Source organism: Vitiosangium sp. GDMCC 1.1324, assembly GCF_003044305.1.
Lineage (GTDB): Bacteria > Myxococcota > Myxococcia > Myxococcales > Myxococcaceae > Archangium.
The window spans coordinates 288172-343709 of sequence record NZ_PZOX01000014.1; the positions used below are offsets into that span (position 1 = coordinate 288172).

Consider the following 55538-nt stretch of genomic DNA (forward strand, 5'->3'; position numbering starts at 1 on the left):
CGCGAGGCGCTGGACGACGTGGAAGACCAGGCGCAGAGCCTGGGGGGGCTCATCGAGCTCTTCCTCCCCTTCCTCTACGACAACCGCTACGTCTTCCGCTGCGACAACACCCGCTCGGTGTACGCGCGCATGGCCCACCACGACCGGGTCCGGATTCCGTGGGCCCCTGAGGCCATCGACTGGCGCACCTACTTCCTCGACACCCACCTGCCCGGCCTGGAGAAGTGGGTGTTCCCGGGCATGGAGGAGGAGACGAAGAAGCGCACCGCCATCCCCGCGCACCGCGACCTGCTGGAGATGCTCGAGGCCAGCGTCAACGCGTGGCGCCACCGGGTGGCCTTCCGCTTCGCGGCCGACGAGAAGGAGGAGCGCCTCACCTACGGCGAGGTCAACCGCTACGCCAACCGCGTGGGCAGCTTCCTGCTGAAGGAAGGCGTCAAGCGCGGCGAGCGGGTGATGATCCTCTCGGAGAACCGGCCCGAGTGGCCCGTCTCCTACTTCGGCATCCTGCGCGCGGGCGCCACCGCCGTCCCCGTGGACTCGAGCCTCACCGAGGCAGAGGTCGTCAACATCGCCCGCCGCGCCGAGGCAAAGGTGCTGCTGCTCTCGGAGCAGAGCGCCGAGGAGCTGCCGGGCGTGGCGAAGGCCCTGGCCGAGGCGGGCCTGTCCACGCGCGTGGTCAGCCTCGCCGAGGCGATGAGTGGAGACCCCGCGTACCCGGACAACATCGGGCCGGTGCGCCGCACGGCCGCCCCGGATGACGTGGCCAGCCTCATCTTCACCTCGGGCACCACGGGCACGCCCAAGGGCGTGATGCTCACCCACCGCAACTTCGCCTCCCTCATCGCGAAGCTGGCGGGCGCCTTCAACGTGGGCATGGGGGACTCCGTCCTCTCCGTGCTGCCGCTGCACCACACCTTCGAGTTCTCCGCCGGCTTCCTCACGCCCTTCTCGCGCGGCACGGAGATTACGTACATCGACGAGCTCACCTCGGACCGTCTGGGTGAGGTGTTCGAGACGGGCCGCGTGACGGCGATGATCGGCGTGCCCGCGCTGTGGCAACTGCTGCACCGCAAGGTGACGCAGGAGATGGCCAGCCGGCCGCCGCTGGTGGAGCAGGCGCTCAAGACGCTCATGTCGGCGCACGGCGAGCTGCGCAACCGCAGCAACCTCAACCTGGGCAAGCTGCTCTTCTGGCCGGTGCACCGCAAGTTCGGCGGGAAGATCAAGTTCCTGGTGTCGGGTGGCTCGGCGCTGCCGGACGACGTGCACAAGGCCTTCCACCAGCTGGGCTTCAACATCATCGAGGGCTATGGCCTCACCGAGGCCGCCCCGGTGCTCGCGGTGTCCGAGACGAACGTCAACAAGCGTCAGGTGGGCACGGTGGGCAAGGCGCTGCCCGGCATCGAGCTGCGCATCCTCGACCCGGACACCGAGGGCATCGGCGAGGTGCTCGCGCGCGGCCCCAACGTGATGGCCGGCTACTTCGGGGACAAGGAGGCCACCGACGCCGTCCTCAAGGAGGGCTGGCTGTACACGGGCGACCTGGGCCGCATGGATGACGAGGGCCGGCTGTACCTGGTGGGCCGCAAGAAGGACGTCATCATCGACGCCAACGGGAAGAACGTGTACCCGGACGAGCTCGAGGACACGTACAGCGTCCACACGCACATCAAGGAGCTGTCCATCGTCGGCCTGCCGGACGAGGCGGGCGGAGAGAAGGTGGCCTGCCTGTGCGTGCCGGACTACAAGGACCGGCCGCGCGAGGAGGTGCGGCGCGAGCTGGAGGAGCACTTCCGCAAGACGGGCCAGGAGATGCCCTTCTACCGCCGCGTGAAGGTGCTGCGCTTCTGGGATGGCGAGCTGCCGCGCACCTCGTCGCGCAAGGTGAAGCGCAAGGTGGTGGTGGAGGAGCTCAAGCGACTGGAGCGGCTGGCCTCCTCGGGCGAGAAGGCCCGCGAGAAGGTGCTGAGCACCGGCGGCGTCTCCGACTGGCTCTACCCGCTCATCGCCGAGGTGGTGAACAAGCCGCTGGCCGACATCCGCCCCGAGGCCCGCCTCTCGGTGGACCTGGGCCTGGACTCGCTGATGCTCACCGAGCTGTCGGTGGCGCTGGAGCAGGCCGGTGTGCCGCTGCCCGCGGTGAATGACCTGACGCACGTGCAGACGGTGGAGGACCTGCGCAAGCTGGTGGTGTCCAGCGGACGCCGGCCCGCCGCGGAGACGCGCGCCCGGGAGATCACCCGCGAGGTCGAGAAGTCCGAGGAGGTGGAGATTCCGGTGCCCGAGCCGCTCGTCACCGTGGGCCGGCAGCTGGTGCGGCTCGGCCAGCAGGCGCTCTTCGGCTCCCTGTTCGACGTGAAGGTGACGGGCAAGCCCTTCATCCCGATGAACCGCAACTTCCTCGTCATCGCCAACCACACGAGCCACCTGGACATGGGGCTCATCAAGGTGGTGCTCGGCGAGCAGGGGCAGCGGCTCACCACGCTCGCGGCGCGCGACTACTTCTTCGATACGCCGCTCAAGCGCGCGTACTTCGAGAACTTCACGGACCTCATCCCCATGGACCGGCACGGCTCGCTGCGCGAGTCGCTCCGCATGGCCGGCAACGCCCTGCAGCAGGGCTTCAACCTGCTCATCTTCCCCGAGGGCACGCGCTCGGTGACGGGCGAGCTGCTCGAGTTCAAGCCGACCCTGGGCTACCTGGCGCTCACCTACGGGGTGGACGTGCTGCCCGTCTACGTGAAGGGCGCCTACGAGGCGCTGCCCAAGGGCCGCATGCTGCCCAAGTCGCGCGAGCTGGAGGCCCACGTCGGGCCCGCGCTGAAGTACGAGATGCTGCGTGCCAAGACGCAGGGCATGGCGCGCTCGGAGAGCTACCGCTACGCCACGAAGCTGGCGGAGGACTCCATCCGCGCGCTGGCCGCGGGCCGCGTGCTGAGCTTCGAGGAATCGGCCACGGTCGAGGATCAGCGCCGCGCGCTGTCCACGGGAGGGAGTGAGTCGTGAAGCTGCTCGTCACCGGAGGCACCGGTTTCCTGGGCACGCACCTGGTGCCGCGGCTGGTGGCCGCGGGCCATGAGGTGCGCGTCATCGGCCGCTCCAGGCCGGTGGGCCCCGGCTTCGAGAAGGTGGAGTACGTCCAGGGAGACCTGAAGGACCGGGACGCGGTCCGCCGCTCGCTCGAGGGCGTGCAGGCGCTCTACCACCTGGCGGGGCTCGTCTCCTTCCAGGACAAGGACGCGCGGCGCATGTACTCGCTGCACGTGGACTGCACGCGCGAGCTGCTGCAGGACGTGCGCGAGTCCGGCGTCCAGCGCGTCATCCTCGCCTCCACCTCGGGCACCATCGCCGTGTCCAAGGAGGAGCGCGTCGGGACGGAAGAGGACGACTACCCCATCACCGTGGTGGGGCGCTGGCCGTACTACCTGTCCAAAATCTACGAGGAGAAGCTCGCGCTGGAGTACTGCCGCAAGCACGCCATTCCCCTCGTAGTGCTCAACCCGAGTCTGCTGATGGGCCCGGGGGATGACCGGCTGTCCTCCACGTGGACGGTGCTGAAGTTCCTCCAGGGAGAGATTCCCGCAATGCCCGGTGGCGGCATGTCCTTCGTGGACGTGCGCGACCTGGCGGACGCCTTCGTGAACGCGCTGACGCGCGGCGAGGTGTACGGGCGCCACCTGATGGGCGTGAACCTGTCCATGTCGGACTTCTTCGAGCGCCTGTCACGCCTGTCCGGCGTGGCCGCGCCCCGGCTGCGGCTGCCCTCGCAGGTGAACGTGCTCGGGGCCAAGGTGCTGGAGCGGGTGGCGAAGTGGCGCGGGATGAAGCCCACGTTGGACCCGCAGGAAGTGGACATCGGCGAGCACTGGTTCTGGCTGGACGCCTCGAAGGCCGAGCGCGAGCTGGGTTTCCGGGCGCGCGACATCCACGCGACGCTGCACGACACGGTGCAGTACCTGTACACGCGGATGGCGCCGGGTCACCTCCCGGGCACCAAGGGCCGGCTCGACGAGCTGCGCGAAGGGACCTGAGTCCCACTGCCCTCTCCCCCTCGGGAGAGGGCGAGGTGCTCACTTCAGCAACGCCCGGAGCTTCAGCCGCGCGTTGCTCGTGAGCCCGGAGTGCCCGTCGGCGATCCGCGTGAACGGCACGTCCTCGAGCTGCTCCAGCGACTTCAGGTTCTGCTTCGGGCTCTCCGAGAACACCCCCGGAGCCAGCACCACCCCGCCCGAGCCGCCCAGCAGCGAGTCGCCCGTGAAGAGGATGTCCCGCCACAGGTACATCACGCTGCCTGGCGTGTGGCCCGGCACGTGGAAGACGCGCAGCGACTCCCCGTCCACGTCCAGCGTCTGCCCGTCCTCCACCTCCTCGAGGTGCTCGGGCAACGGCGGCTGCTTCGTGAAGCGCGCGAGGAACTGGCCCGCCAGGCTATGCAGCGGCCGCTCGCCCCGCACCACCTCGGCCTCGCCTGGCCCCACCAGCACGCGCGCCTTGGGGAACAGGTGCGCGGCGCTCCAGTGGTCCCGGTGGCCGTGCGTCACCAGCACCGTGTGCACGTCCTCGGGTTTCAGCCCTTCCTGGCGCAGCTCGCCCAGCAACACCTCGCCGCTCGCGTCCGCACCGGTGTCGATGAGCGCCGCCCCGTTCCGGGTCCTCAGCACCCACGCGTAGGACTGACCATCGTTGATGCCCACCACCTCGGGCGCGGCCTCGATGCGTGGCTCACCGGCCCGAGGCACCTGCGACCACGCGACGCCCGCCGCCAGCATCCCGAGGCCGCCCAGCACCAGCAGCCCCCGCAGCACGAGGGAGGGGCGGCCGTCCGCCACTAGCCAACCACCCGGTTACGCCCGGACTTCTTCGCCTTGTACAGGTTGGCGTCCGCCACCTTGATGAACTGCAGCGGCTCCACCATGTCCGGCAGCATGTCCGCCACTCCCAGCGACAGGGTGACCGGAATGTCCTGGTTCTCGAAGGTGAACTGCTTCTCCTCGATGGTCCGGCGGATCTTCTCCGCGAAGATGCGCGCCTTCTCTCCCCCGTCCTCGGGGATGACGACCGCGAACTCCTCGCCGCCGTAGCGCGCGAAGCACTGCTCCTTGCGCACCATCCGCTTGATGGTCTGCGCCAGCTCGCGCAGCACGTAGTCACCCGCCAGGTGCCCGTGCACGTCGTTGATCTTCTTGAAGAAGTCGATGTCGAAGATCATCAGCGTCAGGGGGCGCCCGTAGCGGTGGCACCGCCCCATCTCCCTCTCCAGGTACTCGAGGAAGTAGCGCTTGTTGTTCACCCCGGTGAGACCGTCCTGGATGGTCAGCGTGTAGATGGTCTCGTGGTACTGCAGCTCCACGTTGTCGCCCGTGAGGAACTTGAAGATGGAGCCACCCACCTTGATGATGTCCCCGCTGCGCAGCGGCGTCTCCTGCGTCACCTCCTGATCATTGAGGTAGGTGCCGTTGGTGGAGCCCAGGTCCTTCACGAACATCCGCCCCTGCTTGCGGACAATCGTCGCGTGCCTGCGCGAGACGTTGTCGAGGTCCACCACGATGTGGTTGCCCTCTTCACGCCCGATGGTGAAATCACTCTCCTGGAGCGTGTACTTCTTGCCCAGCTCCGGCCCGTGAATCTGCACGATGCAGCATTCCGAGTCGACCGGGGTCGCCAGCTCCTTGATCGAGGAGATCTTGGTTACTCTGGTTTCGTCGCCAGCCATCGACTGGGAGACATAGCACGGCTGCCCTGGTGGAAGCCACGAGGCCCCGCCACCCCCCGGTTTGGCTACTCAACGAAGCCCCCCGAGCGGCCTTGCGGGACTCGTCCCCCCAGGTAACTTGCGTCCCCTATGGCCAAACTGCTGGCAATGATCCTCGCAGGGGGCGCCGGAACCCGGTTGGAACCCCTCACCCGTGAACGCGCCAAGCCGGCTGTCCCCTTCGGCGGCCGCTACCGCATCATCGACTTCGTCCTCTCCAACTTCGCCAACTCCGGCATCTACCGGATGAAGGTGCTGACGCAGTACAAGAGCGACTCGCTCAACAAGCACCTGTCGAGGGCCTGGAGGATGTCGGCCTTCCTCGGACACTACGTGGAAACCGTACCGGCCCAGATGAGGACCGGCATGGACTGGTACAAGGGCAGCGCCGACGCCATCTACCAGAACCTCAACATCATCACCGACGAGGAGCCGGACTACATCTTCGCCTTCGGTGCGGACCACGTCTACCGGATGGACTGCCGGCACATGTTGGACTTCCACGTGGAGCGCAAGGCGTCCTGCACGGTGGCGGCCATCCCCGTGCCCATCGAGGAGGGCCGGGAGTTCGGCATCATCGACGTGGGCCCGGACGGCCGCATGAAGGGCTTCGTGGAGAAGCCCCGCAACCCGCCTCCCATGCCTGGCAACCCCCGGTACTGCCTGGCGTCCATGGGCAACTACCTCTTCTCCACCGACTCGCTGGTGAAGGAGGTGGTGCGCGACGCCGCCGACGAGGCCAGCGCCCACGACTTCGGCAAGTCCATCATCAGCGAGCTCTACAAGCGCGAGGCGGTGTTCGTGTACGACTTCGCGCAGAATGTCGTCGCCGGCCAGGAGTCCAAGGAGCGCGGCTACTGGCGGGATGTGGGGAATATTGACACCTACTACCAGTCCAACATGGACCTGGTGGAGGTGGACCCCGTCTTCAACCTCTACAACGACCGCTGGCCCATCTACACCCAGCCCAACAACTTCCCGCCGGCCAAGTTCGTCTTCGCCGACCGGGAGAACAACCGGGTGGGACACGCCACGGACTCGCTGGTGAGCGAGGGGTGCATCATCTCCGGCGGCCACGTCAACCGCTCGGTGCTCTCGCCCAAGGTGCGCGTCAACTCGTTCTCCGAGGTGCAGGACTCCATCCTCTTCGAGAACGTCACCATCGGGCGGCGCTGCCGCATCCGCCGCGCCATCATCGACAAGAACGTGGAGATTCCCCCGGGGATGACCATCGGGTACGACCTCGAGGAGGATCGGCGCCGCTTCCACGTCACCCCGGGCGGCGTGGTGGTCATCCCCAAGGGCATGAAGGTGGCCTGAGCACCCCGCCGCTCACGGCTGTGCGAGGCCCGGGTGTATCCGCCCCGGGCCTCTTCGTCAGGGGGAGACCCCGCCCTGGCGGAAGGCCGACTTCACCTCCGGCTTGTTGAGCACCACCACCGACCAGATGCCCACCGGCAGCCCCATGACGCAGCAGCAGCCGATGAAGCACGGGACGAGGGCCGCGATGGCCCCGGCCATGGCCAGGCGGTAGTTCGTCAGGGTCTTCATCTTCAGACCCCCGAGGACCATCAACACGCCCTGCGCCAGCCCGAACACGTTGAACGAGATGCCCAAAGGCCCCGAGAGCAACCGGATCAGCTTCTCCATGAGGTCCCGGTAGGGCCCGAGCTGGGGGTTGTTGTAGAGCTCGGGAGGAAGAGGCGGCATCTCGCCTCGGGTGGCCAGCAACTTGATGAGCGAGTACAGCACGTTCGCGCTCACCAGGGCGCCAATCACCATCAGCAGGATGGCCGGCGCGGACACCTCTCGCCGCGCGGCCTCCGTGTTCGTCGCCCCCGGGCTTCCCGGCAGATTCTCCATGTCGTGCCTTCCCCTCTCGTGGTGAGCCACGGATTCCACCCGGAGGCGGGAGGGAGCGCCAGTGAATTGACGCCCCTCCCCCACCCGCTCAGGCCTTGAAGGTCATCAGCGGCGCCATCCGTGCCACCTCCCGGACGATGCCGGCCTCCACCTGCGAGGCCACCACCGGGCCAATCGGCTTGTAGGCCGCCGGCGCCTCCTCGATTCGGCGCTCGGCCCGCAGGGTGATGCAGTCCACCCCCGTGAGGCCCAGCGCCTCCTCCCGATGATCCGCCCCGCCCCTCGCCATGGAGAAGCGCGAGCGCGCCCGCCCCGCCCCATGCGACGCCGAGGCCAGTGCCTCCGCGTTGCCCAGCCCCACCATCAGGTAGGACGCCGCCCCCATGGAGCCGGGGATGATGACCGGCTGCCCCGCCTCCGCCGGGCAGGCCCCCTTGCGCGCCAGCCACCCGCCCTCCCACGGCAGGGTGATGTTGTGCGGCACGTCGTAGACGAGCGGTGCCTCCACGTCCCCGAACAGCTCCCGCAGCGTGAGCCGCAGCAGCTCCGCCAGCAGCAACCGGTTGAGGAAAGCGTAGTTGGCCGCCGTGGCCTCGGCCCGGAGGTACTCGCGCACCAGCTCCGGCTCCGCCAGCGGCAGAATCCCGCTCCCGGGGAAGGGCGCTCCCACCGGCCATGCCGCCCTCGCCCGCTCCTGCCACGTGAGCCCCACGTGCTTCCCCATGTCCCGCGAGCCCGAGTGCACCATGAACGCGAGCTGGCCCTCGCGCACACCCCACTCCCACGCCCGCGCCCGGTCCACCACCGCCTCCACCCGCTGCACCTCGACGAAGTGGTTGCCCCCGCCGATGGTGGCCAGGCCGGGGTCTCTCACCACGCCCTCCCGGCGCAGCCCCGTGGGTGCCCACGCCGGGTCTCCCTCGAGCGCTCCGCCCAGGTACACCCGCGTGGACTCCCGGTCGAGCTGACCCAGGTCCGCCCTCGCCACCACCCCCAGCGGCGCCTCCAGCGTCTCCAGGAGCCAGCCCGGCAGGCCATCGCGCAGCAGCGCCTCCACCGCGCGCGAGCCCAGCGCCACGTCCCGGGTGCCGAAGAAGTAGTGGCCCTTCATCCGCTCGACGAAGGCGTCGCGGCGGGCGAGGAATGCCTCCACCGGAATGTCCGCGACGTGCAGACGCATGCCGCAGTTGATGTCGGTGCCCACCGCGCCGGGCACCACCAGGCCCTCGGTGTGCACCACCGAGCCGATGGCCACTCCGGAGTCTCCCGGGTGGAAGTCCGGCGTGGCGCGCACCCGCTTCACGGTGCCACCGCCCGGGTGCTTCAGCGCGGCGAGCGCGGCGAGCTGCTGGAAGGCCTTGCCCTCCACGGGCAGGTCCGGTGGGAGGAGCACCTCGGCGGGAGGCGCGTTCGTGTCGCCCTGGAGGCGCACGGTGTAGACACGACCGTCGTACGTCACATCGAGCCCCTCACGGGCGAGTGCCCGCAGGAGCCGGTTCAGTTTCGGCTGCATGACCTTCTCGGAATCTGGCCCGCGCCCGAAGGGGCCCGGGGGACCTGTACGAATGGATTCGAGACCTCGGGTCAGCAGCCGCGGTCGTGGACGCCGGAGCGTCCGCCGCCGCAGGGACGACAGGACGCGACCCCTCCTGACGGCGCACCGGTGAGGTCCGCCGTCCTCGGGGTCGCTGGGCCAGTAGGGGAGGGTTGCGCTCTGACTTTATGAAACCAGGGGGGTGTTGCAGATTCGTTGGAGTGACGCGGCAGGCCGGAGTCACCGGGGGTGAGGCACGCATGGGGACCGCCAGCATGCATGGACACGGGGCAGCACAGGATGCCTCCCTTCCGGCGGAGACCGCTCACACGGCCGTGCCCCCCTTCCCCGGGATGCTCCTGCACGTGGGCTCCTGCCTCCACGCCACGCTGGTCGTCGACAGCCAGAAGCGCATCGCCTGGGTGGATGATGCGCTGACACTCGCCAGCGGTTGGAATGGCAATCCCCCCGAAGGACGCTGCGCCCGGGAGGTCCTCGGTACGCTTCCGTGGCTCATGGAGGCCCTCGACACCGCGCTCACCGGCAAGGCGGCGGTCGGCTCGACGGACCGGGTGAAGGCCTTCGTTCTTCCCGTCTTCGGAGAGGAAGGCCAATTCCTGGGTGCCTGTGCCTGCATGAGCACGTCCGAGGGCTCGAAGGGAGAGCCCGCTCTGCGCGAGGCCCTGGCCCGCGAGCTCACCCGGACCCAGCGGCAATACGAGGAGCTCATCGACGCCATCGACGGCATCGTCTGGGAAGCCGATGCCAGCACCTTCCGCTTCACCTTCGTCAGCCGGCAGGCCGAGCGCCTCCTCGGCTATCCCCCCGAGCAGTGGAGGCGGGAGCCGGACTTCTGGGTGAAGCACCTGCATCCGGAGGACCGCGAGTGGGCCTGCTCCTTCTGTCTGAAGGCGACCCACGAGGGCAGGCCCCATCAGCTCGAGTACCGCATGGTGGCCGCCGACGGCAGCACCGTGTGGCTGCGCGACATCGTCACGGTGCTCGTCGAGGACGGACGCCCCGCCAGGCTCCGAGGCATCATGGTGGACATCACCGAGCAGCGCCGGGCCCAGCAGCAACTGGAGCGCACCGTCTCCCTGCTGCGCACCACGCTCGAAGCCACCGCGGATGGTGTGCTGGTGACGAACCTGGACCGGCGCATCACGGCCTACAACCGGAAGTTCCAGGAGCTCTGGCACATCCCCGATGAGCTGATGGCCCATAGGGATGACGGCCGGACGCTCGCGTTCGTGCTCGACCAACTCCCGCACCCGGAGCCGTTCTACGCCCGTGTCCAGGAGATCTGCGAAGCCCTGGAGGAGGAGAGCCTCGACATCCTGGAGCTCCGCGATGGGCGCATCCTCGAGCGCTACTCGTGTCCCCAGAGGCAGGGGGACACCATCATCGGCCGCATCTGGAGCTTCCGGGACGTGACGGCCGAGCACCGCGCCCGGGAGCACCTGGAGCACACCCTCTCGCTGCTGCGCGCCACGTTCGACTCCATCGCGGATGGGGTCATCGTCGTGAGCCAGGATCAGCGGATCACCACCTCCAACAAGCGCTTCCAGAAGCTCTGGGGGCTCCCCGACGACGTCCTGCTGGAGAACCTGGACGTCATGAAGGCGGTCACCGCCGCGGCCCCCCTGCTCAAGGACCCGGAGCAGTTCGTCACCCGGCTGCGCGAGATGTTCGTGGTCTCCGACCAGGAGTACGTCGACACGGTCGAGTTCCGCGACGGGCGCATCCTCGAGCACACCTCGCTGCCCCAACGGCTGGGAAACACCATCATCGGCCGTATCTGGAGCTATCGGGACGTGACGCAGGAGCGCCTCGCCAAGGCGGAGCAGGAGCGGTTGCTGGTGGCCGAGCAGAGCGCACGCGAGCGGCTGGAGGAATCACTCGCCCTGCTCGACACCTTCCTGAACAACGCGCCCATCGGCATGGGGTTCCTCAACCGCGACCTGCGCTACCTCCGGGTCAATGACGCACTGGCCGCGCTCCACGGCAAGAACCGGGAGGAGGAGGTGGGCCAGACGCTCCGCGAGTCGACACCGCAGGTGGCGTCCGTCGTCGAGCCCCTCATGCGCCGGGTCCTGGAGACCGGCGAGCCCATCATCGGACTGGACCTGAGGGGAGAAGTCCCCGCCACTCCGGGCGCGTTGCGCTCGTGGCGCGTCAGCTACTACCCCGTCCGGACGCCGCGCGGCGGAATCGTGGGCGTTGGCGCCGTGGTGGTCGAGCTGACGGCGGAGCGCCAGGCGCAGGAGGAGCGCGAGCGGTTGTTGCGCGAGGCCCATGAGGCCATCCAGGTCCGGGACGACTTCCTCTCCGTCGCCTCCCATGAGCTGAAGACCCCCCTCACCCCCCTCAAGCTCCTCCTCCAGACCCTGAAACTGCGGTGCGCCTCCGGGCAACCCCTTCCGCCCCGCCTCGCGGAGAAGGCGCTCACCCAGGTGGACCGGCTCTCGGGACTCATCTCGGATCTGCTGGACGCCTCCCTGGTCGAGGCGGGACAGCTCCCGGTGGAGTGCGAGCCCATGCCCTTCCGGGAGCTCGTCCGCGAGGTGGTCGCGAACTTCCGTCCGGCCTGCATCCACCACACCCTGGAGTACGAGGAGCACACGGAGGAGCTCGTCATCCAGGGAGACCGTGAACGGCTCGCCCAGGTGCTGATGAACCTGCTGGAGAACGCCCTCAAGTACAGCCCCCAGGGAGGGCCCATCCACGTGGCGCTCACCCAGACCAGGAACGAGGCGCTCGTCTCCATCTCGGACTCCGGAATCGGCATCCCGGAGGACGAACAGGCGCACCTCTTCGAGCGCTTCTTCCGGGCACGCAACGCCCCCATCTCCGGCTTCGGAGGGCTGGGGCTGGGGCTCTACATCTGCCGGGACATCATCGAGCGCCACGGTGGCCGCATCTGGGTGGAGAGTGAACTGGGCCGCGGCTCCACCTTCCGCTTCACCCTCCCGGTGCGGGCCTGAGCCGATTCCTCCATGGCCGCCTGGCTGGCCAGCGAGGGGCGGTCGCGACTCGTCGCGACTCAACTGATGTTAAATATCGGGGAGATCGCGACAGCCGGGCCCGCTGGTGCCGCCGAGCTCCTGTGCTGGCGGTCTCCCCCGGGCCAACGGGGGAGAGCCATGGCCGATACGCAGCGGAGTGAGGAGTGGCGGGGCATACCTGGCCCGGCAAACGCCTCACCGATGCTCTGGATTGGAGGAGGCCTGCCCCCGCGCTTCCGCTGGGTGAGCCGTCCCCTCGTGCATCTGCTCGGCTACCCGCCCGAGGAGTGGAAGGAACGGGGCTTCGTCCACCGGCTCGTCCACAAGGAGGATCTCGACCGGGTGCTGGAGGCATGGTGGCGGGTGGCCCGGACAGGAGAGTCCCTCACCCTCGAGTTCCGCGCGCTGGCGGCGAAGGAGCGGCTCGTCTTCCTGTCCGTCGAGCTGAGCGCCATCGAGCCCTCGGAAGAGGGCGGCGGAGAGCTCCTCGGCACCGTCCGGGTCGTCTCCCCTTCCCTGCGGCCCGCTCCGCTGGAAGCGCGGACTCCGGCCTCCTATGTCTGCCTGAACCGCAACGGGCCCTCGGGCTCCGAGGAGGAGCTCCGCGAGGCACTGGACGGACTGCCCGGACCCGCCTGGATGGTGGACGAGAACCTGTCCATCCGGTGGTGCAGCCCACGACAGCAGGCTCCCGGCGCCGAGGATCTCTTGTGCGCCACGGCCCGCGCCGCGGACCCCAAGGCCTGGGCCTCGGCCCACCGCCAGGCGCTCGCGGGAGAAACGGTGGGCTTCGACTTCACCGCCCGCGGCCGCGTCTACCGGAGCCGGGTGGGACCCTTTCGGGACGCGGGCGGTGCCATCATCGGGGCGCTCGGGGTCGCCACGGACGTCTCCGACCTGGACGAGGCGGCCCAGGAGCTCACCCGCGCCCAGCGCGAGCATGAGGAGCTCATCGACACCGTCGACGGCATCGTCTGGTCCACCGATGCGGCCTTCCGCTTCACCTTCGTCAGCAAGCAGGCCGAGCGCCTGCTCGGCTATCCCATCCAACAATGGATACAGGAGCCCAACTTCTGGGTGAACCACCTCTACCCCGAGGACCGGGACTGGGCCCCCGCCTTCTGCATGAAGGCGACCCAGGAGTGCAGGCCCCATGAGTTCGAGTACCGGATGATCGCCGCCGACGGGCGGATCGTCTGGCTGCGCGACATCGTCACGGTGGTCTCCGAGAACGGCAAGCCCCGCGAGCTGCGGGGCATCATGGTGGACGTCACCGAGCAGCGCCAGGCCCGGGAGCAGCTGGAGCACACCATCTCCCTGCTGCGCACCACGCTCGAGGCCACCGCGGATGGCGTGCTCGTCGTGGACCTGAACTGGCGGGTCCGCACCTACAACGGCAGGTTCCAGGAGCTCTGGAGGATCCCCGACAGCCTGTTGGAGCGCCGGGATGGCAGGGTGTTGAGCGCGCACATGCAGCCCCAGCTCAAGAACCCGGAACAGGTCCGCGAACGGGTCAAGCAGCTGTTCGCGACCGCCGACAGCGAGAGCGTCGATGTCCTGGAGCACCTCGACGGGCGCGTCATCGAGCGCTACTCACGGCCCCAGCGGCAGGGGGACACCATCATCGGCCGCGTCTTCAGCTACCGGGACGTGACGGCGCAGCGCCGCGCACAGGAGGAGCGGGAACGGCTGCTGCGCGAGGCCCAGGAGGCCATCCGCGTGCGCGACGACTTCCTGTCCATCGCCTCGCACGAGCTGAAGACCCCCCTCACCCCGCTCAAGCTGCACCTGCAGGTGTTGAAGCAGCGGGCGTCGTCCGGACAGCCCCTGCCCGCCCAACACGCGGAGAAGGCGCTCGCCCAGGTCGCGCGACTCTCCGGGCTCATCAATGATCTGCTGGACACCTCCCGCATCCAGGCGGGCCGGCTGGAGCTGAAGCACGAGCCCGTACCACTCGGGGAGCTCATCCGCGAGGTGCTCGCGGACCTGCGCCCGATCAGCACCCATCACACGCTCGAGTACGAGGAGCCCGACGAGGCCTTCACCATCCAGGGAGACCGGAGCCGGCTCGCGCAGGTGCTGGTGAACCTGCTGGAGAACGCCCTCAAATACAGCCCCACGGGAGGCACCATCCGCGTCACGGTGGAGCGTGACACGGCCCAGCAGGCGCTCGTCTCGGTGGCGGACGGAGGCATTGGCATTCCTCCGGACCAGAAGGCCCACCTCTTCGAGCGCTTCTTCCGGGCACGCAACGCCCCCATCTCCGGCTTCGGAGGGCTGGGACTGGGGCTCTACATCTGCCGGGACATCGTCGAGCACCACGGAGGCCGCATCTGGGTGGAGAGCGAGGTGGGCAAGGGCTCCACCTTCCACTTCACCCTCCCGGTGTCCAGCCCGGCCCCGCGGTGAGGCGAGGCATCCCGCCCCGGCTCAGGCCGACTGCTTCACCGCCTGCGGCCGCTTCTGGAAGTCCGCCAGCGTCTGGGCGATCTCCTGGTTCACCTGACGCAGCAGATCCTGCTTCTCGCGGAACGGGAGGAAGGCGCTCTTGAAGCCGGAGACGATGATGGTGGTCAGGTCCTCCAGCGACAGCCCGAGCTCCTTGTGCGCCACCCACAGCTCCTTCGTCACCGTGGTGTCGGTGATGAGGCGGTTGTCGGTGTTGATGGTCACCCGCAGGCCGTAGTCGAAGTAGAACTTGAGCGGGTGCGCGTCCAGGCTCGACACCGCGCCCGTCTGCACGTTGGAGGAGGGGCACACCTCCAGCGGGATGCGATGGTCGTTCACGTAGTTGAGCAGGTCGCCATCCTCGCGCAGCCGCGTGCCGTGGCCGATGCGGTGCGCCCCCAGGTAGTGGATGGCCTGGGAGATGGACTCGGGCCCGAAGGCCTCGCCCGCGTGCGCCGTGCAGTTGACGTTGTTCTTGAGGATGAGCTGGAAGGCGTCCTTGTGGTCCTTGGCGGGGAAGCTCGCCTCGGCGCCCGCCAGGTCGAAGCCGATGACGCCCCGGTTCTTGTAGGCCACGCTCAGCTCCGCCAGCCGCATGGACGTCTGTGGGTTGATGTGGCGGATGCCGCAGACGATGACGCCGTACTTGATGCCCGTCTCGCGCTTGGCCACGCGCAACCCCTCGAGCACCGAGTCGATGACCGTGGTCATCTTCAGGCCCTTCTGCAGGTGCAGCGCGGGCGAGTAGCGCACCTCGATGTAGCGCACGTTCTCCGCCGCCGCGTCCACTGCCAGCTCGTAGGCCGAGCGGTAGAGGGACTCGGCCGTCTGGAGCACCGAGAGCGTCACGTCGAAGGCCACCAGGTAGTCCTCGAGGCTCTTGCACACCTCGCCCATGTGGATGGCCTTGGCCAGGCCGTCCTCGGTGTCCGCGGGCAGCTTCACCTTCTGCTGATCGGCCAGCTCGAGGATCGTCTTGAGCCGCATGGAGCCATCGAGGTGACAGTGCAGGTCCGTCTTGGGCAGGGCGAGGAGCAGCTCCTCGGTGACGGGGATGGCCGGGGGCGGGGCCCAGTCAGACCGGCGGGCGGATGAGGGAATACCAGTCGAGCTGGGGAGCTCGTCGTCGCGAATCGAAGCCATGTCGGGTTCCTTCCTTGCCAAGCATCCTAGGGGTCTGAAAATCCTCTCTCAACCATGACGCCTCCGGTCATTCAGCGCCTCGCCTTACCGCTCGCCATCGCCGCGCTGATGGCCGCCTGTCGGCAGCCCACCGACAAGCTCTTCGCCTTCTCCACCGACGCTCCCTCCCGGGTGGAGCTGGTGCCCCTGGAGGACGGGGTCCTGGTGGGCAACGAGGCCGGCCGGCTGCTTCGGTTGAACCGCCAAGGAGAGCCCGTCTGGCAGGTGGAGCTGGGCCGCGAGGTCGCGGCGCGCCCCGCGGCGTCGGGAGACAGCATCATCGTGGGAACGGTTGGAGGGACTCTCGTCAGTCTCACGCGCGCCCAGGGCACGGAGCGCTGGCGCCTCACCGGGCAGCCGGCCGTCCTGACGCCGCTCGTCTCGGACGCGAGCTCCGTCTACGTGGTGGCGCCGGATGGCTCGGTGCGAGCCCTCGCGGTGGATTCGGGCGAGGTGCGCTGGCGCCGGCCCCTGCCCCCGGGCGAGCCCCACCCCGAGGCCACCCGGCCCCTGCCCTCGCCCGTCCTCGCTGGAGAGCGCCTGGTGGTGGCGCTCGGAGACGTGGGGCTGGTGGCGCTGTCGCCCCAGGATGGCACGGTGCGTTGGCGCCATCCCTTGGTCCAGGTGCTGGGGATGGAGGCACGGGGAGAGGTGCTGTACGCCTCCACCCGGAAGGGCGAGGTGCTCGCGCTCGGGCTTGCCGACGGGCAGGTGCACTGGCGGCAGACACCGGCCCCCACTCTCACGAGCCCCCCGAGCTTCGCCAAGGAGTCCATCTGGGTGGGCACGGACGAGCCGCTGCTGCTCGCGCTGTCGCCCCAGGACGGGCGGGAGGTGTTCCGCATGACCCTGCCCGCGCCGCTCGTGACGCAGGTCGTCGAATTCCGCGAGTGGTTGTTGGTGCCCACCCGGAGCACCCAGGGGTGGTTGCTCGGGCTCAAACCCCGGGGGGGACCTCCGGTCTTCTCGCTGAGGCTGGATACGCCGCTCCTCACCCGGCCGGTGGTGATTGGAGATCAGCTCTTCGTGCAGGGACAGGACGGGCGGGTGCTCTCGTGGAGGCTGCAACCGCCAAAGCAGTGAGCACGCGCCCGCTCATTGGGGGCCATGACGAGCCAAGGTGGGCGACTTCAAGACAAGCAACGCGAACGCGAGAGAAGCGGAGAGGTGCGGCATGTGCAACCGGATTGTTGACCCGCGCCGAGGAGGCGCAAGACAGCGGCACTTGCTGAAGATGGTGGCCCTGGGACTGCTCATGGCCCAATCCGCATGTGTCACCACCGCATCGAGAGGGCCCCAGGGCGGCACACCGGGACACTACGGTTACAGCAACGCGCCTGTTGGTATCGACTCCCCTTCGGCCACCTGCCGCAACAGCCTCTCCGCCTGCGCCGCGCTTTACGGAACGGAGGTGGCCTCCACCGGCGCCGTCCTGAAAGTGGTGCTCGAGGAGACAGTCCGGAAATCCATCGAGGAGGAGCTCACGAAATGCGCCGACCTGGCGCGCTCGGAGGTGCTCCTACGGCACGAGGGACAGTTCGAGAAACTGTCTCCGAACGCCAACGAGTGCAAGCAGATGACAAAGGACGCCACAGGCAGGCGAGTGACGTGGGCCATACGACTCGGTCTCGAGATGCATGAGGTCGCTCAGAAATGTGCCGACCTCGCATTGAGTGGACTGAGGCCGGGAGGCTTCAGCCTGGAGCAGCGCTACCGCATCATCAACCGGGAAACAGGGGAGAAAAAGCTGGTAAGCACAGAGGAAGAGGACGCCCTGGTGGACTCTGGCAATGCCGGAGAGCTAACGGGAACGCTGAAGCCGGACGTCGTCATTCACGAGGGAGACCCCCTCAACGCTCAAGCCGCTTATGACTTCAAATTCCCTTGCGTGAATACCGACCAACCTCCGGATTGGGGCCGGTATCCCGAGGACCACCCATTTGAAAACGAAACTCAAAAATCCGTCTATTTGAAATACATAGCGAGTTTCGTAGCGCGCGTCCTTCCTCGGCTGGGAGTCATCCCATGAGCCGCCCCTACCCGCGAATTCGCATTCGCGCCGAGAATGGATATCTCCTGATCAGAGAAGGGCTTACCCTGACCTTCTACATCCGCCGTTCTCACCAGGACATTTCGCAACACATTGCGCGATCGCTCGAGACGTACCTGCGCGCGGTTGGCCAGACTGCACTCGGCCTGTACGCCGATAAAGAGGGCGACTGGCAATTCCTCGACGAGGTGGGCTGGTCGCTCATTCGCCAGGAGTTCAACGCCCGCCGCAGTGCCTATATCCACTTGACCGATGCGTCGAGCACGGAGACACGCTACAAGTTTCTCTATCAAGGCAGACGCATGGATGCGCCGTTCCTCAAGAGCGAACCCGGTGCGACATCCGCCGTCTCCTTCTGGCTGCCGACGGAGTATCTCGAGGAGCAAGGCCCCGAGCGGGTTCGCGACCTGGCGCTGGAGCTGGCATCACGCCTGCCTTTCTGCACGGGCAACGTCGGCCTTGCGTTCAATTGCGATACCAGCCTTGTTGGTGTGAGCCAGGAGATTCACAAGCGATGGTTCCGCCATCCAGGCATGGATGTTCCCGACACGAGTTGGGTCTCGTTGCACATCGGCACCCAGGTGCGAGGCCCCTCCTGGCTGACCTTCCTCGGTCAGCCCGTGCTGGGAGAACTGGGCGGCGCAGCCGGACTGCGCGCCCAGCTGCACCATCCGGAAACCACCGTCCAGGAACTGGAGGGTGATCGAGCCGTCGTCATTCTGGGCCCCATACCTGAAGCGGGCGACACCGAGCAGGGCCACGACCTGCCCGCCTACCGCGAGCTGGCGCGCGTGCTGGAGCCCTGGCTCTACCACGAGCCGCAGCTCCATACCTCCGCACCGATGGAGGACGTCCGCCGCTGGGAGCGGCGGTTCCTCGACTGACAACGGAGACTCTCCGTCAGCCTGGCAGCAGGAAGCGAGCGATGACTCGCTTGAGGCCCACGGCCCCTCCGAAGTCCACCGTCACCTTCGCGTTGGGACCCGCGCCATCCGTCGACACGATGCGTCCCATGCCGAACTGCTCGTGGCGCACCCGCATCCCGCGCACGTCTCCGCCCACTCCGTCCATGTCCGACGCCTGCGAGTAGGAGCGGTCGATGCGCGGCCCGTCGTCCTCGTCACCCCAGTTGCGCTTGCGCGGCGCCATCGCTGACGCCTTCGGTGCCGGTGTCTCCAGTTCCTGCTCCGCGATGCCGAAGAGCGACTGCGGCACCTCTCGCAAGAAACGCGAGGGCGGGTTGTAGCGCAGCTCGCCGAACAGCGAGCGGCACTGCGCCAGGCTCACGAACAGCCGCTTGCGTGCTCGCGTGAAGCCCACGTAGCAGAGCCGCCGCTCCTCGGCCATCTCCTCGCCGTCCGGATCGTCGCTCACGAGCGAGCGAGAGTGCGGAAAAACTCCGTCCTCCATGCCGGTGATGAACACCGCGTCGAACTCGAGCCCCTTCGCCGCGTGCAGCGTCATCAGCGCCACCCGGCCCTCGCCCACCTCGGCGTCCGCCTCGCCCACCAGGCTGATCTGCTCCAGGAAGGCGTTGAGCGGCGGCACGTCCGCCGTGAGCGGCGAGTCGTCCAGGCCCTCCTCTTCTGGAGGCCGCTCGGCTCTCTCCCCGTCCCCTCCCGAGGCCGCCGCCACCGCCGCGGCCGCCCGGTTCAGGTCGAACTCCTGTGCGGCACCCAGGAACTCGCGCAGGTTCTCCGCTCGCGACAGCGACTCGTCACTGCCCTCCGTGACGAGCGACTCCACCAGGTGCGACTCCTTCAGCATCTGGTCCACCGCGCTCGCCGCGTCCGCCGAGTCCTGGGCGAAGGCATGCAGCGAGGACAGCAACGCGTGGAAGTTGGTCAGCCGGCGCTGCGCCGCCGTATTCAGACCTGAAATCCGCTCGGGCGCCGCGGTGGCCTCGTACAGGCTCACCCCTGCCTGGTTGGCCCAGTCCACCAGCCGCTCCACCGTGGTATCGCCAATGCCTCGCGCCGGCGTGTTGATGATGCGCAGCAGGTCCGCGTCCGAGCGAGGGTTCACCATCAGCCGCAGATAGGCCGCCGCGTCCCGCACCTCGGCCCGGTCGTAGAAGCTGCGTCCGCTCACCAGCGTGTACGGCACGCGCGCCAGCCGCAGCGCCTCCTCCAGCACGCGGCTCTGCGCGTTGGTCCGGTAGAAGACCGCCATCCCCGAGTACTTGATGAAGCCCTCGCGCTGCAGCGCGTGGATGCGGCGGGCCACTTCCTGGGCCTCGGCGCGCTCGTCCCGGTTGAGCAGCAGCGTGAGGTTCTCGCCCTTGGGCCGGTCGCTCCACAGCTTCTTCGGCATGCGCCGCGTGTTGCGCGCGATGACCGCGTGCGCCGAGTCCAGGATGTTCTGGTCCGAGCGGTAGTTCTGCTCCAGCTTCACCACCCGGGCGCCCTCGAACTGCACCGGGAAGTTGAGGATGTTGTCCACGCTCGCCCCGCGCCAGCGGTAGATGGACTGATCGTCATCGCCCACCACCACCAGGTTGGGACGGCGCTCCGGAGGGGCCAGCAGGCGCAGCAGCTCGTACTGCACCGGGTTGGTGTCCTGGAACTCGTCCACGAGGATGTGCTGGAAGCGCCGCCGGTACTGCTCCACCACGTCCGGGCGCTGGCGAAAGAGCGCCACCAGCAGCAGGAGCAGGTCGCCGAAGTCCACCGCGTTCGCCGCGCGCAGCAGCCGCTGGTAGGCCCGGTAGGTCTTCTGCACCACCGTGCCGCGCAGGTCCTCCGAGTCCACCACCATGTCGTCCGGGAGCCGCGCCGCGTTCTTCTCCTGATCGATGCGGTGGAGGATTTCGCGCGGCTGCATCACCGGGTCCACGCGCACCTCGCGCATGGCGCGCTTGACGAGCTGGAGCTGATCCCCATCGTCGTAGATGACGAACGAGGGCGTGAGCCCCACCGCTTCCGCCACCGACGCGTCCCGGAGGACACGGCGCAGAATCATCGACGACGAGGAGTGGAAGGTGCTCACCACCAGCTCGTGCGCCTGGAGGCCGAGGAGCTGGACGAGCCGCTCCCTCATCTCTCGCGCGGCCTTGTTGGTGAAGGTGACGGCGAGGATGCGCCAGGGGTAGACGCCGCGCACCTGGACCAGGTGGGCCACCCGGCGAGTGATGACGCGCGTCTTGCCGCTGCCCGCGCCCGACAGCACGAGGAGCGGACCCTCCCCGTGGAGGACCGCTTCCTTCTGGGGCTCGTTCAGGTCTTTGAGGAGTTCGTTTTCGGCGTTCACGGCAGGCGCCATATCTAGAGGGAAACCCTGCTTCTAACGAGTTTCCGTCCGACTGGAAGGATGTTCCACGCCGGGAATCGCCCGCCTGCCCTGTCGGGGAGCATGCACCAGGGTCGGTTCAGCACCCGCAGTCGCAGTTCTCCACCACGGCCCCAGCCACCTCGGTGCCATCCTCCCTCACCAGACGCATCGCCTGGGAGGGCCAGGACTCGTGCAGGAGCAACTCCACCGCCCCGTCCCCCTCCAGGTCCAGCACGCCCACCACATCGTCCCCGACCAGCTCCTTCGCCGGCAGGAGTCGCTCTCCGCGGCCCGGCTCCAGCACCACGGCCCGGGAGACCTGCTGGTTGTAGTCCGTGCCGCACGTCGAGTTGCCCTCGCCCGTGCGGAAGCGCGCCACCGTCACCACCGCGTACCGCTCTCCCGAGGCGTAGCTGAACGACCTCACCTCCTCGCTCAGCTCTTCCTGCACCTGTTCCGCCTGGACCGAGCCCTCGGAGCGCAGCATGGCGAAGCGCGGGGAGCGACGGAGCGCGTCCTCCTGGGCGGCCAGCACCTCGGAGGAAGGCCCCTCGCTGGGAGCGAAGAACACCGGCGCCTTCGAACCCGCGGGCAGGGCGAACACCAGCGACTCCGGCTCCACCGCGCAGTCCAGCTCGGCGAAGGCCCAGGCCCGGCCACACCCGGGCGCCTCGGGGGGCGGCTCCTGCTGGAAGTAGCCGAAGTGGGGCACGCCCCGGTTGATCCACGCGAACCCCGTCACCTTGCAGCCCGCGTGCACGGGCCCGTCCACTCCGTAGAGGTCCACGCCATCTCCCCTGGTGAAGAGGCCGGTGGGGTCCTGCTCCACTGCGGACATCCACAGGCTCCGGCGCGCGTCCATGGGCTCGAGCACGACGCTCTCACTCGCCTCGCCCAGCAGCATGAAGGTGCGCCCGGCATGCGACTCCACAAAGCGAGGCACCGCCTGCCGCTTCAGGGACTCGGCGCGTGCGGCATGGGCCTCGGCGCCGGCCCGGCAGGCGGCTTCCCTGCCCTCGCGATCCGACTCCAGCGGCCCGGCGTTCTTCACGTAGGCCTCCACTCCCGCCGCGGCCAGCTGCTTCTGGTAGGCGTCCGCCTCCGCCCGGCCCGCGAAGGCCCGGGCCACCACCACCTCCAGACACGGGCGCAGGTCGCGGAAGGCATTGGTGGACAGCCGGCGCGGCTCCGAGGGCAGCCCCGTCTTCTTCAGCGCCGCCAGGGCATCGCCTCCCTCCCCCGGGTTGGCCGAGGAGTGGACGATGACCAGCCACGTCTTCGCGTAGCGTGCCTCCGGCGGCGGAGAGGCCACACCAGGCGTGGAAGCATCCGGGGATGTCCCGGCGTCCGAGGCCTGGGCCAGGGGCTGCTGGACCGGTCCGGAGGAGTCCCCACATGCCCGGAGACCCGTGCACCCCGACACGGCCAGCAGGACAGCGACCAGGACACGCGACAGGCGAGGCATGGACGACGTTCTACCAGTAGAGTCGCACCATGTCTGAAGCAGAGACCCGTCCTACCCAGGAACAGCTCGACCGCTTCGCCGAGCAGTTCAACCAGAGCCAGACGCTCAAGTTCTTCGGTGCCAGGCTGAGCTTCCCCCAGGGGGAGAAGGCGGTCGTCAGCCTCCCCGAGGTCCGCCCCGAGCACCGGGGGGGCCTGGGTACCTCCGCCGTCAATGGGGGCATCATCGCCGCCCTCTTCGACCTGGTCATCGGCTGCACGCCCGCCCTGGTGGACCCCAGCCGCCGCGCCGCCACCATGCAGCTCTCCATGAGCTTCGAGCGCCCCCTCCGGGGCAACTCCATCCGCGCCGAGGCCACCATCGACAGCTTCGGCACCTCCACCCTCTTCGCCTCCGCCCGGATGTATGATGAACAGGGACAGGTGTGTGCCCGCTGCCAGGGCGTGGTCAAGACGTCCACGATGAAGTGGGCCTCGGGCGACAGCCCGGCCGTCAACTGAACCCCCGCTCCATCCCCCATCGATATGTCCACCGACACCGGACGTTTCCCTGGCACCGGGGAGCAGCGAGGCTCCGGCGGGCCAACGGAAGCTCGGGAAGACACGATGGGTGTGGCCTTGGTGCAACCGATTCGGAGCGTGGTGCGACAGCCGGAGGAGAGCGCGCGACCGGGGGGGAGCGCGCTGGAGGACGAGGCCGAGCTCACACGGCGCGCCCTGAACGGGGAACGTGCCGCCTGGAACGCCCTGGTCTCCCGCTACCACCACCGCGTCGTGGTCTCGCTGCTCGCCCGGGGGGTCCGGGCGGATCGTGCCCAGGAGCTGGCCCAGGAGACGTGGGCCCGGCTCATCCAGCAGCAACAAAAGGGGATGCTCACCGAGCTGCGCCTGCCCAACCTCGCCCTCACCCAGGCGGCGTTCCTCGCCGCCGACGAGGCGCGCAAGAACCGGCGCGAGTCCCTGGCCGGTCCGGTGGAGGAGCTGCCCGAGTCCCACCAGCCGGTGGATCCATCCGCCTCCGCCGAGCGGCGCCTGCTGTCCGAGGAGCAGCTCGCCCGGACCCAGGAGGCGCTCCGGGGGTGCTCGGCGAGCGCCCAGCGGGTCTTTCAACTGGCGTGCGACGGCCAGGAGTTGCCGCACGCCGAAGTGGCCGCGCGCGTCGGCTTGTCCGTGCAGCGCGTCCGACAAATCCTGTGCGAGGTCCGCAAGAAGCTGCGGAACGTCCTCGAGGAGGAAGTAGCACCATGAACCAGCCGCACATCCGCCCGGCCGACGCCGAACAGTACGTTTTGGGTGCGTTGGAACCGGAAGCCGCGGCGGCCCTCGAGGCCCACACGATTCAATGTACCCCTTGCGCCCTCATCCTTCAGCGGGAGGCACTGCTGGAGGAACAGCTGCGCGAGGTGGCCCAGGCCGCCAGCGTGCAGGCCAGGGTGATCCGCCCGGCCCGATGGAACCGGGTCCGGACGTCCGCCGCCGCGGGGGTGATGATGGCGGCCGCGGCGGCGGTGCTGATGGTCGTCCTCCGCCCCGAGCGGGCCGTGCACCCGCTGACCCAGGACGACGACTTCCCGGTGATGGCGTTGCCGCTGGAGCTGCCGGAGACGCCGGAGCGGCTGGTGGCCTGCCCGGACCTGGACAGCCAGGAGACGTGTGCCACGGAGGCGCTGGCGCGCGGGCTGCTGGTGCAGTACCCCCAGGGTGTGGGCGAGGTGCCCCGTTACGAGGGCTATGCCGGACTCCCGGCGGGCGCGCTGAACGCCTCAGGGCCCTATTCGCTGTGAAAGGCACCGCCATGACCGATCGGATGAAGCAGATCCTGACGCTCCTGTGGGTGGCGGCGCTCGCCGTGGGAGGCACCAGCGCCTCGGCCGCGGACGACAAGAAGAAGGGCCTGCCCGAGGGGTGGTTCGTCACCGAAAGCGCCCCGAAGCTCTACGAGGCGGGCCTGGACACCCAGAGCCCGTGCGAGGGCAACCGCAGCGCGTACCTGCGCTCGCTCCAGGCGAGCCCCAGCGGTTACGGCACCTTCATGCAGGCCTTTGGCGCGCAGACCTTTCGGGGCAAGCGCTTGCGCTTTTCCGCGGAGGTACGCACCGAGGACGTACAGGGCTGGACCGGCCTGTGGATGCGGGTGGAGGGCGAGGATCCGAAGGAGCCGCTCGCCTTCGACAACATGCAGTCGCGAGCGGTGGTGGGCACCACGCCGTGCAAGCGCTACGAGGTGGTGCTGGACGTGCCCCAGGAGTCCAAGGCCATCATGGCCGGGCTGATGCTCAGCGGCACGGGCAAGGCGTGGATCGGCGCCGTGCGCTTCGAGACGGTGGACGCCTCCGTCCCGGTCACCAACCTGATCGCCAACAGGCCCCAACGCCGCCTACCCGCGGGCCGCATCGGCGAGGCCTGGTTCAACGCGGAGAAGGTTGATGCGGGCATGAACCGGTGGCTGCCGCAACTGGATGGCTCCTGGAAGGACAACGTCTCCAGCGCGCTCACCCTGAACGGGAACACGGTGCAGGGCACCCTGGCCCAGAAGGACCTGAACGTTGTCGTCCGGGCAGGCGGTCCCTCCACCCTCATCCAGGGCGTGTGGGGCTCCGATCAGGTGTTCATCGAGTTGGGCGCGGAGAAGCTCGTCATGAAGTGGGGCATCTACTCGCGGGAACTGGTGCGCGAGGAGGGCCGCCCCCGCGAGGATGGAACCTGCATCCGCTACCGGAACCCCACAGGCATTGGCATGAGCGACTATCTCGATGTCTGCGGCGTGGCGCTCAGCAAGAGTCCACCGTCGGTGCCCCTGGTGGTCGCCTTCTTCTACAATGGCTTCCGTTCGGTCTCGGCCGCGAGGGGCGCGGTGCAGCCGCCCATCGCCCCCATGGATCGCATCTCCGCGCCGCCCCAGAACCGTTAGAGAACACGCCCACTGGCGCCCACCCACCGGAGGTGCTGAGCATCCGGCGCATGGAAGAAACGCAAACGCGCACCGCGCTCGTGGCCGGTGCGAGCGGTCTCGTCGGAAGCCATCTGCTCGACGCGCTGCTCGAGGATGCGCGGTACCGGGAGGTGCACTCCCTGGGCCGCCGCCCCCTGCCGAAGCAGCACCCGAAGCTCGTCCAGCACACCGTGGACTTCGCCCGGCTCGACGCCGAGGCGTTGCCCACCGCGCAGGATGCCTTCTGCACCCTGGGCACCACCATCAAGAAGGCCGGCAGCCAGGAGGCCTTCCGCGCGGTGGACCATGACGCCGTGCTGGCCTTCGCGAGGGCGGCGAAGAAGGCGGGCGTCCAGCGCTTCCTCGTGGTGACGGCGCTCGGCGCCAACCCGCGCTCGCGCGTCTTCTACAACCGCGTGAAGGGCGAGGTGGAGGAGGCGCTCAAGGCCATGGGCTTCGAGTCGCTCGTCATCCTCCAACCATCGCTGCTGCTCGGCGAGCGCGCGGAGAGCCGTCCGGGCGAGCACGCGGCCATCCTCGCCTCGCGGGTGCTCGCGCCACTGCTGCGTCCACTGGCCAGCCGCCCCATCGAGGCGCGGACCGTCGCACGGGCGATTGTCGCCCTGGCGCACGCCGCACCCCAGGGTGCGCGGGTGGTTCCCTCGGGGGAGCTGCAGGAGCTCGGCCGATAGGCGGACCTAGAAGGAGAAGTCGCGCTCGAAGATTTCGTTGTTGCCCACCCGCACCATCAGGTGGGCGGAGCGACCGCCCCCAGTGCCGAGGTCGAACTGGAGACCTTCCGGACCTTGTTGGGGCTTGAGCGAGGGCTTGCCGGGGGCCAGGAAGACGGCCGCCGTCACGGCACGCCCCGAAAGGGGTTGAACCAGGAGCCGGGCCCGCTGACGCTCTCGCACGAGCACCACGCGGAACTCCCGCCGCTCCTCCAGCACTTCACGCTGCTCGGGATGGCGCGCGGCGCCTGGCCTGCGTGGGGCGGCCTCCGCGGTGCGCGAGCTCCGGGCCGCGGCGGGCTGCTCCTCGTCCCGCGCCTGCTCGATGGCCTCGTCTCCCTCCTCCAACGCCCAGATGGCCTGCGCACAGTCGATGCATTTCTCCGTATGCCCATCCACCCACTTCAGCTCCACGGCCGACATCAACCCCATGTCGAAGCGCCACAGGTCATCCGCGCTCAGGTGCCGCCGGGGAGGAGCTTCCACGGGCTCGGTACTCGCCAGGTCGGCACGGCAATCGGAGCAGCTCTGCAGATGGGGACTCGGCCGCTCGGGACGATTGCTCAACGCGGAGATGAAGTCGTCACACTCGGCGCGCTCTGTGAACCACCACGCCCGGACCCGCTCGGCGGCATCGAGGATGTCTCGCTCGGCTCTGCGGCGCGGGTTGAGGGGGATGAACCAGCGGGACTTCGAGCGGAGCGCTGCGTCCAGACGCCCGAGTCCCTCACGAAACGACTTCAACTTCAGTGCCGCGTCTCCCTCGAGGGGGCCATGCAGTGATTCCCACTCGCCGATGGCACGTGAGGCGGACTCGGCCCTATCTCGCGCGGTGAGACCTTCCATCGAGGAGTTGCGCCACACCTCGGCCTCCTCTCCTTCTTCCCCGAGGGCGGCCTCGGCGGCTTCCTCCGCGGCCCGGAGGAGCGTGGGCTGAAGTGCCTCTGGCTTCTGCGTCCGCAGCCAGGTGTCGATGTCCGCGCGGGACAGACCCCGAAGGGCCTGCTCGACTCCCTCCCTGCCCAACCGCTCGCCGCGCCGGAGAATGCCTCCAATCAGCTCGAGCGAACCACCGTTGGGAGAACCGCCCCGCGTGAGTTGCTGACGAAGGGCCTGATAACGAGAGAGTGCATCGACGACCATGTGGGTACCCTCCTCCGGGTACGTGGGGGGCTCACTCGTGCCCGCCCTCCTGCTGGAGGTCGAGCAGATAGAGCCGCATGTAGGCCTGTGCGCGGCTGACGCGCTTGTACGAGTTGACCACGCTGATGTTCAGGCGCCGGGCGCATTCCTCGTGGTCCTCTACGTCCTGGTGGTGGTACAGGTCCCACGCACCAGCTTCCTTGGGATGCTCCTCTTGCAGACGCTCGAAGGCGCGCCAGTAGAGCTCCTGAGCCTCGGTGCGCTCCTCGCGCCGCCGGGACGATTCCATTGCTCGAGCCACCTCGGAAGGCGGCTCCTCCATGGTGTCATCCGAGTCCACCGGGGCCGGAGCGAGGTCCTCGCGCTGGCGCCGGTAGAAGTCGATGGCCACGTGCTTGACGATGCGCAGGAAGAACGTCTTGGGAGACGCGCTGCGCCCGGGCATCTGCTCGGAGACGCCCCGGAACTGGTCCAGGCCCCGGTCGAGGAACTTGCCGACCGCGTCCTGGTAGAGCTCGTCCGCGTCCGCCGGAGAGCCACGGCTGTAGCTGGACTGAATCTTGGAGATGACGTAGCGGGCCGGACGGGCCCAGCGCTCACAGAGCGCGCCGAGTGGACCTCCGACAGCCTCGCCCGTGGCGCGGCGCCGGAGCACCTCTGCGAACAGTTCTTCATCCGTGAGATCGTCAAACACCGGAAGTTCCTCGGAGCGCCGCCGGGTGGTACGAGCCCCTCGCCTGGGCAGGGGGGGGTTCGGTGGAACAGCGGGGCAAGGTAGCACGACGGCATCCGAAGGCAGTCTCCCGATGACACGGCCCTCGGATGTCCGACAGCGGGCACACGAGGGGTACTGGGAAACTGGGACGGAACCGGACCCGGGTTCCTGACAGCGATTTTCCGGCCCATTTCCGGCCTTTTTCCAGACCTGGACGGCCGGGCATGCTTCGCCCCGGGTGTCAGGCGGCCCGGACGACGCGGGGAGTCCGGGGGGTTGGCGAAGTGTCACCCCCTGGAAACTCCGCGGGGGGAGGAGGACCGGGGATGTGGGGAACCCAACCGGAAAGCGGCCTCCCACCCACTCCAGGCCCGCAGCGCGAATCCAGGCCCCCGCCCGGGGCGGAGGGAGGCCCGCGGGAGGGGGCGGCGACCCTGCCCTTGCTGGTCGTGGGGGAGCCAGATTCGGACGCGGGCCTCGTGAAGGCGATGCTGGCGCCCCTCGGGCAGCCGGTGCTCGAGGCCATCCCGTGGAGCGAGGAGCTCGCGGCCCTGCTCGAAGCGGAGCCCGTCTGTGCCCTCGTGGACGCGCGCCGCAACTGGTCCCTGGGCGTCGAGACGGCCCACCGCCTGCGTGACCACGAGCGGGCCCGGCACCTCCCCCTGCTGTTCCTCGGGGCGAGCGACTGCGCAGAGGCGGAGCTGCTGCGCAGCTACGAATTGGGGAAGGTGGACTGTGTGCTGGAGCCCATTCCCCCCGAGCTCCTCCGGGCCAAGGTGGGGATGTACCTCGAGCTTCACGGGCGGGAGCGGGCGATGCGGGCGGCGCTCGAGCGGGCCGGGCAGGCCGAGGCGGCCGCACACGAGAGCGAGCGCATGCTCCGCACCCTACTGGGAAACATGCCGGGCATGGCCTACCGGTGCCACAACGTGCCCGGCTATCCCATGGCCTACGTCAGCGAGGGAGCCCTCCCACTCACCGGGTACACCCCCGAGGAGCTCATCGCGCAGCACATCCTCTGGGAGCAACTGATCCACCCCGACGACCTCCATCGGGTCTGGAACGACGTGCAGGCAGCGGTCGCCGCCCGGGCGCCCTTCACCCTCACCTACCGGCTCCGCACACGCACGGGAGAGGAGCGCTGGGTGTGGGAGCGCGGGGTGGCCATCCCCGAGCCCGGAAGCGAGCTCCCCATGCTGGAGGGGTTCATCACCGACATCACCCCGCTGCGCCGCGCCGAACAGGAGCGGGAGCGGCTGCTGGCACAGGCGCAGTGGGAGCAAGGCCGTCTGGAGGCCATCCTCCAGCAATTGCCGTGCGCGGTGCACATCGCCGAGGCCCCCTCGGGCAGGACACTGGCCGTCAACACCCGGGCGGAGCAGCTCCTCGGCCACGCGATGATCCAGGCGCGGAGCATCCAGGACTACGCCCACTACCGCGCCGTCCACCCGGACGGGCGCCGCTATGCGGCGGAGGAGTACCCCCTCGTGCGGGTACTGCTCACCGGTGAGTCCCAGCCGGAGCAGGAGATGCACTACCACCGGCCCGACGGCGACGTGCGGACCTTCCAGGGCAGTGCCGGACCCATCCGGGACGGCCAGGGAAACCTGCAGGCGGCGGTGGTGAGCTATATCGACATCACCGCGCTCAAGCGCGCCGGGAAGCACCAGGCGCTCCTTGCCTCGGTGAGCCAGAGCCTGGCCAGCTCGCTCGACTACGAGGACACGCTCGCCCGCGTGGTGCAGTGGGCCGTGCCCGCGCTGGGGGATTGCTGCGTGTTGGACCTCGTCGAACAGGACGGGACCCTCCGCCGGCTGGCGGTGTCTCATGTGGAGCCGGCCATGGCGGAGCTCATCTGGGAGCTGGCCCGTCGCTACCCCCTGCGGCTCGATGCTCCATGCGGGCCCGGGAGCGTCATCCGCACCGGACATACCGTGTTGGCGGCGGACTCCACCGACGAGATGCTGGCCCGGTACGCGGTCGACGCCAGCCACCTGGAGATGCTGCGAACGCTCGAGATCTCGTCCACCCTGATGGTGCCCTTGCACGCCCGGGGCCGCACCTTCGGCGTGCTCACCCTCTGCTACTGCCGTGGGCGGGCCCGTTACACCCGGGAGGACCAACTGCTGGTCGAAGACCTGGCGCACCAGGCCGCGCTCGCGGTGGACAACGCGCGCCTCTACCGCGAGGCCCAGCTCGCGGTGCGGTTGCGCGACGAGTTCCTCTCGGTGGCTTCGCACGAGCTGAAGACGCCCCTCACGCCCCTGAGTCTCAAGCTCACCGCCCTGACGCGCGAGTTCTCCCGGTGTTGCGCCGACGATGCCCTCCTCCCGGCGCTCCAGCGCCACGTGGAGGTGGCCAGGCGTCAGGTGCACAAGATGTCCACGCTCATCAACGCGCTGCTCGACGTCAGCCGCCTGTCGTTGGGGAAGCTGAAGCTGGAGCTGGCGGAGGCGGACCTGGGAGAGGTGCTGGTCGAGGTCGCGACCTGGTTCGCGCCCGAGGCGGCCCGGGCGGGCTCGGAGCTATGGGTGCAGGGCGACAAGCGCATTCCCGGCTGGTGGGATCGGCTCCGGCTGGAGCAGGTCGTCACCAACCTCATCTCCAACGCCATCCGCTACGGCGCCGGCCAGCCCATCCACGCACGCGCGGAGGTGGTGGGAGAGCTCGCGCGGCTGGTGGTGCGCGATGAGGGCATCGGCATCCCGCCCGAGGCCCAGGAGCGCATCTTCGGCAAGTTCGAACGGGCCGTCTCGGAGCACCACTCCGGGGGCCTCGGGTTGGGCCTCTACATCACCCGGAGCATCGTGAAGGCCCTGGGTGGGAGCATCCGGGTGGAGAGCCGTCCGGGCGAGGGCTCCACCTTCACCGTGGACCTGCCCCTCGCCGGTCCCCCGGACGCACGGCGGTGAGCCCCTCGTCAGAAGGGGCTTCACCTCCACGTCCCTGGGGCGAAACAAATATTCGGGCACCCGGCCGGAGCAGCCCTACAAGCATGGTGGTTCGACTCCACCTACTCCCACATCGGGGGTAACGCCGGCGGTCGGCACTGAATTCGGGATTCAGCCAAACTGGCTTCCCCACTCGGGTGCCCATCTTTTAAAGGAAGCATCACCATGTCCCGCACCATCGTCATCGGAGACCTCCACGGGTGTTACGACGAAGCCCTGGAGCTGCTCGACCGAGTGGGCGCCACCTCGAGTGATCGGATCATCTTCACGGGTGACCTGATCGACCGCGGCCCCAAGAACCGCGAGTGCGTCGAGCTGGCCATGAAGCACGAGTCCATCCTCGGCAACCACGAGGAGAAGCACCTGCAGCAGCGCCGGCGCAAGGACGAGGATCTCCACCCGGATCATCTGGCGACCCGGAAGGCCCTCGGCCCCGAGCACCTCGACTACTTCGCCTCCCTGCCCCACTTCATCCGCCTGCCCGAGCACAACGCCGTCGTCATCCACGCGGGAGTGCTGCCCGGCAAGCGCATCGAGGAGCAGGATCCCTACCACCTGCTGCACGCCCAGTGTGTGCGCCCCCCGGAGCGCAAGAGCTACTGGCCCTCCAAGGCGCCGGCCGACTACCGCTTCTGGACGAACTACTGGCAGGGCCCCGAGCGCGTCATCTTCGGACACACCGTGTTCGACCGGCCGCTCGTCACCGAGTACGCGGTGGGCATCGACACCGGATGCGCCTTCGGCCGCACGCTCACGGCGGTGGTGCTCCCCTCGTGGGAGATCGTCTCGGTGCCCTCGCGGCAGCCGAGCCGGGGCAGCGATGTGGCGCGGATCCCCGCCCACGGCGATGTGAACGTGTTCTCGTGAGCCCGGCGTTCCTCCCGAAGCCATCAGCTCGGTAACGGTCCAGGAGGAGCCGCGGCGCAGGTAGAGGCGTTTCCTCGACCGAGGTCGCCCATCGCTCGGGGTCGACCCCGAGCGATGCATGCCTTTTTCATACACCACGCATCATCCCATTGCGCCCGGGGAGAAGGTCCGAGTCGTAGTGGAGCTGGAGGCGACGCAGGAGGCCGCGCGCGGCACCTTCACCCTGAAGCTGTGGAGCCAGGCACGCGGCGGCCGGAGCGAGCTCTTCGACGAAGTGTCGTTCCCGTAACGCGCACCGGGCGCACGCAGCCGGAAACCCTGTGAGGTGTCTCACATTACAGACAGTCAGGTCAGACCTACTCGTAACCTGTGAAGGAAAGGGAGGTCTCATGCACATGCGGCGCTCATTCCTTGCACGTGGGCTCGTGTTATCCCTGACACTCCTGGGTTCGGCCTGGCTCGCGTGCGTCGGCGGCCACATTCCGCCCTCCACGTTCCAGTTCGAGAACGTCGTCCCCTACAAGCCCCCAAGGAAGGCGGATGGAAGGCCGCCCAGGTGCTCATCCTGCTGAATAGGATTTCTCCCTCCTTCCCCCAGTCCGCCACCTGCGACATCGAGGTGGGCGTGCCGGAAAGGAACTTGGAAGGGTGGGTGACGGACGAAGACGCCCAGGCAGCGGCCGCTGAAGCGGCGGACGGGGCCGCACGCATCGTCCTGAGCCAACGCCTGATGACCGCCGTGGCGTGTAAGCAGTTCAGAGAACACATGCAGCGCCTCATGCAGAGCGGGGTGTCCAAGCCCATTCGAGGTGCCCGGGTCTCTGTCTTCGAACGGGTGCTCGTCTCCCGGAAGACATTCCCCTGAGCTCGACGGCCCCCTGCGCCCTCGGAGGCGGTAGGAAGAGTGAGGACCCGCGCCCCGTTAGGAGCTACGAGGCACCTGACACATGAAGCTGGACCCCTTCACCGACGCGCTCTTCCGACTTGTCCACTGCTACATCCCTCCGGGTGTCGACACCCATGAGCCCCGGTACAGGGAGTCGGAAGAAAGCCAGCGACTCACCCGGCTGCTGCTCGCCAACCAGCAGCCGTCGCTCACCTGGGACGCCTTCACCAACCAAGTCGTCGAGGCGTTTCCCGGGTGCAGCATCTGGGACGCGACCGTGCCCATGCATGAGCCCTGCAACATCATCCGGGTCTCCCTCCCAGGCCCAAGAGCCGACAACATTCCGTACGACTCCGTCGTAGGCCTGCTGAGCCAGCTCGCGCCGGTGTACGCCCTCTACGCGTCCCACCACACGACCAGGCTCTCCAGGCGCACCGGGGGAGAGGCCTGGTGGCGCTTCGCCCCCTTTCCTCCCGAGTACCAGGCCCACGAGGCAAAGCTCGCCGCGCTCATCGAGTCCACCCTGGGCTTCACCCGCCTGTCCCCCGAGGCCCTCCTCACTCCCGTGCCGGACCTCGTTCCGCGCGTCGCCAACTACTTGCTCGGCGAGGCCGTGCTCGCCCACTGCCTCTTCACCCCGCACCTCTGGTGAGCCGCCTCGTGGCTCGCACCGCGAAGGCCTCACCGCGTGAAGTCAAAACCTGTCGCCCGTGCCGCCAGAGCGCAGACGCCGCCAGTGGAGCCGCAGGACGCTCCCCAACACGAGCGAGTCCGCATCGCCCAGCGGGGTCGTCCTGATTTCCGTGCGGCCGCGCCACGTGCCGTTGGTGCTGGCGGTGTCGATGGCCAGCACGTCCTCTCCCAGCCGGACCAGGAGCAGGTGCACGCGCGAGATGGAGCCGAGCCCCTCCGACAGATGGATTCCGCAGCGCTCGTAGCGCCCCAGCAGCACGCCCTGCTCCAAGCGCTCACGGGAGATGACGTGCCTCTCCACCCGCCTGTCCCGCTCCAGTTGCAGCTCCCCCCAGGCGGTCTCGCGCTCCTCGGGTTCGCTCAGCGTCAGCAGCGGACCCACCCGCGAGATGTCTGTCTGGAGCCGTCGGCCGTCCGGCCGCAGGCGCATGGAGTGCTGGAAACGGTCGGCCTCCGGGTAGCACCGATCGAAGAACCGGCGAGGAGGCAATCCCCTCCAGGCCTCCTCGGCTCGCGCTGGCCAGGGCGCTCCGGAACGCCCTCGGATGGGAATGAAGAGGAGCGCGTACGGGCCCACCGCGGCGTAGAGCGGCCCCTGGGCCATCACCGCCGCGTTGAATTCACCATCCTCGGTCATGAAGGGCTGCCCGGTGTGGAGGTCCCAGAGCCAGAGGACCGGCTCGGTGTCGGGTGGCTCGGACCGCGCATGCGCCACCAGGTGCCGCAATGAGAGGTTGTCGCACGGAAGCCGCAGCCCGCAGCCGGTATGCCGGCCGATGACCAGTGAGTGGCCGGACCCGATACTCACCGCACCCACCACGCGCGCGCGGTCGTCCACCGCCGCCACGAGCACCGCCGGGCGCCGGGCAGCTCGGACCAATCCGCTCAGACACTCGTAGGCAGCGATGAACGCCTCGCGCATGTCCAGAGGGGGCCGGAGCGACAGCAGGGAGCCCATCCCGTCGAAGCTGGTTCTGAGGTTTTCGCGCGGCATCCTTCGGACTCCAGGAATCGAGTCACACCCAGGGCGAGCCAGGAGGGAGGAGGCTCGTTCAACACGCTCCGAAAAGACCGTCAACCGTCTCCCATGCGAGACTGTGGCCCGATGACACGCATCCTCCCCCTGTTGCTCCTCCTGGGCTGGCTGCCAGCGCTCGCCGCGGAGCCCTCGGCCGTCGCCCCTCCCGTCTTCGACCACCAGGGCCGCACGCTCGGCCCGCCGCTCTCCGAGCGCGTCACCGACTACGAGATCGACGCCCGGTTGGAGCCCGCCACGCACGGGCTCACCGGCCAGGAGACGATCACCTGGCGCAACCGGAGCGCCGAGCCACAAGCCACCCTGTGGTTCCATCTGTATTGGAACGCGTTCAAGAACGATCGCTCCACGTTCTACCGGGACGCCAAGGCGATGGGCGGCGTACGCGACGAGAACGCGAGCTCGCCCTCCTTCCCCGACCGCAAGGCGGATGAGTGGGGCTACTCGGACGTGAAGGCCCTGCGGGTGAAGGGCGGCGCGGACCTGCTGCCCACGCTGCGCTTCGAGCACCCGGACGATGACAACACCGAGGACCAGACGGTCTTCACGGTGACGCTGCCCGAGCCGGTGCCGCCCGGGGGCCATGTGACGCTCGAGGTCCAGTGGGAGGCGCGCGTGCCCAAGGTCATCGCCCGCGCCGGCCGCTCGCAGAGTGGCTTCTATCTGATCGGCCAGTGGTTCCCGAAGCTGGGAGTGCTCGAGGTACCGCCCGAGCGCGGCGCCACGAGCCCCCGCTGGAACTGCCACCAGTACCACTCCGCTTCCGAGTTCTATGCCGACTTCGGCACCTACGACGTCCGCGTGACGGTGCCCAAGGCCATGAAGGTGGGCGCCACGGGCGTGCTGGTGGAGCGCCGGGACAACTCCGACGACACCACCACCCTGCGCTACCACCAGGACGACGTGCACGACTTTGCCTGGACGGCCTCCGAGCACTTCGAGGTGGTCGAGGACGTGTTCCGCTCGCCGGGCCTGCCCGAGGTGGGCCTCACCGTGCTGGTGGACCCGAAGCATCACCGCTCGGCGCGGCACATCCTCGAGTCCGCCAAGGCGTCGCTGGAGCTCTACGGACGGTGGTGGTACCCGTGGCCGTATCCGCACCTGACGCTGGTGGCGCCGCCCACGGACGCGATCGCCTCGGGGGGCATGGAGTACCCCACCTTCGTCACGGCGGTGGGCCGCGAGAACCCCGGCGAGCCCAGGGACTTCATCATCTGGCAGACGGTGGCGCACGAGTTCGGCCACAACTACTGGCAGGGCCTCCTCGCCTCGAACGAGTTCGAAGAGTCCTGGCTCGACGAGGGCGTCAACAGCTATGGCACCTACAAGCTGTGCTTCGCCGAGGACGTACGGGCCAGCCTGGAGCAGTTCATCCCCAGTCCGCTGCGCGGGCTGGTGGGGCCCCTGTTCGACATGAACCCGGACGAGCGCGAGCGGATGCGCGGCATGACCAGCGCACGCGAGAGCTCTCCCATCCTCCAGGCCTCGTGGAAGTACCGGAACAAGGGGGACTACTTCCGCAACAGCTACAGCCGCACGCAGGTGACGCTCTTCGCGCTGGAGCAACTGGTGGGCGAGGAGACGATGGCGCGCATCATGCGCACCTACGTGGAGCGCTGGAAGTTCCGCCACCCGCGCAGCGAGGACTTCTTCGCGGTGGCCAACGAGGTGTCCGGACAGGACCTCGGCTGGTTCTTCGACACGTTCTTCCGGGGCACCGGCACGCTGGACTACGCGGTGGCCTCGCTGTCGTGCTCGGAGCGCACGGAGAAAAAGGGCCTCTTCGACGACGGCAAGGGCGGCCACCCCCTGGTGGAGCGCGAGCCCGAGGGCAAGTCGAAGGACGACGCGGTGAACCGCTGCGAGGTGCAGGTGAACCGGCTCGGAAGCGTCCGCGTCCCCGTGGAGGTGAAGGTGACGTTCGAAGACGGCTCCGAGCAGGTGGAGCGCTGGGATGGAGAGGAGCGCTGGAAGCAGTTCGCCTTCGAGCGGACAGGCAAGGGCGGCGTCGTCCAACAGGTGGAGCTCAGCGGCATTACCGCGCTGGACGTCAACCCGGCCAACAACTCCCGGACGAAGGGGATGTCCGGCCACGTGGCGGTCTCCCTGTTCGGCTGGAACACCTACGTGAGCCAGCTGCTCACCACCGTCGCTTCGCTCCTCTTCTGAGCCTGGGCTCCCACCATGAAGACTCTCCGATCCCTTCTCACGGCGCCCCTCAAGGCCTTCTCCGAGCTGAAGCTGCTCGGCGTGCTGCTGGTGGCGAACCTCTGCATCGCGCTCGTCCAGGCCGCCCCCGTCCTCATCCCCGCCATCAGCCACTTCGGCAACTCCCTCAGTGGACGGGGACGCCCCTTCCCCTCGTCCGAGGCAGTGGTCGACTTCAGCAAGCTGCTCGCCCAGGGCGGCGGCCCGTTCCTCGCGGGCCCCCTCGTGCTCGGCTTCCTCTTCTCCTTCGCGCTCCAGCTCGTGCTCGCGGGCGGCATCGTCTCGCGCCTGTGCTCACAGGAGCGATTCTCCCTGGCCGACTTCGCCCGGAACTGCGCCGCCCAGCTCGGACGCAACCTGCGCCTGCTCGGCTGGGCCCTGCTCGGGTTGTTGCCCTTCGTGGCGCTGGCGGTGGCCGCGACCGTGCTCCTCGCCCGCGCGGACAAGCCCACCCTGTTCACCCTCGAGGGCGAGCAGTGGATGCTCGACAACCCCTTCACCGGCTGGAGCGTGGCCCACCTGGCGCTGGTGGTGGTGCTGTTCGCGCTGTGGCGCTCGAGCTTCGACCTGGCGCGCGTCCAGCTCTTCGCGGATGACCAGCGCAAGACACGCCTCGCCGCCTGGCGCGCACTGAAGCAGATGGTGCGCTCTCCGGGAGCCCTGCTCGGCTACATCGTCCTGGGCATCATCGGCCTGCTGGCGGTGATCGTCTTCGCACGGCTGCACGCGGCGGTGGAGGTGACCAGCGCGGGCAAGGCATGGCTGGCGCTGGGCGTGGCCCAACTCGTGGTCGCCGTGCGGCTGGGCTTCTCGGTGGCAACCCTGGCCTTCACCGTGGACGTCTACCGCGCCATGGCCCCGCTGCCGGTCCAGGCGCCGGAGGAAAAACCCACCACCGCCGCCGAGTCTCCCACCCCTGTCAGAGAGGCGCACACCACCGCCGAGACGCCCGCCGCCAAGGCCGAGTAGCGCTCCGTCCACGAGCTGTCGACCAACGGAAGCTCCCACCTCCCTGGAGCGCAGATTGAGACTCCGGGTCCAATACCCAGACTAGGTCCCCCTCATTTGATCCCCATAGGAAGGTGGACATGCGTCGGTATCGGACCGGTGTGTCTTCGCTGCTCTCCGTTTGTGCTCTGGCTGGTGTGTGTGTCTCGAGCACGGCGGATGCAGCGGAGTCCGCCACTTGTCAGCCCATTACCCTGGTCAAGAACATCGCCCCTGGACCCGCCGGTTCGATCCCGGACTATGACGTCCAAACCCCCGCCGTCAGTGGCAAGACGATCTTCTTCACCGCCAAGGACGGAACCACCGGCCTGGAGCTGTGGAGGAGCCGCGGCAAGGAGGGCGACACCGCCCTGGTGAAGGACATCTTCCCAGGCTCCAAGGATTCGGATCCACGGTCCCTGACCGTGGTCGGCAACACCGTGTTCTTCGTCGCCGATGACGGTGCCCACGGCCACGAGCTGTGGAAGACGGATGGGACGGCCGAAGGCACCGTGCTCGTCCGAGACATCCGGCCCGGCACCTCGGACTCGGGAGCGAGCTATCTGACGGCGCTCGGCAACACGCTGTTCTTCGTCGCCGACGACGGCGTCCACGGCCCCGAGCTGTGGAAGAGCGACGGCACGGAGAAGGGCACCGAGATGGTCGATGACCTGCTCCCCGGCGCCCTGGGCTCCGGGCTCAGCTCCCTGGTCGTGTTCAAGAACACGCTCTACTTCGCGGCCGACGGCGGGCCTCACGAGACCGAGCTGTGGAAGACCGATGGCACCAAGACGGGCACCGAGCGCGTCGCGGTCGTCCGGGTCATCGAGAGCGATCCCGGCGAGCAGATCATCCAGGGGCTGACGGCCGTGAATGATCGGCTCTACTTCTTCGCCGGGTCGCCCTATGCGAAGCGGTGGGACCTCTGGAAGAGCGACGGGACGGGTCCGGGAACGGTCCGCGTCACGACGTTGGGCATGAGCCCCTCGGACTACGTGAAGGGCCCCGCGGCGATGACGATCTCCGGAGGGCTGGTCTACTTCCAGGCCGGAGAGAGCGGCTCCCTATGGAGGAGCAACGGAAACGCCGATGGCACGTTCATCATCAAGCCCTCGAGCGACGCCCGCTGGCTGACGGACCTGAAGGGGACGCTCCTCTTCACCGCCTGGGATGACGCGAGCGGGTACGAGCTGTGGCGGAGCGATGGAACGGTCGCGGGCACGGTGCTCGTCGAGGACATCCGCCCCGGAAACGACAGCTCGGCGCCCTTCTGGCTGACGGTGGTGGACGGCAAGGTCCTGTTCAGCGCCGAGACCACGGAGAGCGGCCGGGAGCTCTGGAGCACCGATGGAACCATGGAAGGGACGTCGATGATCTATGACGCCGTCCCCGGGCCTGGCTCCCTGTCGCCCTCCCTGCTCACCCCCGTGGGCCCGCGCGTCTTCTTCGTCGCCGGTGACAGCACGTCCGCCGAGAGCACTTCCGGCGCCGAGCCGTGGGTGATCAACGACTGCACCCCGCCGGAGCTCGCCTGTCCGTCGGAGGTCATCACCGAGGCGAAGGACGCTTCGGGTGCGATCGTGACCTATCCAGCGGCCACGGGCACCGACAACAAGTCCGAGCCTCCGGTCTTCAGCTACAGCAATCCCACGGGCGGCACCTTCCCGCTCGGCCCGACGCAGGTCACCGTCACGGCGACCGACGAGTCCGGCAACAGCGCGCAGTGCTCCTTCACCGTGAAGGTCCGGGACACCCACGCACCGAAGGTGACCTGCCCGCCGGATCAGCAGGTCTGGAGGACGAGCCGGTACGGAGCGACCGTGGAGTTCCCGGTGGCCACGGCCCTCGACACCGTCTCCCCGGCGTCGTTGACCTACAACCCGCCCAGCGGAAGCGACTTCATGGTGGGCACCACTCCGGTCGTCGTCACCGCCACCGATGCGTCCGGCAACAGCTCCCGCTGCACCTTCAACGTGACGGTGAGCCGGCAGTACGCCCGCAACGGCTGCGGCTGCGGAGCGGCCTCCTCCAATGAGTTCTTCGGAGGGCTGCTCCTGACGACCCTGGCGGTGCTCGCCGGGCGCCGCCGGAAGTCCGGTAGCTCCAGCAACGGGTAGGACGCTCTCGAACGGCGCCGTCCCAGACTCACGGGGCGGCGCCGCGAGGACCGCCCGTGCAATACCTCAAGGCGGCGAAGTCATGAGGCCGAGCACCTCCGCACCGGCCTCCTTCGCCCCATCGAGCGCGGCCACCACCTTGCCGTAGGGGGCGCGATCATCCGCCGTGAAGAACAGGAGCCTGTCTCCCGCGGCCCTGGCGGCCAGGACGCGCCTCAAACGCGGGATGTAGTCCGCCTCGCTGACGGGCTCGTTGTTGAGGGAGAGCAGGCCCTCGGGGCCGACAGCCACCACCACCTGCCGGGTCTCCGGGCTCACGCTCTCCGTCTCGTCCGAGGTCTGGGGGAGCTTGACCTCGATGTCCTTCTCCATGAGTGGCGTGACCACCATGAAGATGATGAGCAGCACGAGCACCACGTCCACAAGCGGCGTGACGTTGATGTCCGCGTTCGCCTGGCCCTGAGGAAGAACGAGCATCTTCTTGTGGGTGCGCATCGCGAGTTCCTCCGCTACGGCTTCTTCTGCAGCTCCACGCCAATGGCCACGCCCTTGGCTCCGGCGGTGTGGGCCAGGTCCATCACCTTGCGCACGTCCCCGTACGCGAGGGATTGATCCGCCTTGAGCAGCACGCGGCGGGAGGGCCGCTCGCGCAACTCCTTCGCGAGCCGGGCCTGGAGCTGCGCCGCATCGGCGAAGTGCTCGGACTCGACGAACGTCTTCTTGTCCGCCGTGACCGAGAGGATGAGCGGCTCGCCCGTGTCCTTGCCCGTGCCGTGGTGGGCCTGGGGCAGCTTCACGCTCTTGCCTCGCTGCGCCATGGGCGTCACCACCATGAAGATGATGAGCAGCACGAGCACCACGTCCACGAGCGGCGTGACGTTGATCTCGCTCTTCATTCCACCGCGGCCACCGCCGACATTCATTCCCATGAGGATCCGCGCTCCTGTCCGAGAGGGGAGACAGCGAACCCACCCTACGCAGTCACCCGAGGGCCTTGGCGGACACCGCCCCATGCCTCCGTCATGGTTCGGTCATGACGTGGGGCCATGACGCCCCAGACAGACTTCCGCGCCCCGTCAGGAACAACGCAATCCCGCGTCCTTCCGGGCACAACGACCTATTCGCACCCGGCCGACGAGACCCTACACGCACGAGATGCGGGTTCGAGTCCCGCCGGGGCCTCAACGGCCCCGTAGTTCAACTGGCAGAACACTGACCTCTGACGTCAGCCAAGACGGTTTCGTTACTCGGGTGCGAACTTTTCAAGGAGGGGCAGCACATGACCACGCACAACCCGACCACGCCCACGCTTCCCGAGGCCCAGCGCGGCCCGGCCGAGAAGCTACTGGACCTGGTGCTCGGAGGCTCCGCGCACCTGTGGCACAACCGCCCGGGTCTGGACGTCAACGGCGTCTGGCATCCCGCGCAGGGCGCCAGCGCGGACCTCGTCCGCCGCGGCACCCCGGTCAAGCCTGGCCTCTTCGTGCCCGCCGCGGTGAAGCTCTACCGCCAGCTGCTCGACATCTACCGGCTCAACACGGACCTCATGGCGCACTTCGCGTCCTACGCGCTCACGCAGACGGACTGGCGTGACCTCAAGGTGGCCACGTGCGCGCTGATGCTCGTGCAGAGCCACTCCGGTCAGCCCGTGCGCGAGGACGACGGCTCCATCGCGTTCCTCGACGACGACTTCCGCGCCATCGGCGCGGCCATGGTGCTCCACTACGAGCGCAAGTCCACGCGCATGCTCACGCCCAAGGCGGTGCTGCGGGTGGCCGAGCTGCTCGAGACTCCGGAGATCGCCCGCCTCAACCGCGAGGCCGGTTTCGGTGACCCCGCGTCCCGCAAGCCGACCCTCGGCCGGTGGAAGGCCGTCGCGACGAAGTGGCTGCGCGTCCGTGAGCAGAACCTGCCCATGATCCAGGGCCTCGTGAAGGCCGGCTACAAGGAGACGCTGAAGAGGATCGCCCGCAAGGCCGGTTACAAGCCGGTGTCGCAGGCCTTCTTCGAGGTGCTCGGCTGGAAGCAGAAGCAGGCGGCCGCGGGCCACCGCTCGGTGGGCATGGAGGGACTGACCCTCGTCAAGCGGGAGCGCTTCGATGGGCTCTCGGAGGCGGAGATCTGCGAGTGGATTGAGCTGGAGCGCCTCTCCTACAAGGAGGTGGTGGGCCGGCTGCCCAAGGACCTGGGCCTGACGCCGGCCATCATGGCGGCGCTGCTGCCCTCGCTGTCGGACCGTGACTTGCGCATGCTGACGCCCACGCTTGAGGACCTGGGGTTGATGGCGGACTCCACCATCCGTGGGCGCTGGGAGAAGGCGGTACAGACGGCCACCGACCAGCGGGCGCTCCACATCGCGAAGAACGTCCGCAGCCAGGAGCTGAAGACGAAGCTGGAGGAGGCGAGCGACAACGCGGCGAAGGCCGCGGTGGCGGAGGCGACGGCGGAGACGGACGTGCGGGTGATGTTCCTCATCGACAAGTCCGGCTCCATGGAGGGAGCCATCGAGCAGTCGAAGGAGGCGCTGTCTCGAATCCTCGCGGGCTTCCCGCTGGAGAAGCTGCACATCGCGTCGTTCGACACGATGGGCACGGTGCTCAAGCCCAAGGCCGCGAGCCGGGCGGCGGTGCAGCACATGCTGCAGGGCATCAAGGCGTCGGGGGGTACCGCGCACGCGGCCGGTGTGCATGCGCTGCACCGGGCGGGAGTGCGGGTGCCGGAGGAGGCGAAGCTCATCGTCGTCGTCGTGGGTGACGAGGCCGGTGAGGCGGGTGACCAGTTCGCCCGGGCCTTCCGCGAGTGCGGCTACAGCGTGGCCGCCATGGCGATGCTGGTGAGCGTGGGCAGCAGCGCCAACCGGGGCAACACCGTGCGCACGTGCGCGGGCCAGCTCCGGGTGCCGTTCAGTGAGGTGCAGGTGGACCAGTTCGAGGACCCGTACCAGGTCCCCCGGGTGCTCAAGGCGCTGATGGATGCGCCGACGGCGGCCGGGGCCAGCCAGTCCGGCTGGGTCGAGCGGGTGATGCGCACGCCGCTGCTGAAGGTGGCGTGACGCGACGAGCAGGCGGCGTGGGCTTCCAGGTCCACGCCGCCCGCTCCATTTCCCCCAGGGAGTGCGTGTCATGGACTACCGGAAGTTCCTCGGGAAGGTGGAGTCGGCGGTGCTGCCCTACTTCGGCGGTGCCTGCGTCGACGCGCCCTCGCGGCGCCTCCGCGTGTCCACGCCGCCCGCTCCCGGATGGTGGCGCTTCGACGTGCAGGGGCGCACCGCCACCGCGCGGGAGCCGGCAGGGCCGGAAGGTCTCGACGGGCTGCCACTCATCCGTGGACATCTCTGGGGCTCGCGGTTGGTGCGCGAGGGGGCCGTGGCCGAGCCGGTGCTGCTCCTCCCCGAGGAGGAGCCGCCGCGTTTCTCTCCGGTGCGCACCCGGCGCTGGCATGACGGCACGCTCGTCTTCGAGACGTTGGAGTTCGAGGGCGAGGCCGAGGGCACCGCGCGCCTCATGCTGGAGGAGGAGCGGACGCTCGCGGAGGTGAAGGCCGTGCCGGCCTCTCTGCGGGCGGCCTTCGGCTACGCGGTGCTGGAGGGCACCTCGCGTGCGCTCGGTATCCGCTTCTCCCCGGCCGAGGTGCGGGGCCAGGTGCTGTCCGTGTCCGAGGGAGGCCGTCCCGCGGCCGAGGCGCGGCTGCGGGCGCTGGCCGCCGAGCGCGAGGCCCATGTCCGGGCAGTGGAGACGCGGCTGCTGGCCCTGGAGGCGCAGCGCCGGCGCGCGGAGGAGGAGGTCCGACTCCAGGCGGAGCTGGCACGGATGCGGAGCCGTCCACGCCCCCTGGAGTGGCAGGCCCAGGGGCTCACGCGGGTGGAGCGGGCGCTGGAGTCGGCGGGAGCGCGGCTGCTCGACACGCGGCGGCTGGGGAGCGATCGGCTCGAGGTGACGTTCGGCTTCATGGGCGAGCGCTTCATCAGCATCGTGGAGGCGGGCTCGCTCCAGGTGGTGGACGCGGGCATCTGCCTCGCGGGTTCGGATCGGACGGTGACGCTGGAGAGCCTGCCGTCGGTCATCCGCGAGGCCATCGAGGACGACGTGCTGGTCATCACCCGGCACGCGTGAGGGTCTTCCCATGCGTTTGCGCGAGGTCTGTCTGCTCATTGGACGGGACGGGACGGTGCTGTGGAGCGATGCCTCCGACAGCCCCGTGTCGTTGCCGGACTCGCGTGCGCGCTGGGAGGCCATCTGGCGGCTGCGCGGCGAGCTGGAGGAGATCTCCCACAGCCACCCCGTGGGGCCGCTGGGCTTCAGCGCCGAGGACGAGACGACGATGGAGGCGCTCACCGTGGCGCTCGGCCGGCCCGTGCGCTTCTCGGTGGTGGCGCCCGACGGCATGGTGGTGCGAGAGGAGGGCAAGGACCGCCTCGTCACCGTGGAGCCTGGATGGACCGGGCGACTGCGGACCGAGTCCGGGATGCCGCGGGCCGGGAGCGGCTGCCAGGCGGAAAACAGCCAGCACACCTGATCTCCGCACACGGGTTAGGATGAGGCCGTGAGCGCGGATCATCCCGAGGACAGTGGGCGGACGGACCGGTGGCAGAGCCTGGTGGCAGGGGCCTTCCTTCTGGAGGAGACCCTGACCGGAAAGGAGGGAGCGGGAGGTGGCGCTGGCGCGATTCCCCCTACCCTCAGCTACCTGGACAACCTGCTCGAGGTCTTCCCGTCGAGCCTGGACCCCGTGGAGGATTTCGAGGGCTACGCCGTCCGGCGCATGGTGCTCGCCCTGCGGCGCGCCCTGGAGCAACAGGGCGGCCGCTGAGCCCGGCTGGGACTACAGGTTGAAGTGCCCCGCCGCTTCGGGCTGGTAGGGCACGGCGACGATGCGCAGACGCTTGTGGTTGCCGCCCGGCAGGGGCCAGTCGATCGCCTGGCCGACGGAGAGTCCCAGCAGTGCCGCGCCGATGGGCGCCAGCACGGAGACGCGCCCCTCGGCCACGGAGGCCTCTCGCGGGTAGGACAGTGTCACCTCGCGGGTCTGATTGGACTGCTCGTCGAGGTACACCACCCGGCTGTTCATGGTGACCACGTCCGGCGGTACCTCGGTGGGTGCGACCACCAGGGCCCGGCCCAGCTCGGCCTCGAGCGCCTCCGCGGCCGCGATGCTGCGCGCGTCGGCGCTCGTGTCAATGACGGTCCGCAGGCGCTCCAGGTCCTGTTCCGTCACCATGATTCTGGGATGCTGCTCACCGCGCTGTTCCGTCATGCTCATGCTCGTTGCTCGTGCAAGAGGGTAAGATGCCCATTGTCCGCATGCGCGAACGGGAGTCAACCCATGACGGCGGGCAGCGGGCGGCTGCTTGCTGCCCGGAGATTTCCTCACACCGGACGGAACTCGGAACGGATGTCACTCGGCGTGACCTGGGGCTGCCGCTCCATCCTCTGCTCGACGGCCTTCACGCCGAAGGCGCTGGGGTCGAGCTGCTCACTGCCCGTGAAGACCCGGCGGGCGCGGCCCAGCAACCACCCGAGGCCCTTCACGGCGTCGCGCAGAATCCGCGCGGGCGCCTGACGCGAAGCCAGCGGCGGGCTGAGCTGATCCAGCTCCGAGTCCTTCATCGTCAGCTCCTTCACCCCAACGCCGTGCGAGTACACCATCTCGCCGCCCAGCCAGCCGGTGTACGCGGCGAAGGCGAAGGAGCCCAGCCCCAGGAGGCCGGAGAACAGCGACGCGCGGCGGCTCGAGCGCCACGCGGCAACACCGAACGCGCCCAGCACGATGACGACGTTGCCCAGGCCATGCAGGAGCATCATGTCCCGGGTATGGCGGTTGTCGGCCTTCACCTCCTGCGAGGCGGCCATTCCGGCCAGTCCGGCCAGCAACCCGCTGCCGGCAGTGGTCCACCACAACGTCCGGGCCGCCCGGTCCAGCTTCCGGTCTCTGGTAAACACCGCGGTCAGATCGACGACGACGGTGGACGGCAGCAGCGCCAGCGGGGCGTGGATCAACATCGGGTGCAGCTCATGTACGCGTATCCGCATGAGATTCCTCCTCGTCTTGGGAACCTTGGGGCGTGCCATCCGGCGGACAACCCGTCCCATCGGACTCCCGGAAGTCCCACCCCCAGGCAGGGGAACGTCATCGGCCCCCTTGTCGAGGAAACCGGGCGTGGACAGACCCGAACAGGGGAACCCACTTCGGGAGGACTGGGTGAAGTCAGCAGGACAGTCGCTGATGGTGTTGGGGGTCGTCCTTCTTGTGATCGGCCTGCTGGTGTACTCCGGTGCACTGTCCTGGTTTGGCCGCCTGCCTGGCGACCTGCGCTGGGAGGGCGAGCACACCCGCGTCTACTTCCCACTGGCCTCGATGCTGCTGCTCTCCGTGGCGCTCTCGGTGCTGCTCGGACTGCTCTCCGTCGTCCTGCGCCGATTGCTCCCGTAACGCGCGTCCCCTCCATTCGTGCTCCACATCCCACCGTTCGAGCGGCATGGCACCGCGATGCTTATGCATTCTCGTACGGAGCCCATCCATGAATGGACCCGCTCACCCTCAAGGAGGAGCAACGAATGTCGCCCGAGTCACCGCGCCCGCAGGAGGCCTCGAAGCGGAACACGGCCGAACTGCTGCCCCCCATCACACACCCGATGCACCACCTTCCCGCGACCCTGACACCCTCGGGCGAGCCCGGTGGCCAGCGCAAGCTGGGCAAGACAGGGCCGCCGGGGCCTGCCGCGAAGGGCCGCACCGTCGCGAAGCGCAAGCCGGAGAAGAAGCGCCCGGCCCCGGCCAGCGCGAAGAAGGCCGCGCGCCGCATGGCCGGTGAATTCCGCAAGAAGGAAGGCTGGAGGACCGAACCCACGGTGGGTGGCCGCAAGCCCTCGGCCGAGCAGAAGAAGGGCGCCATCAAGAAGGTGGGGCCAGCCCGGAAGACCCTGGGCATGCGCGCCCTCGAGATACTCGAGAAGAAGGTCGCCCGGCCCGCCCCGGCCGCCAAGCGCGCGTCGTCCACCCGGAGCACCGCGAAACGCACCCCGAAGCGCACCACGAAGCGCGCCACTGTCCGCCGCTAGGCGCCCTCCCCTCCCGTCACGGCCTGGCGAGAGGGGCGGCCTGGAGAGGCCGCGACTCGAGCACCTGGCGGAACGCGCTCTCCTTCGCCGAGGAGACGCACACCGCGTGGCCATCGAGCACGCCACACACCACCGACTCCGGATGACGCAGGAAGGGCTCCAGATAGGAGCGGTGCACGACGTAGACGGTGTCGGGCTGGATCTGACCGCGCTCGGCCTCCTGCTGGAGCGCGGTGCAGTAGGCCTGGGCCGCCACCGGGTCCACGCGCGCGAGGTACGCGCTGTTGAAGGTCATCCCGAGCGAGGCCGCCTGGTACGCGAACATGGGGCTGAAGGGCGCGCCGTTCCCCGGATAGGGGCATCCCCGGCCATTGCCATCGTGGAGCTGGGGCGGGAACAGCACGAGGTGCCGGTAGTCGTCCTTCATCCTCCGCCAGTCGGGGGAGCGCAGACCATTCCAGGCCTGGCTCTGGAAACGCGGCCTCACGAGGGCCTCGCTGAGGTCGAACACCTGCACGCCCACGGCGAGGGCGAGCAACCCGATGCCGACCCAGGGCTGACGGCGCCACGAACCGAGCACGATCGCGAGGGCCCCCGTAAGCAGGGCGTAATGCAGCGGCCAGATGAAGCGTCCCGAGGAGCGGAAGGGCTCCACGAACCGCATCGCTGGCTGGTAGAGCGCCTGCAGATCCATCACCAGCCGGCCCTGGAAGGTGATGCGAGCGGAGAGGGCATACACGGCGAGCAGCAGGCAGCACACCGCCAGGGGAACCCCGCGCTTCCACTGGGGCGCCCACTCCGAACGCCCCATCCACCGCCCCCACAGCGCGGAGCCCACGCCCAACCCGAGCAGCAACAGGACCCCCGCGCCCAGGTAGCCAAAGCCCTCGTGCTGCACGCGATCGGTGGGCCAGGTGGGCAGCAACCGGGACCATCCCATGGGATTGACGAACGTAAGCAGGTCCGACGAGAGGTAGCCGAAGCCCTCGATGCCAGACGGAGTGCCCGTGCCCAGGTAGCCGAAGAGCCAGAACAGGGCGAGCAGGAGCGCCACGAGCCCGCCCACGGAGAGCCCCAGCCCGCGCCAGGAGAGCGTCCCGTCCACCCAACGCAGCCGGACGAGCACCGCCACACCGAGTACCAGTGTCATGGCCGACAGATAGGGATGAATGGTGGCGCTCAGTCCCACCAGGAGGAACGTCAGCGCCACGGCGCGCCGGGCGGCCGGGGCGTCGGGCCAGTCGCGCAGGCCCACCCAGAAGAGGCCCAGGACGAGCCAGTGCGCACAGAGGCTGTCGTGCCCCATGCGCCACAGCAGCACGGGCGCGATCGCGAAGAGCACTCCCCCGAGCAACTGCGCAACCCGGTGGGAGGTGAACAGCGCCGTCAACCGGGAGCCCACGAAGCCCTGGAGGAAGAAGCAGAGCACGAACCAGAGCCCCACGTACTGGAAGGGGAAGGGCAGCACGCCCGCGAAGGGGCGCAGCAGCAGGGCCACCAGAGGAGTGGAGTCCGTGAAGCCCACGGTCGTCCCCAACGGGTGGGCCAGACCGGGCACGGCACCGAGGGGGAAGCGCAGCGGCTCGTTGCGGAAGAAGAGCCAGCCGATGAGGTGGGTGGACCAATCCCCGACCATCAACCAGTCCACATTCCGCGGGTTGAGCGACCTGTCGCCGTGGCTCTGGAGGAACCAGAACACGCCGAAGGCACCCGCCAGCACCGCGGCCACGTACTCCCGCGCTCGAGTCCACACGTTCTTCACGGCACCCTCTGCGTTGCGTATCGGGCCCCACCCTTAGCGGAAGACGGGGGTGGACGTCGCGCCTACTCGTGGCCCCGGCCGGAGTCCGAGTGCCCGCAGGGCAGGGGCCCGGACCCCCAGGAGGTGGACGAGCGCGAGCCATCTTGCCATGGTCGGTGCATGCGAATTGCTCGTCTGCTCACCCTCTCGACGTTGGCGTTCGCGACTCCCGCGATCGCTACCCGCCCCCCTGCGAAGCCCGCCATGACGAAACCCGCCGAGACCAAGCCCCCCGAAACGAAGCCATCCGACCTCGAGACGGAGACGCGCGCCTGGCACCAGAAGCGCATCGCCAACCTCACGAGCGACGATGGCTGGCTCTCCCTGGTGGGTCTGCACTGGCTGAAGGAAGGAGACAACCGCTTCGGCTCGGGCCCGGACAATGACCTCATCTTCCCCGCCGGGACGCCGGAGCACATCGGCACGCTCACGGACAAGGGAGGCAAGGTGACGCTGAGCGTCCAACCGGGCGTCACCCTCACCCGGGGTGGCCAGCCCTTCACGGGAGGAGAACTGGGCGAAAGCGAGAGCGACAAGGACGTGCTCACACTGGGCACGCTGCGCTTCTACATCATCCGCCGAGGCGAGCGGCTCGGCGTCCGGGTGAAGGACTCGGAGGCGCAGGCGCGCAAGCAGTTCCATGGCATTCCCACCTGGCCGGTGAGCACGGCCTGGCGCATCGAGGGCCGCTTCGAACCGGCGACCACGCCGCAGAAGCTCTCGGTGCCCACGGTGCTCGGCACGGTGGAGGACATGACTTCACCGGGCACCATCCACTTCACGCTGAACGGTCAGGAGTACCGGTTGGATCCTGTGCAGGAGCCCGGAGAGAACCAGCTCTTCATCATCTTCGGGGACCTCACCAACCGCACCGATTCGTACGGAGCGGGACGCTTCCTGTACACGGACCTGCCGAAGGACGGGAAGGTGGTGCTGGACTTCAACCGGGCCTACAACCCACCGTGCGCCTTCTCTCCCTATGCGACTTGCCCGCTGCCGCCACCGCAGAACCGGCTGAAGCTGCGCGTGGAGGCCGGCGAGAAGCGCTACGGCGACCACTGAGTTGACGCCTGCCATCGACACGGGACTCGTAGCGGCACGGCTTGATGAAACCCGCTCCAGTCACCGCGCGAGGGACGTCAGCACCAGGTAGGACCTGTCAGGAAGCCGCGCCATGTCCCGTCCCCAGGCCCGGAGGAGACGTGACATGGCAACGCTGAACATCACCTACAACGGGCTGTCCTCGGACGTGCCCCTCGAGATGGATGGCCACGTGTCGGACGTGGATGTGCGGCGCATCGCCGTGGAGGTGGTGCGCTCGGGCGGGGTGCCGGGGTTGCACATCTCCAACCTGAGGGAGGACACCTTCAGCCACTACGTGGTGGACCGGTTCCGCGGACCTCGAGGCGAGGAGCGCATCTACCTGCGGCCCAAGGTGCCCTTCGGGGCGTGAGGAGGGCCCACCATGCGCATCGTCTTCTGCGGGGTGGGGGCCATCGGCTCCACGGCGGCGGTGCTGTGCCGAAACCTGGAGGCCACGCTCGTCTTCATCGACTTCGACCGGGTGGAGTCGAAGAACCTGCTGGCGCAGGCCTTCGTGAAGCCCTCGGTGGGGAAAAACAAGGCGGAGGCGCTGAAGCTGCAACTGCTCAACCTGCACGGGGTGAAGGCGGAGTCCTTCGGCGTGCGGGTGACGCGCGACAACGTGGCGGCGCTGTGCGGGAGCGCGGATCTGCTCATCGACTGCTTCGATAATCAGGCGAGCCGGGTGCTGCTGAGTGAGTTCGCACGGGGCGCGAGCAAGCCGCTGGTGCACGGGGCGCTGGCGGCGGACGGCACCTTCGGGTTGGTGCGCTGGGATGAGCGCTTCGTCCCGGACGCCGAGGACACCGAGGGCCAGGCCACGTGCGAGGGAGGAGCCCATCTGCCGCTCATCGGCCAGCTCGGCGCCACGCTCGCGCGGGTGGTACAGGACTTCGTGAAGCACGGCACCCGCCGCGATGCCATGGTGAGCCTCGTGGCGGTGACTCCTACTGCGACTTGAGCCGCGCTCCGGCGGAGCGCGGGCGCGCCTTGCTCACTCGCGCGAGGCCTCCTTCGAGCCGACGACGGTCAGGTTCATGCCGATCTGCACCGACAGCGGCTTGCCATCAACGGTGACGGTCGTCTTGCCGTTGATGTACCAGCCGAAGGAGCCGGTCGAGAACGCCTTCACCTCGGCGAGCATCTCCTGACCGTTGATCACCACCTTCAACGGCTCGGCCTTCTCTTGGAACTGCTGCAGCGTGACGGGGCAGGGGGACTTGGCCATGGGGTGCGCACCCTACCACCGGGACACCGGGCCGCGAAACATCACGAGCCTCCGGTGGAGTGCTACCTCGCCAGGGGTTTCGGCCCGAGCCGGCGCGCCGCGCGTCCGGTGAGCACGTCCGCGAGCGCCTCGTCGATGGGCAGGCCCGGGTGCCGCATCAGCCACATGAACTCGCCCGCCGGGTTCACCTCGAGGAAGACGTGTCGTCCCTCGGGCGTGACGATGAAGTCGAACGCGCCATAGTTGAGCCCCAGCGCATCCATCAACCCGAGCACCCGGGCCCGCACCGGCTCCGGCAGCGTGTAGGGCTTCCACGCCTCGACGAGCGCCGCTCCCTCGCGGCGCCAGTCCTCGCGCGCCTTCGGCAGCGCCTGCGAGTCGATGGCCGCCGCCATCACCCGCTCGCCCACCACCGTCACCCGCAGCTCCAGCTGCTTGGTCAACCGCTCCTGGAAGGTCATCGGACACAGGTCCAACCCCTCCAGGTCCTCCAGCTCCTTCGCGCCCAGCGGCGTCGTGAAGACCACCTGCTCCCGGCCCCGCTCGTCGTAGACGGCGAACGACGACATCATCTTCGTCACCACGCCACCGGGACAGCTCGCGGCGAAGGCCCGCACCGCCTCCGGGTCGTTGGTCATCAGCGTGCGGGGCACCTCCAGCCCCAACTGGTGCGCCAGCGCGAGCTGCAGCGGCTTGTGCTCCGCGCGCCGCACGGTCTCGAGCGAGTCCAGCTGGAACACCCCGAGCGCCGCCAGCATGCCGAACACCAGGCGCCGGCTCTCCTCCACCGAGGGCTTGCGCAGCTGGGGATCCAACTCCTTGGGGATGCGAGACCCCGTCGAGTTGCGGCGGTACCAGACCGCCGAGACCTCCGACAGCTCGAGCACGCCCGACGGGCCCGAGAGCCGCCCGCCGCCCCGCTCGTCGAGCGCGAGCTGGAGCTCGGTGGGGAACAGATCCGTGTCGAACCGGTAGACCCGCTCGCCGCGCGACTCGAGGGCGCGCGTCACGGCGCGCGGCGCCTCGTTGTCCATGGAGTGGGTGACGATGAGGATGGCCATGATGCTCCTGCGTGTGCCCCGTCAGGGAGTACCACCCTGGGACGCGAGCGCGTCGGCCAGGGCGGCGGCGATGGGCAGGCCGAGATCTCGCTCGAGCATGCCCCACTCGCCCCCGGGATTGACCTCGAGGAAGACGTGCCGTCCCTCGGGTGTGACAATGAAATCCGCGGCGCCGTACACCAGGCCCAGCGCCGCCACCAGGCGCACCAGGCGGGCCGCCACATCCTCCGGCAGCTCGCCCGGAGTCCACTGGCACTCGTCCGGCCGGGTGCGCCGCCAGTCCACCTGCCCCGCCGACGAGCCCGTGGCATTGATGGCACCCACCAGACAGCGCCCGCCCACCACGGCCACCCGGAGCTCACGCGCCTTGTCGATGCGCTCCTGGAACACCATGGGGCTGTAGCGCAACCCCTCCTCGAGCTCCTCGAGGTGCTCGGGACCGATCGCACTCGTGTACACGAAGGGCTGTCCCCCCGACATGGACTGGGTGAGAGGGGTGAGCATCTTGGCCACCATGTGGCCATGCACCTGCGCGAAGAAGGAGCGGACCCGGGCCGCGTCGTTGGTCACCAACGTCCGGGGCACCTCCAGACCCACCTCACGGGCCACGCGCAGCTGGCGCGGCTTGTTGCCGGCCACCGCATCCGCTCCGAGCGGGTTGATGAACCGGCAGCCCGCCGCCGCCAGCCCGTCGAGCACGCCCTCGAGCGCCGCCCTCGACTCCCGCACGCAGCTGTCGCGCCAGCCTGGCTCCAGCGACTCATCGAGCCGTGGCGGCACCACGCGGCGCAGCCACACCGACCGGACATCCTCTCCGCGCACATCACCGGCCGCTGTGCGCAGGAGCACCTCGCCCCCTTCGCCTCCCAGCGCCGACGTCAGCTCCAGTTCCGAGGGAAAACCATCCGTGTTGACGCGCAACGGACGAACCCCCCGCCCGGACAGTTCCTGAGCCACGCGGTCGACCGTGTAGTGGTCTCCACTGTGGGTCAGCAGCAGGACGATGTCGCGGGCGGGGGGCATGATGCGAAATGACGCACTGCGAGAATCACGCGCCGTGGGTTGTTAGATGCCCTCGGCCTCGTCCCCGTCAGAGGGGAACTTCTGGGTCTGCTCGGGAGGGTTGACGACGGAGGCCGTCGACTCATCAGAGTCGGAGGGGTACTTCAGGGTCGTCTGCGCAATACCGCCCGACACCTGCTCCAGCTCCTGCTCCTCCAGCAAACGCGCGAAGAACGGCTTCTTCATGTCCTTCTTCATCCCAGCCTCCAAGTAGATGTTTAGCGAGCCTGACCCAGCCAGGCGGTTGCACTCGCAACCGCAGCCACTATGGAAGTCGGCTAAGCAGGGAGGCAAGCCAAACCGTCTACACTGAAATATCAGTCTATCCATTGCGCAAAGCGCCGCCCCAATCATCACGCGGAGTGCGTCTTGGCTCGGTGTGTTCGCGGGGTTCCCGGTATGCTGCGGCCGCGTACAGAACCCGCCGCAATCTCATGGAGCGATGATGCCCACCACCCCACCCGCTCACCGACGTTCCTGGCGTCTCAAGGGCTCGTCGGATGAATACGAGGTCATCCGGGAGCTCGAGCTGGAAGAGGACGAAGTGGACCTGGTGGTCCCCGCCGAGCAACTCCAGAGACAATTCGACGCGTGGCTGAGGTACTCCTCCACCACCCTTCGCGAGATGCTCGGAGCGGTGGACCGGATGGTGCCCGCGACGCTGTCGCCCTTCGAGGAGGGCCGGCAGCTCAAGCGGCTGCTCGCCGAGGTGTTCCAGTCAGGCCGGCTCGTCGCGTTCCGCCGTGCGCCGAAGTTGCCCGGGTTGGGCTCCCTGGTGAAACCGGGACCCACCGTTCCCTCGGACGTCGTCGATGCGGCGATGCTGGTGCAGGAACCCCGTGCGGCCCAGGCCACTCCGGTGCGCAGCGTCAACGTGGAGGCGCAGGACAACTGCCTGACTTCCGCATCCCAGGACGGAACCCCGTTCTGCGAGGTGTGCGACAACATCAAACGCGGCATCACGACCTGACCGGTAGCGCCCCATGCCCCCTTCGCATGTCGAGAAGATCCTCCAGTGCGTGTGGCCGCCGCCCAAGGCGCGCAACCTCCTGGATGTGTATGTCCTCCTGGATTCCGCCCGGGACGAGTCCATCATCCCCACCCTTCAGGACACGGATTTGGAGGTGGACTGCCTCTTCTCCGGGGTGATGCCCGCGGAGCTGAGCCGCGCGGCCCCCTACCTGGTGAGGCTCAGGCGCTCGTCCCCCTTTACCCCCTGGCTGGCCGAGCACTCCTGGAGCAAGAGCTGGGGGGTGTACCTGCAGGCGACCGGCGACAGGGAAGCCGTCCGCAAGCACCTCCAGTCGCTGTTGCTGGTGCGCACCGAGCAGGGGAAGGAGCTCTTCTTCCGGTACTACGACCCGCGCGTCCTCCGGGTGTACCTGCCCACCTGCACCGCGCAGGAAGTCCAGCAGATGTTCGGACCAGTGCGGAGCTTCTTCGCCGAGGGCGAGGATGGAGCAAGCCTGGTGCAGTACGCCATGCGCGCGGCCGCGCAGCAGTTGTCGCCCCTGGAAGTGACGGTCCACCCGGTGGCCTGAGAACACCAGGAAACCGCTGGGAAAAAACACCAGAAAATACCGCGTCAGGATTCTCCAGGCGCGGCGTCTCTTCTCAGGGAAAGGAGCGGTGACGATGCTGACGACGATGAAGCCGAGCACGATGAATCCGAAGTATCCCCACAGCCATGCCGGTTTCGCCTCCGTGCGCATCAGTGCCTCGCCGGCTCCCACCTCGCAGTTGCGGTATCGCCAGTCTCCCGTCGTGAAGCGCGGCTTCCGCGGAACCTTCGACTGGCGCCCACACCCGGGCCTCTTCTGATGCTCCGCCTCCAGACGTGAGGCGGCGCGATGGAGGCCGGGTTCCCGAAAGGGTCCCGGCCTCTCGCATTTCCAGCCTCACCCATCTGGGGACGTAGAGCGTTACGGAGACGCGCCGGCCTGTAGAGCCGGAGCCATTGGCCCGCTGGGTTCGACTCCCAGCGTCCCCACTCGCAGTGCGCCGAATGCGGCTCTCTGACAACTGAATCGCAGTGGTGAAGCGCCGTCCGCCTGCACGCGGGGCGGCACACGCCTCCGTAGCTCACAGGTAGAGCACCCGCCTCTTAAGCGGGCGGCGAGGGTTCGAGTCCCTCCGGAGGTACTCACACGCGGGCGTCGTCCAGCGGCAGGACACCGGTCTCCCAAGCCGGAAACACGGGTTCGAATCCCGCCGCCCGCTTCATCTATTCATTCCGGGATCGTCCAACAGGCCGAGGATGGCGGGCTCTGACCCCGCAGATGCAGGTTCGAATCCTGCTCCCGGAGCAACACATTCCACAGTAGCTCAATGGAAGAGCAGGCGGCTGTTAACCGCCAGGTTGGGGGTTCGAATCCCTCCTGTGGAGCTTCATCGGGATGTAGCTCAGC

The 55538-nt window shown here is 68.6% G+C and carries 52 protein-coding genes and 6 tRNA genes (2 of these 58 only partly in view); 39 read left to right on the plus strand and 19 right to left on the minus strand.

Features of this window, described 5'->3' with window-relative positions; translation table 11 throughout:
• Positions 1 to 3009: the 3' portion of an AMP-binding protein gene (locus DAT35_RS34920; RefSeq protein ID WP_108073411.1), read on the plus strand. Its footprint begins 1398 nt before the window's first position; only the last 3009 of its 4407 coding nucleotides appear in the window; its start codon lies beyond the left edge, outside the window; its stop codon occupies positions 3007 to 3009.
• On the plus strand, positions 3006 to 4034 hold the full coding sequence (locus DAT35_RS34925) for an NAD-dependent epimerase/dehydratase family protein (RefSeq protein ID WP_108073413.1): 1029 nt from the start codon (positions 3006 to 3008) through the stop codon (positions 4032 to 4034). Before DAT35_RS34920 ends, DAT35_RS34925 begins: the two co-directional genes overlap by 4 nt.
• A gap of 39 nt (positions 4035 to 4073) precedes the next feature.
• On the opposite strand, the gene DAT35_RS34930 is transcribed toward DAT35_RS34925, so the two are convergent.
• Together DAT35_RS34930 and DAT35_RS34935 are read right to left on the minus strand one after the other, a co-directional pair.
• Positions 4074 to 4832 carry an MBL fold metallo-hydrolase gene (locus DAT35_RS34930; RefSeq protein ID WP_304466075.1) on the minus strand — a complete coding sequence of 253 codons (759 nt, stop codon included), beginning with the start codon at positions 4830 to 4832 and terminating at the stop codon, positions 4074 to 4076.
• Positions 4832 to 5716 (minus strand): GGDEF domain-containing protein, encoded by an 885-nt coding sequence (locus DAT35_RS34935; protein WP_108073415.1) that lies wholly within the window; start codon positions 5714 to 5716, stop codon positions 4832 to 4834. The genes DAT35_RS34930 and DAT35_RS34935 overlap by 1 nt, the downstream gene beginning before the upstream one ends.
• Positions 5717 to 5845: 129 nt before the next feature.
• Between DAT35_RS34935 and glgC the strand changes: the two genes are divergently transcribed.
• A complete protein-coding gene (gene glgC / locus DAT35_RS34940; protein ID WP_108073417.1) occupies positions 5846 to 7075 on the plus strand; it encodes a glucose-1-phosphate adenylyltransferase in 1230 nt (409 codons plus the stop codon).
• A 57-nt stretch (positions 7076 to 7132) separates the two neighbouring features.
• Here glgC and DAT35_RS34945 read toward each other — a convergent pair whose 3' ends face one another.
• Positions 7133 to 7618, minus strand: a complete 486-nt coding sequence (locus DAT35_RS34945) for a hypothetical protein (protein WP_108073419.1) — start codon at positions 7616 to 7618, stop codon at positions 7133 to 7135.
• Between the two features lie 88 nt (positions 7619 to 7706).
• Positions 7707 to 9131 carry an RtcB family protein gene (locus DAT35_RS34950; protein WP_108073421.1) on the minus strand — a complete coding sequence of 475 codons (1425 nt, stop codon included), beginning with the start codon at positions 9129 to 9131 and terminating at the stop codon, positions 7707 to 7709.
• 356 nt (positions 9132 to 9487) lie between these two features.
• Between DAT35_RS34950 and DAT35_RS34955 the strand changes: the two genes are divergently transcribed.
• Positions 9488 to 12136: a PAS domain-containing protein gene (locus DAT35_RS34955; RefSeq protein ID WP_158502037.1), complete on the plus strand. Its 2649-nt coding sequence runs from the start codon at positions 9488 to 9490 to the stop codon at positions 12134 to 12136.
• A 222-nt stretch (positions 12137 to 12358) separates the two neighbouring features.
• Positions 12359 to 14566 (plus strand): ATP-binding protein, encoded by a 2208-nt coding sequence (locus tag DAT35_RS34965; RefSeq protein ID WP_369946266.1) that lies wholly within the window; start codon positions 12359 to 12361, stop codon positions 14564 to 14566.
• A gap of 21 nt (positions 14567 to 14587) precedes the next feature.
• Here DAT35_RS34965 and add read toward each other — a convergent pair whose 3' ends face one another.
• Complete coding sequence (gene add / locus DAT35_RS34970; protein WP_108073429.1) at positions 14588 to 15748, minus strand: adenosine deaminase; 1161 nt, start codon at positions 15746 to 15748, stop codon at positions 14588 to 14590.
• A gap of 54 nt (positions 15749 to 15802) precedes the next feature.
• On the opposite strand from add, the gene DAT35_RS34975 reads away from it, so the two are divergent.
• The 3 genes from DAT35_RS34975 to DAT35_RS34985 are packed head-to-tail and all read left to right on the plus strand — an operon-like array spanning position 15803 to position 18721.
• Positions 15803 to 16870: a PQQ-binding-like beta-propeller repeat protein gene (locus tag DAT35_RS34975; RefSeq protein ID WP_108073432.1), complete on the plus strand. Its 1068-nt coding sequence runs from the start codon at positions 15803 to 15805 to the stop codon at positions 16868 to 16870.
• Positions 16871 to 16907: 37 nt separating this feature from the next.
• A complete protein-coding gene (locus DAT35_RS34980) occupies positions 16908 to 17816 on the plus strand; it encodes a hypothetical protein (RefSeq protein WP_146210022.1) in 909 nt (302 codons plus the stop codon).
• Positions 17813 to 18721, plus strand: coding sequence for a DUF3396 domain-containing protein (locus DAT35_RS34985; RefSeq protein ID WP_108073436.1), 909 nt, complete (start codon positions 17813 to 17815; stop codon positions 18719 to 18721). The genes DAT35_RS34980 and DAT35_RS34985 overlap by 4 nt, the downstream gene beginning before the upstream one ends.
• Before the next feature lie 16 nt (positions 18722 to 18737).
• Here DAT35_RS34985 and DAT35_RS34990 read toward each other — a convergent pair whose 3' ends face one another.
• Positions 18738 to 21098 (minus strand): ATP-dependent helicase, encoded by a 2361-nt coding sequence (locus DAT35_RS34990; protein ID WP_108073438.1) that lies wholly within the window; start codon positions 21096 to 21098, stop codon positions 18738 to 18740.
• A 106-nt stretch (positions 21099 to 21204) separates the two neighbouring features.
• Complete coding sequence (locus DAT35_RS34995; protein WP_108073440.1) at positions 21205 to 22572, minus strand: hypothetical protein; 1368 nt, start codon at positions 22570 to 22572, stop codon at positions 21205 to 21207.
• A 29-nt stretch (positions 22573 to 22601) separates the two neighbouring features.
• Here DAT35_RS34995 and DAT35_RS35000 point away from each other — a divergent pair, with 29 nt between their 5' ends.
• From DAT35_RS35000 to DAT35_RS35020, 5 genes are all read left to right on the plus strand, one after another.
• Positions 22602 to 23072 carry a PaaI family thioesterase gene (locus DAT35_RS35000; RefSeq protein WP_108073442.1) on the plus strand — a complete coding sequence of 157 codons (471 nt, stop codon included), beginning with the start codon at positions 22602 to 22604 and terminating at the stop codon, positions 23070 to 23072.
• A 120-nt stretch (positions 23073 to 23192) separates the two neighbouring features.
• Positions 23193 to 23819 carry an RNA polymerase sigma factor gene (locus tag DAT35_RS35005; RefSeq protein WP_233261906.1) on the plus strand — a complete coding sequence of 209 codons (627 nt, stop codon included), beginning with the start codon at positions 23193 to 23195 and terminating at the stop codon, positions 23817 to 23819.
• A complete protein-coding gene (locus DAT35_RS35010) occupies positions 23816 to 24355 on the plus strand; it encodes a hypothetical protein (RefSeq protein WP_108073446.1) in 540 nt (179 codons plus the stop codon). The genes DAT35_RS35005 and DAT35_RS35010 overlap by 4 nt, the downstream gene beginning before the upstream one ends.
• Positions 24356 to 24366: 11 nt before the next feature.
• On the plus strand, positions 24367 to 25482 hold the full coding sequence (locus DAT35_RS35015) for an AraC family transcriptional regulator (RefSeq protein ID WP_108073448.1): 1116 nt from the start codon (positions 24367 to 24369) through the stop codon (positions 25480 to 25482).
• A 50-nt stretch (positions 25483 to 25532) separates the two neighbouring features.
• The gene (locus tag DAT35_RS35020) at positions 25533 to 26195 is read left to right on the plus strand and encodes an oxidoreductase (RefSeq protein ID WP_108073575.1); all 663 of its coding nucleotides are present in this window, start codon (positions 25533 to 25535) and stop codon (positions 26193 to 26195) included.
• Positions 26196 to 26201: 6 nt separating this feature from the next.
• On the opposite strand, the gene DAT35_RS35025 is transcribed toward DAT35_RS35020, so the two are convergent.
• Positions 26202 to 27377 (minus strand): hypothetical protein, encoded by a 1176-nt coding sequence (locus tag DAT35_RS35025; protein ID WP_108073450.1) that lies wholly within the window; start codon positions 27375 to 27377, stop codon positions 26202 to 26204.
• A gap of 31 nt (positions 27378 to 27408) precedes the next feature.
• Positions 27409 to 28071, minus strand: a complete 663-nt coding sequence (locus DAT35_RS35030) for an RNA polymerase sigma factor (protein WP_108073452.1) — start codon at positions 28069 to 28071, stop codon at positions 27409 to 27411.
• A 470-nt stretch (positions 28072 to 28541) separates the two neighbouring features.
• On the opposite strand from DAT35_RS35030, the gene DAT35_RS35035 reads away from it, so the two are divergent.
• From DAT35_RS35035 to DAT35_RS35055, 5 genes are all read left to right on the plus strand, one after another.
• A complete protein-coding gene (locus DAT35_RS35035) occupies positions 28542 to 31004 on the plus strand; it encodes an ATP-binding protein (protein ID WP_233261914.1) in 2463 nt (820 codons plus the stop codon).
• Positions 31005 to 31208: 204 nt separating this feature from the next.
• Entirely contained in the window at positions 31209 to 31910 is a 702-nt protein-coding gene (locus DAT35_RS35040) for a metallophosphoesterase (RefSeq protein WP_108073456.1), read from the plus strand.
• Positions 31911 to 32028: 118 nt separating this feature from the next.
• On the plus strand, positions 32029 to 32199 hold the full coding sequence (locus tag DAT35_RS35045) for a DUF2381 family protein (RefSeq protein WP_108073459.1): 171 nt from the start codon (positions 32029 to 32031) through the stop codon (positions 32197 to 32199).
• A gap of 267 nt (positions 32200 to 32466) precedes the next feature.
• Positions 32467 to 32775: a hypothetical protein gene (locus DAT35_RS35050; RefSeq protein ID WP_108073462.1), complete on the plus strand. Its 309-nt coding sequence runs from the start codon at positions 32467 to 32469 to the stop codon at positions 32773 to 32775.
• Between the two features lie 82 nt (positions 32776 to 32857).
• Positions 32858 to 33448 (plus strand): hypothetical protein, encoded by a 591-nt coding sequence (locus DAT35_RS35055; protein WP_108073465.1) that lies wholly within the window; start codon positions 32858 to 32860, stop codon positions 33446 to 33448.
• Between the two features lie 42 nt (positions 33449 to 33490).
• On the opposite strand, the gene DAT35_RS59360 is transcribed toward DAT35_RS35055, so the two are convergent.
• Entirely contained in the window at positions 33491 to 34483 is a 993-nt protein-coding gene (locus tag DAT35_RS59360; RefSeq protein ID WP_158502038.1) for an FHA domain-containing protein, read from the minus strand.
• A 111-nt stretch (positions 34484 to 34594) separates the two neighbouring features.
• Here DAT35_RS59360 and DAT35_RS35065 point away from each other — a divergent pair, with 111 nt between their 5' ends.
• The 3 genes from DAT35_RS35065 to DAT35_RS35075 all read left to right on the plus strand — a co-directional run bounded on the left by DAT35_RS35065 (position 34595) and on the right by DAT35_RS35075 (position 39837).
• Complete coding sequence (locus DAT35_RS35065) at positions 34595 to 36694, plus strand: M1 family metallopeptidase (protein ID WP_158502039.1); 2100 nt, start codon at positions 34595 to 34597, stop codon at positions 36692 to 36694.
• A gap of 15 nt (positions 36695 to 36709) precedes the next feature.
• Positions 36710 to 37702, plus strand: coding sequence for a hypothetical protein (locus tag DAT35_RS35070; protein WP_108073469.1), 993 nt, complete (start codon positions 36710 to 36712; stop codon positions 37700 to 37702).
• A gap of 119 nt (positions 37703 to 37821) precedes the next feature.
• Positions 37822 to 39837, plus strand: coding sequence for an ELWxxDGT repeat protein (locus tag DAT35_RS35075; RefSeq protein WP_108073470.1), 2016 nt, complete (start codon positions 37822 to 37824; stop codon positions 39835 to 39837).
• A gap of 66 nt (positions 39838 to 39903) precedes the next feature.
• On the opposite strand, the gene DAT35_RS35080 is transcribed toward DAT35_RS35075, so the two are convergent.
• Both DAT35_RS35080 and DAT35_RS35085 read right to left on the minus strand, forming a co-directional pair.
• Positions 39904 to 40332, minus strand: coding sequence for a biopolymer transporter ExbD (locus DAT35_RS35080; protein WP_108073471.1), 429 nt, complete (start codon positions 40330 to 40332; stop codon positions 39904 to 39906).
• 14 nt (positions 40333 to 40346) lie between these two features.
• Positions 40347 to 40766, minus strand: coding sequence for a biopolymer transporter ExbD (locus tag DAT35_RS35085; RefSeq protein ID WP_108073473.1), 420 nt, complete (start codon positions 40764 to 40766; stop codon positions 40347 to 40349).
• Between the two features lie 350 nt (positions 40767 to 41116).
• On the opposite strand from DAT35_RS35085, the gene DAT35_RS35090 reads away from it, so the two are divergent.
• From DAT35_RS35090 to DAT35_RS35105, 4 genes are all read left to right on the plus strand, one after another.
• On the plus strand, positions 41117 to 42889 hold the full coding sequence (locus DAT35_RS35090; protein WP_108073475.1) for a VWA domain-containing protein: 1773 nt from the start codon (positions 41117 to 41119) through the stop codon (positions 42887 to 42889).
• Positions 42890 to 42959: 70 nt separating this feature from the next.
• Positions 42960 to 43949 (plus strand): hypothetical protein, encoded by a 990-nt coding sequence (locus DAT35_RS35095; RefSeq protein ID WP_108073477.1) that lies wholly within the window; start codon positions 42960 to 42962, stop codon positions 43947 to 43949.
• 10 nt (positions 43950 to 43959) lie between these two features.
• Entirely contained in the window at positions 43960 to 44352 is a 393-nt protein-coding gene (locus tag DAT35_RS35100; protein ID WP_108073479.1) for a hypothetical protein, read from the plus strand.
• A 27-nt stretch (positions 44353 to 44379) separates the two neighbouring features.
• Complete coding sequence (locus tag DAT35_RS35105; protein ID WP_108073481.1) at positions 44380 to 44646, plus strand: hypothetical protein; 267 nt, start codon at positions 44380 to 44382, stop codon at positions 44644 to 44646.
• A 12-nt stretch (positions 44647 to 44658) separates the two neighbouring features.
• On the opposite strand, the gene rnk is transcribed toward DAT35_RS35105, so the two are convergent.
• Together rnk and DAT35_RS35115 are read right to left on the minus strand one after the other, a co-directional pair.
• Positions 44659 to 45096, minus strand: a complete 438-nt coding sequence (gene rnk, locus DAT35_RS35110) for a nucleoside diphosphate kinase regulator (protein WP_233261907.1) — start codon at positions 45094 to 45096, stop codon at positions 44659 to 44661.
• Positions 45097 to 45203: 107 nt separating this feature from the next.
• Entirely contained in the window at positions 45204 to 45866 is a 663-nt protein-coding gene (locus tag DAT35_RS35115) for a DUF2231 domain-containing protein (RefSeq protein WP_108073483.1), read from the minus strand.
• Positions 45867 to 46035: 169 nt separating this feature from the next.
• Here DAT35_RS35115 and DAT35_RS35120 point away from each other — a divergent pair, with 169 nt between their 5' ends.
• Positions 46036 to 46266, plus strand: a complete 231-nt coding sequence (locus DAT35_RS35120) for a DUF2905 domain-containing protein (protein WP_233261908.1) — start codon at positions 46036 to 46038, stop codon at positions 46264 to 46266.
• 125 nt (positions 46267 to 46391) lie between these two features.
• Entirely contained in the window at positions 46392 to 46895 is a 504-nt protein-coding gene (locus tag DAT35_RS35125; RefSeq protein WP_146210024.1) for a hypothetical protein, read from the plus strand.
• Positions 46896 to 46911: 16 nt separating this feature from the next.
• Here the strand turns inward: DAT35_RS35125 and DAT35_RS35130 are convergent, their stop codons facing one another.
• Positions 46912 to 48657 carry a DUF6311 domain-containing protein gene (locus DAT35_RS35130; RefSeq protein WP_108073489.1) on the minus strand — a complete coding sequence of 582 codons (1746 nt, stop codon included), beginning with the start codon at positions 48655 to 48657 and terminating at the stop codon, positions 46912 to 46914.
• A gap of 159 nt (positions 48658 to 48816) precedes the next feature.
• On the opposite strand from DAT35_RS35130, the gene DAT35_RS35135 reads away from it, so the two are divergent.
• The 3 genes from DAT35_RS35135 to DAT35_RS35145 all read left to right on the plus strand — a co-directional run bounded on the left by DAT35_RS35135 (position 48817) and on the right by DAT35_RS35145 (position 50740).
• Positions 48817 to 49758: a DUF1684 domain-containing protein gene (locus tag DAT35_RS35135; RefSeq protein WP_108073491.1), complete on the plus strand. Its 942-nt coding sequence runs from the start codon at positions 48817 to 48819 to the stop codon at positions 49756 to 49758.
• A gap of 145 nt (positions 49759 to 49903) precedes the next feature.
• Complete coding sequence (locus tag DAT35_RS35140) at positions 49904 to 50149, plus strand: hypothetical protein (RefSeq protein ID WP_108073493.1); 246 nt, start codon at positions 49904 to 49906, stop codon at positions 50147 to 50149.
• A 12-nt stretch (positions 50150 to 50161) separates the two neighbouring features.
• Positions 50162 to 50740, plus strand: a complete 579-nt coding sequence (locus tag DAT35_RS35145; protein ID WP_108073495.1) for a ThiF family adenylyltransferase — start codon at positions 50162 to 50164, stop codon at positions 50738 to 50740.
• A gap of 33 nt (positions 50741 to 50773) precedes the next feature.
• Here DAT35_RS35145 and DAT35_RS35150 read toward each other — a convergent pair whose 3' ends face one another.
• From DAT35_RS35150 to DAT35_RS35165, 4 genes are all read right to left on the minus strand, one after another.
• Positions 50774 to 51007, minus strand: a complete 234-nt coding sequence (locus tag DAT35_RS35150; RefSeq protein ID WP_108073497.1) for a hypothetical protein — start codon at positions 51005 to 51007, stop codon at positions 50774 to 50776.
• A 62-nt stretch (positions 51008 to 51069) separates the two neighbouring features.
• A complete protein-coding gene (locus DAT35_RS35155; RefSeq protein WP_108073499.1) occupies positions 51070 to 52068 on the minus strand; it encodes an MvdC/MvdD family ATP grasp protein in 999 nt (332 codons plus the stop codon).
• A 21-nt stretch (positions 52069 to 52089) separates the two neighbouring features.
• Positions 52090 to 53091 carry an MvdC/MvdD family ATP grasp protein gene (locus DAT35_RS35160; protein WP_108073501.1) on the minus strand — a complete coding sequence of 334 codons (1002 nt, stop codon included), beginning with the start codon at positions 53089 to 53091 and terminating at the stop codon, positions 52090 to 52092.
• Between the two features lie 42 nt (positions 53092 to 53133).
• Complete coding sequence (locus DAT35_RS35165) at positions 53134 to 53328, minus strand: microviridin/marinostatin family tricyclic proteinase inhibitor (RefSeq protein WP_108073503.1); 195 nt, start codon at positions 53326 to 53328, stop codon at positions 53134 to 53136.
• A gap of 244 nt (positions 53329 to 53572) precedes the next feature.
• On the opposite strand from DAT35_RS35165, the gene DAT35_RS35170 reads away from it, so the two are divergent.
• From DAT35_RS35170 to DAT35_RS35210, 9 genes are all read left to right on the plus strand, one after another.
• Positions 53573 to 54100, plus strand: coding sequence for a hypothetical protein (locus DAT35_RS35170; RefSeq protein ID WP_108073505.1), 528 nt, complete (start codon positions 53573 to 53575; stop codon positions 54098 to 54100).
• A 13-nt stretch (positions 54101 to 54113) separates the two neighbouring features.
• Positions 54114 to 54671: a DUF4123 domain-containing protein gene (locus DAT35_RS35175; protein ID WP_108073507.1), complete on the plus strand. Its 558-nt coding sequence runs from the start codon at positions 54114 to 54116 to the stop codon at positions 54669 to 54671.
• 94 nt (positions 54672 to 54765) lie between these two features.
• Positions 54766 to 54951, plus strand: coding sequence for a hypothetical protein (locus DAT35_RS35180; protein ID WP_108073509.1), 186 nt, complete (start codon positions 54766 to 54768; stop codon positions 54949 to 54951).
• 87 nt (positions 54952 to 55038) lie between these two features.
• Positions 55039 to 55120 (plus strand) — tRNA-Tyr (locus DAT35_RS35185).
• 81 nt (positions 55121 to 55201) lie between these two features.
• Positions 55202 to 55272, plus strand: a tRNA-Lys gene (locus tag DAT35_RS35190).
• A 7-nt stretch (positions 55273 to 55279) separates the two neighbouring features.
• Positions 55280 to 55350 (plus strand) — tRNA-Gly (locus DAT35_RS35195).
• Positions 55351 to 55362: 12 nt separating this feature from the next.
• A tRNA-Gln gene (locus DAT35_RS35200) sits at positions 55363 to 55436 on the plus strand.
• A gap of 8 nt (positions 55437 to 55444) precedes the next feature.
• Positions 55445 to 55516 (plus strand) — tRNA-Asn (locus DAT35_RS35205).
• A 6-nt stretch (positions 55517 to 55522) separates the two neighbouring features.
• Positions 55523 to 55538 (plus strand) — tRNA-Pro (locus DAT35_RS35210) (it continues 60 nt past the right edge of the window).

Bases quoted from the DNA above. Each gene is read 5' to 3' on its own strand.
- DAT35_RS34935 (WP_108073415.1), bottom strand. From the start codon at position 5,716: ATGGCTGGCGACGAAACCAGAGTAACCAAGATCTCCTCGATCAAGGAG.
- glgC (WP_108073417.1), top strand. From the start codon at position 5,846: ATGGCCAAACTGCTGGCAATGATCCTCGCAGGGGGCGCCGGAACCCGG.
- DAT35_RS34945 (WP_108073419.1), bottom strand. From the start codon at position 7,618: ATGGAGAATCTGCCGGGAAGCCCGGGGGCGACGAACACGGAGGCCGCG.
- DAT35_RS34950 (WP_108073421.1), bottom strand. From the start codon at position 9,131: ATGCAGCCGAAACTGAACCGGCTCCTGCGGGCACTCGCCCGTGAGGGG.
- DAT35_RS34965 (WP_369946266.1), top strand. From the start codon at position 12,359: ATGCTCTGGATTGGAGGAGGCCTGCCCCCGCGCTTCCGCTGGGTGAGC.
- add (WP_108073429.1), bottom strand. From the start codon at position 15,748: ATGGCTTCGATTCGCGACGACGAGCTCCCCAGCTCGACTGGTATTCCC.
- DAT35_RS34975 (WP_108073432.1), top strand. From the start codon at position 15,803: ATGACGCCTCCGGTCATTCAGCGCCTCGCCTTACCGCTCGCCATCGCC.
- DAT35_RS34985 (WP_108073436.1), top strand. From the start codon at position 17,813: ATGAGCCGCCCCTACCCGCGAATTCGCATTCGCGCCGAGAATGGATAT.
- DAT35_RS34990 (WP_108073438.1), bottom strand. From the start codon at position 21,098: ATGGCGCCTGCCGTGAACGCCGAAAACGAACTCCTCAAAGACCTGAAC.
- DAT35_RS34995 (WP_108073440.1), bottom strand. From the start codon at position 22,572: ATGCCTCGCCTGTCGCGTGTCCTGGTCGCTGTCCTGCTGGCCGTGTCG.
- DAT35_RS35000 (WP_108073442.1), top strand. From the start codon at position 22,602: ATGTCTGAAGCAGAGACCCGTCCTACCCAGGAACAGCTCGACCGCTTC.
- DAT35_RS35010 (WP_108073446.1), top strand. From the start codon at position 23,816: ATGAACCAGCCGCACATCCGCCCGGCCGACGCCGAACAGTACGTTTTG.
- DAT35_RS35015 (WP_108073448.1), top strand. From the start codon at position 24,367: ATGACCGATCGGATGAAGCAGATCCTGACGCTCCTGTGGGTGGCGGCG.
- DAT35_RS35020 (WP_108073575.1), top strand. From the start codon at position 25,533: ATGGAAGAAACGCAAACGCGCACCGCGCTCGTGGCCGGTGCGAGCGGT.
- DAT35_RS35025 (WP_108073450.1), bottom strand. From the start codon at position 27,377: ATGGTCGTCGATGCACTCTCTCGTTATCAGGCCCTTCGTCAGCAACTC.
- DAT35_RS35040 (WP_108073456.1), top strand. From the start codon at position 31,209: ATGTCCCGCACCATCGTCATCGGAGACCTCCACGGGTGTTACGACGAA.
- DAT35_RS35045 (WP_108073459.1), top strand. From the start codon at position 32,029: ATGCCTTTTTCATACACCACGCATCATCCCATTGCGCCCGGGGAGAAG.
- DAT35_RS35055 (WP_108073465.1), top strand. From the start codon at position 32,858: ATGAAGCTGGACCCCTTCACCGACGCGCTCTTCCGACTTGTCCACTGC.
- DAT35_RS59360 (WP_158502038.1), bottom strand. From the start codon at position 34,483: ATGCCGCGCGAAAACCTCAGAACCAGCTTCGACGGGATGGGCTCCCTG.
- DAT35_RS35065 (WP_158502039.1), top strand. From the start codon at position 34,595: ATGACACGCATCCTCCCCCTGTTGCTCCTCCTGGGCTGGCTGCCAGCG.
- DAT35_RS35070 (WP_108073469.1), top strand. From the start codon at position 36,710: ATGAAGACTCTCCGATCCCTTCTCACGGCGCCCCTCAAGGCCTTCTCC.
- DAT35_RS35075 (WP_108073470.1), top strand. From the start codon at position 37,822: ATGCGTCGGTATCGGACCGGTGTGTCTTCGCTGCTCTCCGTTTGTGCT.
- DAT35_RS35080 (WP_108073471.1), bottom strand. From the start codon at position 40,332: ATGCGCACCCACAAGAAGATGCTCGTTCTTCCTCAGGGCCAGGCGAAC.
- DAT35_RS35085 (WP_108073473.1), bottom strand. From the start codon at position 40,766: ATGGGAATGAATGTCGGCGGTGGCCGCGGTGGAATGAAGAGCGAGATC.
- DAT35_RS35090 (WP_108073475.1), top strand. From the start codon at position 41,117: ATGACCACGCACAACCCGACCACGCCCACGCTTCCCGAGGCCCAGCGC.
- DAT35_RS35095 (WP_108073477.1), top strand. From the start codon at position 42,960: ATGGACTACCGGAAGTTCCTCGGGAAGGTGGAGTCGGCGGTGCTGCCC.
- DAT35_RS35100 (WP_108073479.1), top strand. From the start codon at position 43,960: ATGCGTTTGCGCGAGGTCTGTCTGCTCATTGGACGGGACGGGACGGTG.
- rnk (WP_233261907.1), bottom strand. From the start codon at position 45,096: ATGAGCATGACGGAACAGCGCGGTGAGCAGCATCCCAGAATCATGGTG.
- DAT35_RS35115 (WP_108073483.1), bottom strand. From the start codon at position 45,866: ATGCGGATACGCGTACATGAGCTGCACCCGATGTTGATCCACGCCCCG.
- DAT35_RS35125 (WP_146210024.1), top strand. From the start codon at position 46,392: ATGTCGCCCGAGTCACCGCGCCCGCAGGAGGCCTCGAAGCGGAACACG.
- DAT35_RS35135 (WP_108073491.1), top strand. From the start codon at position 48,817: ATGCGAATTGCTCGTCTGCTCACCCTCTCGACGTTGGCGTTCGCGACT.
- DAT35_RS35140 (WP_108073493.1), top strand. From the start codon at position 49,904: ATGGCAACGCTGAACATCACCTACAACGGGCTGTCCTCGGACGTGCCC.
- DAT35_RS35145 (WP_108073495.1), top strand. From the start codon at position 50,162: ATGCGCATCGTCTTCTGCGGGGTGGGGGCCATCGGCTCCACGGCGGCG.
- DAT35_RS35150 (WP_108073497.1), bottom strand. From the start codon at position 51,007: ATGGCCAAGTCCCCCTGCCCCGTCACGCTGCAGCAGTTCCAAGAGAAG.
- DAT35_RS35155 (WP_108073499.1), bottom strand. From the start codon at position 52,068: ATGGCCATCCTCATCGTCACCCACTCCATGGACAACGAGGCGCCGCGC.
- DAT35_RS35160 (WP_108073501.1), bottom strand. From the start codon at position 53,091: ATGCCCCCCGCCCGCGACATCGTCCTGCTGCTGACCCACAGTGGAGAC.
- DAT35_RS35165 (WP_108073503.1), bottom strand. From the start codon at position 53,328: ATGAAGAAGGACATGAAGAAGCCGTTCTTCGCGCGTTTGCTGGAGGAG.
- DAT35_RS35170 (WP_108073505.1), top strand. From the start codon at position 53,573: ATGATGCCCACCACCCCACCCGCTCACCGACGTTCCTGGCGTCTCAAG.
- DAT35_RS35175 (WP_108073507.1), top strand. From the start codon at position 54,114: ATGCCCCCTTCGCATGTCGAGAAGATCCTCCAGTGCGTGTGGCCGCCG.
- DAT35_RS35180 (WP_108073509.1), top strand. From the start codon at position 54,766: ATGCTGACGACGATGAAGCCGAGCACGATGAATCCGAAGTATCCCCAC.